Genomic DNA, 46,626 nt, shown 5'->3' on the forward strand with positions numbered 1-46,626 from the left:
ATTTAGGCCCACCATTATTCCGAAGTAGCTCAGTTGGTAGTAGCACCTGACTGTTAATCAGGTTGTCGCAGGTTCGAGTCCTGCCTTCGGAGCCATTTTTTGTGGGGAAGTACTCAAGAGGCTGAAGAGGCGCCCCTGCTAAGGGTGTAGGTCGGGTAACCGGCGCGAGGGTTCAAATCCCTCCTTCTCCGCCATTGGCCCGTTGGTCAAGTGGTTAAGACACCGCCCTTTCACGGCGGTAACACGGGTTCGAATCCCGTACGGGTCATACTGAAATGCAGTAGATGTACATTACATCTACTGCATTTTTTTATGGTACTTTATCAAACAGCGAAAATTCCTTTCCGTCTAATGCTGTTGCAGTTAGAATAGCTCGTTCCATCGAGTCTGCTTATTCATCATTCCCGCCTACCAGGTTTAGAGACAATCGTGTATAGCCTTCATTTGGCCTTGGCTCTAAACTATCTAAAAAGCTAAAAACCAACTTTAAGATCCTCGTCTCTCTCATAAATAAAACAATAAAATTAGGCAATTAATTTAGAAAAAATAAATATATTTAGTATTTGCTTTGTGCTCACTATTGAATTGGGCAAATAATCCATGGTAAATGGTCATAATATTGGTATATCCTTTGGAATATATCTATCTTTCTTTTATAATGGGAATGAATAGAATTCATAGGAGGTAATAAATGTGAAAAAAAAGCAGAGTAAATGGATTATGAGTGCAGCTTCTGCTGCTTTGATTGCTGCAGCAGTTGTTCCTACTGCAAGTGCAGCTAGCTTTACAGACATAGCAAAAAGTGACCATAAAGAGGCCATTTTGGCACTAGCAGATGCAAAAATTGTAGCTGGATATCCAGATGGTTCATTTAAGCCAAACGGGGTCCTTACGAAAGGCAATGTAACAAAATTTTTAGGGAAATGGCTTGTATTAGAACACTTCCAAGTGCCAGCAGACTACAATAAAAAAGTACGTTTTACAGACATGCCTACATCTTCAAAAGATAAAGAATTACTACAGTATGCAGCGCTTATAAATGATAATGGTATTTTCAAAGGGACTAACAACAAGTTATTACCTTCTGAGTATATCTCACGCGAACAAATGGCTTCTATTTTAGTACGTGCAATTGAAAAAGTTTACGATATCGATTTAATTGCGATGTATAAAAAAGAAAACTTTAAATCATCTATTACAGATTTAAAAGTAGCTTCACCAGAAAATCATGAGGCTATCACCGCATTAGAATATGCAAAAATTACAAATGTAAAGACATTTAATCCGAAAAAAACACTAACACGTGGTCAATTTTCGTCATTTTTACATCGTTCAATGACGAATATCGGTGAAATGGTAAGAGGTCCTGAAGTGTCCATCCAAACAGTTAAAGTTATAGATGCAAAAACACTACAGGTAACATTAACAGATGGGACAAGCCATAAGGTAACATTAGCGACACCGCTTACTGAAAATGTGGAAACGAAGGTAGATTTCAAGATTAATGACAAGTCATATTCCGCTGTTGTTACATATGAAGTGAATGAGTTAAATGTACAATCAATTGAGGGCATTAATGCTTCTCAGATTAAAGTTGTTTTTAACCAAGCGATTGATCCACTTTCTGTGATAAAAGCAGATGGGAAATTACAGGATAATGTTGTAGCTTTCTCTAATGTCGATACTTTAAGAGCACTATCGGTTATAAAAACAGAAATCAGTGCTGATAAAAAATCAATCATCTTTACAATGAATGAACCATTAAAAGGTACACATCGTTATGTGTTCAGCAACATCAAAGCGGAAAAGGGTACAGTGCTTCAAAAAGTAGATGCGAATTTTGTTATTGCTGGAGATACACAAGCGCCTACGATTTTAGGAACAACGCAAGGAAAAAATTCTTCAATCGTTAAAGTGCAGTTTTCTAAGCCAATGGCAGCATTTCCAAATGAGCGCATTCAATTTACATTAGCAAATGGTACAAAGGTATCGAATGTAGTTGGAAGCATTGAGCAAAACTCAACTGAAGCAACATTTGACTTATCAGCTGCAACAATGAATGGTGTGTATTTAGCGCCTGGTACAGCTGTTCAAATTACATTCGTAGCGGCAACAGATATGGCAGGGAATATTATTTCACCGAACCCTTCTACGGTAACAGTGAAAAAGGGAGATAAGGATGGTGTTCCGCCGACACTATCTTCTGTTACACAAACTGGACCAAATACGTTCCAGCTATTGTTCTCAGAGGAAATTCAACCACTTTATTCATATGACCTTTCAGTGAAAAGCGGCCAGACTACAATTTCTGTGAATTCTGTAGAAAAAGATCCTAAAAATGGTCGTTTATTTAATGTTACGGTGGATCCAAAAAGCTCGCTTCAAGGAATTACAACGATTGGGACAGCTTCTAGTCGTGTAATAACCGACTTATCAGGTGAAACGGCAACATTCTCAACAGCGTATAACTTTATAAGAGATGACAAAGCGCCAGCGCTAATGAATTCTGAAATTGTTTACGGTGATAGTGTAGAATATTTACAATTAACTTTCGATAAGCCAGTACAGTTAGGCGTTAACGCAAAAGCATCATTTACTGGGAAATTCGTCAATAATTACATTTTATATGAGGTATCAAGAGGACCTCAAAGTGATATTCAGATTGTAAAAGATCAACCTACGAAATTACGTGTTAAAATGGCAGGACTGTTAGGCATGTATGATACAAAGGGAGCTCTTTACGACGGCAAATTAAATTTATTTAATGTTACTAATTTATACGGTGTGCCAGTCACTGAAGTGCCAAACGTTAAATTTACACGTAACGGTGATTTAAATATAAATGGCAATAAATTAGCTTTATCGCAATACAATGCAATTCAAACATCTGCAACAGATTATTCTATTAAAGATAATAATATTGTTTATTTAAATTTCAATTATCCTGTTGATCCAGCACTTGCTCAAAATGTTCAAAATTATAGTATTGATAATGCTCAGGTAGAAAGTGCAGTTGTAGAGGGATCCAATTTAAATCGTATTAAGCTCACATTGAAAAAAGATTCAAATTATTTTAATGGCACACGCAACTTCACGATTAAAGGCTTAAGAGCAGCAAACTCTATGGAACCATTTGATGAGGTGCGCACATCCATTAACCTTAAAGAAAATAATGCACCAAAGGTTGTAACTGTTAATGTTAGTAATTCACAAACATTAGAGCTTGTTTTCAGTGAACCAGTAATAAACGTTAATAATTTGGATTTTAATATTACCGTGAACGGTTCTTCGGTAGCAGCAACTACCTATCCACAAGGTAATGATAGAGTATTAATTACAATACCTCAGAATAGCTATTTATTTGAAAACGGCAGAAGTGTTACGATTCAAGCTTCACCTCGTAATGATATTATGGATTTCAATGGGAATAAATTAGATTTCACTTCTCAAACAATTACAGTACAAAGATAATTTATCTTTAATTAAAAAATAGCATGCTGGATATATTCTCAGCATGCTATTTACTATCTTTTTATTGCGATTTCACTAATGGGAGATAAACGGTGCTTTATGCACGTATTTTGTATTATCAATATGATCAATGATAAAAGTGGCTATATCTTGATTCGTAATTTTTGTACCAGGCATATCCGTCAGGTTTTCCTTTATCTGACTGGATATTAAGCTATCTTTTACAAACGGTAATCTAATTAGTGTCCATTTGATCTGTTTGTTATTTAATAAATATTCCCATTCCAATTTTTTATCTTGCATCATTTTTGAAAGGAAAACTTCAAATATCTTTGCTCCTAAACGATTCATCATGCTTTTTTCGTCCTCTTTAATCGTTAGAGAACCACCTGAAACACCTATATAACGACTAATGTTTAATTCTTTCATCACATTAAAAATATTATTTGTAACTTTGCTATATATAGGTTCCTCTTTCGTTGGTTGACCAAATGTATTAATAACAACTTGACTATCTTTAAGAAGTTCTCGGATGTTTTCTATATCCTGTACCGACCCTTTCACTATTTCAATTGCATCATTTTTATCCAGTAACTTTTCAGGATTTCTAACAAGCATCCGCACATGATATCCTTTTTGTATGGCTTGAGTTGCTATATGCCTTCCTACTTTCCCTGTTCCTCCTATTATCGCTATCTTATAGTTATTATCCATTATATACCTCCTATTTAATATGTTGGTAAATATACGATATGTCCTATCAAAAGGATTCAAATTTTCTTTTTTACAAAAGTATGTAATATGGTTTTGTTTTGCAAATCTATAAGCTAAGATGAAAATAGTACAAAAACTAGGGGGGATATGGATGGGGAAATTATTGTGGACTAACAACCAACAATATTTGTTACAGAAGAATGTAGAACAAGTAGTACCTTTTCTACGTCATTTTTCACCAGAACAAGTAAATCGCGTTAGTAAATTTCAGCGTACATATGAGAAATTTGAAAGTACTCCATTACGATGCTTAAATACCTTTGCATCATTCGTAGGGGTACAAAGTATTGTGGTAAAAGATGAATCTTATCGATTTGGCTTAAATGCATTTAAAGTATTAGGTGGCGTGTATGCAATTGGGCAGTACGTTGCTAAAAAGTTAGATAGAAATATTGATGAGCTATCGTTTGACCAGCTTAAATCACCAAAAGTAAAGGAGCAGTTAGGGGACGTAACGTTTATTTCAACGACAGATGGCAATCATGGTCGAGGAGTGGCATGGGCTGCTAGAGAGCTTGGTTTGAAAGCACGCATTTATATGCCTGCTGGCAGTGCAGAGGAGCGCCTCCAAAATATTCAAAAAGAAGGTGCATATGCTGAAATAACAACAATGAATTATGATGATACCGTTCGTTATACATCACAACTAGCAACAGAAAATGGATGGGTCGTTATTCAAGATACGATGTGGGAAGGCTATGAAGAAATTCCGTTATGGATAATGCAAGGCTATACAACACTAATAAAAGAAGCTGCCCTGCAGTTGGAAAAAGCACCTACCCATGTATTTTTGCAAGCTGGAGTTGGATCTTTTGCGGGGGCAGTTGTAGCTTTCTTACAACAATACTATCAGCAAGAAGTTACATTTGTCTTAGTTGAGCCTTTTGTAGCGAATTGCTATTATGAAAGCTTTAAAGCAGGAGATGAACAGTTTGTAACGGTTGGTGGAGAGATGCAAACAATTATGGCAGGTCTTGCTTGTGGTGAGCCGAATCCACTTGCTTGGGACCTGTTAAAGACTTATACGAAGGTAAGTATTTGCTGTGATGAAGAAGTTGCTGCAATAGGTATGCGGATTTTAGGACATCCACTAGCGACAGATGCACGAATTATTGCTGGAGAATCGGGAGCTGCCCCAGTTGGATGTTTTTATGAATTGATGACGAATGAACAATATACAGAGCTGAAGGAAACATTACAATTAGATGAAAATTCTCGAGTGTTGTTTATTAACACTGAAGGTGACACAGATGTAGAAAACTATAGAAATATTGTGTGGCATGGCAAGTATGCAAAAATTTAACTTCTTGCAGTGGATGTCCAAACATTTGTACCTGTCGCTACGCATTCGGTACAAAAGACATCCGCTAAAATAAATCCAACTTAGTCTAAGAACACCACGCCCTGTGACAACGGCTGAGTAGCCAACGTCTGCTGTTGCTGGCGCTTCGCTTTCGCACAGAGAGAACCATGTTGCTGGCGCTTCGCTCTCGCACAAAAAACATTTGTTGGCCTAAACCCAACGGATTATGCCGAGGCATAATTGATTTTAAAGAAAAAGCAAACTAGTGTTAATTAAAACGTTCTAGTTTGCTTTTTTTATTTACTGGGTCGGATTATCAGGCGCCAGTCGGAACAGAAATCAACCTAACGTTTTTTCTTAATTTTTTTCTTGACCTTAACGTTGCGTAAACATTTACAGTAGCATTAATGGAGGTGAAAAAATATGGAATATACAATTCAAGAGCTTGCTCAATTATCCGGGGTTAGCACAAGAACACTGCGTTATTATGATGAAATTGAATTACTAAAGCCTGCAAGAACGAATGAGGCTGGCTATCGATTTTATGGACAGTTTGAAGTTGATATGCTCCAGCAAATTTTATTTTATAGAGCATTAGATATGAAGCTAGCAACCATTAAGGAAATTATTAAAGCGCCAGATTTTCAACATACAGAGGCACTCAAAAATCATCGTACTGCTTTACTGAAACGCAAGGAGCAGCTGGAAAAGATATTACAAACAGTAGAAAAAACTATTCAATCAATTGAGGAGGAACAACCGATGGCAAATGAAGAGAAATTTAATGGACTAAAAGAGAAGTTAATCGAGGAAAATGAAAAGCAATATGGTCAAGAAATTCGTGCAAAATATGGTGATAAAACAGTTGATGCATCGAATGCAAAGGTAATGAATATGACAGAGGAACAGTATGAAGCAATGCAACAACTAGAACAGCAATTATTTAATCGTTTAAAAGAAGCGATGGAAATCGGCGATACGAACAACGATGTGGCAATGGAGGTTGCAGAGCTTCATAAGCGTTGGCTTTGCTTTACATGGTCACAATATTCTAAAGAGGCACATGCAGGTATAGCTCAGATGTATATAGCGGATGAACGCTTTTCAGCATATTACGATGAGCGTGTTTCTAAAGGAGCAGCACAATTTTTACATGATGCCATCATCAATTATACTCTGGCGTAATGTACTGAATGAAGATAAAAAAATAAGTGATTCATCCACATGCTTTCATGTTTTAGAAATATTAATTTAGGAAAAAATGAAGGCATGAGGAGGAGATTTTTTTGAACCCACAAGTAATGGAAAAATTAAGAAAGCAATTAGAGCAAGAATTACAGGAAATAGAGAAGCGACTTGAGGAATCAGAGCGTCCACAAGCGACAGAGCTATCTAATTATGATAATCATCCAGCTGACAATGCGAGTGATCTAACAGATCAGCTAACGGAAATGGCGATTGACGAGCACCGGGGTGACGATGCTGAAGAAATAAAAGCTGCACTACAAGCGATGGAGGACGGTACGTATGGTAAATGTGCTGTATGTGGTGAAGAGATTCCTATTGGTCGCTTAGAAGCTATGCCGAAAGCATTGACATGTGTTGAGCACGCAGAGCACAAAGAAGAAAATTTAAGGCCAGTAGAGGAAGATGTGTTGTCTTCTACGCCAAGGTCGGACGATTTCATAGAACTTGAGGAATTTGGCTCTTCTGATACACCTCAAGATAAAAGTTAATAAGCAATTTCGCTCACAGGCAGTATAATAGCTGTATGGGGTGAGGATATGGATATAATTGATTTACACTGCGATGCTCTTTTGAAATTAACAACATTAGAAGCGGCAAAATTTGAAGATGATGTACGTTTGCAAGCTAATCGACAGAGATTACAATTAGGGCGTGTTAAGGCACAAGTATTTGCTATTTTTATTAATCCTAAAATTCCGCAAAGTATGCGATTTTTAGAAGCAGTGCGGCAAATTGAAGCCTTCCATTCACATGTATTACAAACTGAGGGCATGGTGCATATTACGGATTGGTCGCAATTAGATACTTTAGCTCCGCATGAAATTGGTGCAATTTTAAGCTTAGAGGGCTGTGGTCCAATCGGTGAAGATTTAGCAAAGCTTTCTGCAATATTAGATGCAGGAGTGAAGCTAGTCGGCTTAACGTGGAATGAAGAAAATGCTGTGGCCCACGGTGCTGAACAAGATGCAAGCCTTGGTTTAAAATCATTTGGTAAAGAGGTTATAGACTTGCTAAATGAGCGAGATATTATTATCGATGTCTCGCATTTAAATGAACAGAGTTTCTGGGATGTCTTACCACTAGCGAAGCATATTATTGCGAGCCATAGCAACGCACGTGCAATTTGTGATCATCCAAGAAATTTAACGGACGCTCAGGCAAAAGCACTTGTCGAGCGTGGAGGGCATATTCATGTTGTTTACTACCCGCCTTTTATCCATGACAATGCTACAATAGATGATTTAGTAGCGCATGTGAAGCATTTAGCGAATATAGTAGGGGTAGAGCACCTTGGATTAGGTTCAGACTTCGATGGAATAGATGCAACTGTAAAAGGATTAGCACACGCAGGAGAGGTACAAAATTTGTTAGAGGCGTTACATGAACATTTTTCAACCGAAGAAGTTCGAGGTATTGCAAGTGAAAATTTTAGATGCTATGTAAAAAATGCAGCAGCCCGTTAAAGCTGCTGCATCTTTAACCAATTAAGCCGTGGCATAATTGATTAATATTAATAAAAGAAATATTGAATTAATAAACCGATTCCTAAGAGGAAGCCGAAGAATGTATTTGTTTGCGCTGTAAATTTCATCGCAGGCATAACTTCTTTCGCTTCTTTTTTATCGCGGAAAATTTGGATTGCACGAAGCGGTTTTGGAACGCTTAAGAAAATGATTAGAGCCCAAAAAGTAATTCCATCAATTGCTACAAGAGCAATTACCCATAAATATGAAACGATAAAAAAGCCAGATAGCACAGAAATGGCATTATCTCGACCTACTAAAATAGCAAGCGTTCTTCGACCACCCTCTGTATCGCCAACGATATCACGGATATTGTTGGACAGCATGATAGCTCCAACTAAAATCATACTTGGTACTGAAAGCAAAACAGCGTCTAATGTCACAGTAAGCGTTTGAATATAAAATGCGATTAAAACAATTCCCATTCCCATAACAGCGCCAGATACAATTTCTCCAAATGGTGAATAGGCTATTGGGTATGGTCCGCCAGTATATAAAAAACCAATAAGCATACAAACAAGCCCAACAGCAGCAAGCCACCAAGAGGTTGAGGCACATATGTAAATGCCGAGCAGCATAGCGATTGCGTAAAAGCTTAAGGCAATCATCATAATTGTTTTTGGTTGAACACCGTGACGCACAATCGTTCCGCCGATACCGACAGAATTTTCATTGTCCAATCCTAATTTGTAATCGTAATATTCATTGAACATATTTGTTGCTGCTTGTATAAGCATACTTGCAATGAGCATAGCAAAAAATAGTCCAAAATCAATTGTTTGTTTTTCAATTGCTAAAGCAATCGCTGTTCCTAAAAATACTGGAACGAATGAAGCGGTTAAAGTATGTGGACGTGTTAAATGCCACCAAACTTTAAAACCCCTATCAGCTTCAATGACTTTGGTCATAAGGTCTTTCTCTCCTTCGAATGTTGTAGACTATTCTTATTTTATACGAAGAATGAGAAAATGGATAGGTTCACAGCTTATTATATACAGTTCAGATCAATTATGCCTTGGCATAATTGCGTCCGGAATCGGCTTTGTGCTTGCACAAAGAACTCCTTTCCGATTACGTGACATCCGCCGGAGGCTTTTAACTTCTTTCAGCGGCTGTTTGGACACCCGCTGAAGAGTAGCTTAAATCCGCATTCATTTCACCACCTATAGAGGAGGGAGTCTTCTGCTGAAAGAAGTTAAAAAAAATGATACAATAGAACATGCATTTATGAACTGAAAACAATCATTAAGATAATAGCAACAGTACGAAGAATAGGCTAGCAAATAAAAAATGACGGCTATTTTAAGAAAAAAATATGATGCGAAAAAGTACAAATGCTCATGTCATTATGCAAAGTTTTGGTCAATTGTTCTAAAGAAAAAGTTCATCACCAAAAGTTTGGGTGACATTTGTTAAAACGTCTACTAAGAACGAGTACAAAACATGCATCATTCATTATGTACATTGCAACAACGGAGGTAATTTTCATGCAACAGAAGTGGTACCAAGCCACAGAGGTAGAAGTGGACTCTTTGGGCCAACGCCTTCATTTTTATATGGAAACAATTGAAGTTAGTCGCTTATCGGCGCTCGCATTTTATGCAGCGGGCGAGGAGCATTATAAAGGTGAACGATTTTATTGGCAAAACAGAGAAAAAACGATGACATTAGTAGGGCTAGGACATGCCTATACGATTCAAAATAACGCCAAAAATGATCGCTTCGATGCAGTAGAAGCAGAGTGGAAAAATTTAACGAAAAACTGTGTGAAGGGACAAAGCGAGCTACAGCCAATTTTGTTTGGCGGATTTACATTCGATCCACAAAATGAAGTAACTGGGGAATGGACAGACTTTCCAGAGGCTTATTTTGCACTTGCAACTTACCAGCTTGTAATTCGTGATGACAAAGCGTTTGTAAGTATTCATCTTATTTCAAAAAATGAGCAAGCAGCATCTCAATTTGAAGCGCTACGTAAAGAGCGAGATCATTTAATTCATGCAGCTCAAGTAAAAGAAGTGAAAACGTATTCAAAGCCCGAAATCACAAGTTACTTTGAGCCATACAAGGAGGCGTATTTAGCTTCGATTGACCAAGTAACAGCATTGATTAAGCAGAAGAAAGCAGATAAAGTCGTTATTGCACGCTCACTAGCATTGCAATTTAAAGAACAAGTTTCTTCACCACAGGTACTCTCACAAATTATTCATGAGCAGCCAGAGAGCTATTTATTTGGTTTAGAACGTCAACAATTATTGTTCTTTGGTGCGTCCCCTGAACGTCTTGTAAAAGTAGAAGAGGGACGAGCCTTTTCATCTTGTGTGGCAGGCTCTATTAAACGTGGTAAGACAGCAGAGGAAGATGAAGCCTTTGGACAAAGCTTATTAAATGATGCGAAAAATGGTGGCGAGCATCAATATGTTGTCGATATGATTGCGGAAACATTCCGTAAAAATTGTATAGAGATGACAATACCTGATGGCCCACGCTTACTAAAAATTAGAGATATACAACATTTATATACACCTGTTGAAGGTCAGTTAAATAATGAGGCAACAATATTACAACTGACAAAATCTTTGCATCCAACGCCAGCTTTAGGCGGTGTGCCAAGGAAAGAGGCAATGGCAGCTATACGTAAGTATGAGCCTATGAATCGTGGGCTTTATGCTGCTCCAATTGGTTGGGTAGATGCTGATGGCAATGGGGAATTTGCAGTGGCCATTCGTTCGGCTGCTTTACTTAAGGACAAAGCTTATTTATATGCTGGTGGCGGTATTGTAGCAGATTCAGAGCCACAATCTGAATATGAGGAAACATTAGTAAAATTCCGTCCAATGCTTCGTGCGCTAGGAGGACAATTACATGAGTGAACGGAAAATATTAACGGATTATGTTTATAAAATGGTAGCATCACTAGTACAAGCTGGTGTTGAAAACGTTGTTGTCAGCCCTGGCTCACGTTCGACACCTTTAGCTTATGCATTTGCTTCAACGAAACAGCTTCATATGTATCGTCAAGTTGATGAACGATCAGCTGCCTTTTTTGCGCTAGGAATTGCAAAGGCTACAGCAAAACCTGTTGTTCTTTTATGTACATCGGGAACAGCTGCGGCAAACTATTTTCCTGCCATTGTTGAGGCAAGTTATGCTCGTGTACCGTTAATTGTCATTACAGCTGATCGTCCTCATGAATTGCGAGAGGTAGGTGCACCTCAGGCTATTAATCAACCGAATTTATATGGTACAAATGTCAAATGGAGCGTGGATTTCCCTTTGGCAGATGGTGCCACACCAACATTGCCGTTTATTGAGCGTCATACTGCACGTGCGGTGGCAGTGGCAATGAGCGCACCATTTGGACCAGTGCATATTAATGTACCGTTCAGAGAACCTTTGTTGATTGATTTTCAAGAGGAACTTCCAGAAGCGATATTTAAGCAGAGCAGTATGGGTCAGTTAGTACCTTCAAAGGAGACTCAACAAGAGCTATCGGAGATTTTACGTGCAACCAAAAGAGGTTTTATTATTATTGGTGAGCTAGCACTCGGTACAGATTTAACAATTATGTGGGACTTTATTCGCCAATTAAAATGGCCAGTCATTGTCGAGAGTTTATCTAATATGCGGTCGTCTGTCCCAGAAGATTGTCTGCCTTATATGATCACGACGTATGATGCCATTATGAAAAGTGAAGATTTTAAAGCATTAGTTGAACCAGATACGGTGCTACGTTTAGGAGCACAGCCTGTTTCTAAATTTATCATGCAATTTATTACGAAATCTCAGCCTAATGCTTATATTGTTGTCGATGAAGATCCGATGTTCCGTGATTCTACAGGTGTGTCTACTCATTTTGTTCATGCTAGTGTTGGTGAGTGGCTCACGCAATTAGCAATCTCTGAAACAGCACTAGAAACAGCGTATTTAGCTGAGTGGCAGGACGCTAATGATATTGCACTTGAGTATATTGAACATTATGCTGACGGTGCGATTGATGAGGGAGCAATGGTAAGTCGATTACTAAAATTGATTCCGAATGGCAGTGATATTTTTGTTAGTAGCAGTATGCCAGTGCGTGATATTGATACGTTTTTAATGGCGACACCGAAGGATATTCGGATTGTTGCGAATCGTGGAACGAATGGTATTGATGGTGTCGTATCAACTGCAATGGGCTTTAGTCAAGGGAATAATCGTGAAACCTACCTGCTTATTGGTGATTTAGCCTTTTTACATGATGTCAACGGTCTCATTGCTTCAAGATACCAGGAATGCAATTTGACAATAATCGTTATGAATAATGATGGTGGCGGTATTTTCTCTTATTTACCACAATCTACAGTTGAGGCGCATTATGAAGATTTATTTGGTACGCCAACAGCCCTTAAATTCCATGATATTGCCAATATGTACGATATGGATTATATACGAGTAGATGATATTTCAGAGCTATCAGTAAAGTTTACTACGATGAAAAAACGACCAATGCGCTTAATTGAAATTTTCACGAATCGAGAGGAAAATGTATATGCGCATCGTGCGTTATGGAATCGCATAAACGCAGGGTTAAAAGCATGGCAAAGCTAATGATTCGAGGGCTTGAAACATACGTAGAAATCTGGAATGAAGAAGCGGAGCAAACACTCGTTGCATTGCACGGTTTTACAGGTAGTACAGCTACATGGCGAAATTTAGCGAAAGCTCTGCCAAGTGTACGAGTTATTGCCATTGATTTAATTGGCCATGGCCAAACAGCTATACCTCAACAAATTTGTCGTTTCTCTATGCAAGAACAAATCCAAGATTTAGAGGAAGTTTTTGGCCAGCTACAGCTCAAGAAATTTACGCTACTAGGCTATTCAATGGGAGGAAGAGTTGCGTTATCGTATTCAACCTTCTACCCAGAACGTATTGACAAGCTCATTTTAGAAAGCGCTTCTCCAGGCTTACGAACTTCTAAGGAGCGTGCTGAACGCTGTCAGAGAGATAACGCTCTAGCTGAAAAAATAATTAGTAACGGTTTGTTATCATTTGTTAATGCGTGGGAGAACATTCCTTTGTTTGAATCTCAAAAGCGTTTATCACATAGTGTACAAGAAGCTATTCGATTAGAACGACTTTCTCAGAAGGAGGAAGGCTTGGCAGGTAGCTTACGAGGGATTGGTACAGGCAGTCAGACATCGAATTGGATGTCATTGGAGAAGCTTGAATTTCCTGTTCTATTAATTACAGGCTCACTTGATGAGAAATTTTGTAAAATCGCACTAGAAATGAAAGCGTTATTAAAAAATGCCAAGCATACGACGGTAAATGACGCAGGACATGCAATTCATGTGGAAAATCCCGCTGAGTTTGCTACAATAGTAGAGGAGTATTTAACGTAATATAATTTTTACGTTATCGCCTCGATTTTGAACGAGACGAATTTAATTATTAGGAGGCAATTCAATGACACGTCAATGGACAAGTTTACATACTTATGAAGACATTAAGTATGAGTTCTATAACGGTATCGCAAAAATTACGATCAACCGTCCAGAAGTGCGCAACGCATTCCGACCAAAAACGGTAATGGAAATGATCGATGCTTTTTCGCGTGCACGTGATGACAAAAATGTTGGGGTTATCATTTTAACTGGTGAAGGTGAGCATGCCTTCTGTTCAGGTGGAGACCAAAAAGTACGCGGCCATGGCGGCTACGTTGGTGAAGATGAAATCCCACGTCTAAACGTTCTTGATTTACAACGTTTAATCCGTGTTATTCCAAAACCTGTAGTAGCAATGGTTGCAGGTTATGCAATCGGTGGAGGACACGTATTACACGTTGTCTGTGACTTAACAATTGCTGCTGACAACGCTCGTTTTGGACAAACTGGACCAAAAGTTGGTTCGTTCGATGCTGGGTATGGCTCAGGCTATCTTGCACGTATTATCGGACATAAAAAGGCGCGTGAAATTTGGTACCTTTGCCGTCAATATGATGCACAGCAAGCACTTGATATGGGATTAGTTAACACGGTTGTTCCTTATGAACAACTAGAAGATGAAACTGTACAATGGTGTGAAGAAATGCTACAAATGTCTCCAACTGCTCTACGCTTCTTAAAAGCAGCAATGAATGCAGATACAGACGGTTTAGCAGGTCTTCAACAAATGGCTGGTGACGCTACTCTTCTTTACTACACAACAGATGAAGCTAAAGAAGGTCGTGACGCATTCAAAGAAAAACGTCAACCAGATTTCGGTCAATTCCCAAGATTCCCTTGATTAACTGAAACGTTGAACGGCTCGTATCTTAATGAGATACGAGCTTTTTGTATATCTAAAGGGACGAGACGGATAAACTTGCTAGAGTGACGGAAAGTTGTGGCTAGCGACGGAACATGAAGCTTTAGCAACGGAACAAGATGCAATAGCAGCGGAACACCATGTTTTAGCGGCGGACCAAGATGCATTAGCGACGGAAAGCCATACTTTAGCAGAGGGACAGCATGTCAAGTGACCTAAATTGCATAATCAAGTAGCAGAAAATCGTGTCGGAGTACCGAATAGACGGATGATGCGATAAAGCGGTAAGATTAGGCTGATTGGAGGAATAATGAGATGTATTTAAATTGGATTTTACAGCGAGCGTATTTAACACCTTTACGAAACGGTTTAACATATAATGGGCAGACTTGGACATTTCAAGAATTAAATGATTTATCGTTAAAACGTGCACGTCAACTTACAGCACTGGATATTAAGCAAGGAGACCGTATTGCTATAATGGGGCCGAGTAAGCCTTCCTTGGTCATTATGATGTACGCGTGTATGCATTTACAATGTGAAATGGTCATGCTAAATCGTAGGCTAACACAGGATGAAATTGCCTATCAGCTAGAGGATTCGAAAGCTATGGCAGTATTAATTGCAGATGAGGATGTTGAAAAATTACCATCACATACGTCTTATTATTTATTTTCTACTATAGAAAAAAGTACGGAAGCGGCTATTGATATTACGAAAGAATGGTCTTTAAACCAAACGACATCGATTATGTATACATCTGGCACGACTGGTTTTCCAAAGGGCGTTTGTCAAACTGTCGGAAATCACCAGGCAAGTGCAACGGCATCCGTTTTAAATATTGGTTTGCATGCGGATGATACTTGGTTATGTGCTGTACCCCTTTTTCATATTAGTGGCTTTTCTATTTTAGTGCGCTCACTATTGTACGGTAATAAAGTGCATTTATATGATCAATTTGATGCAGAAGCCATTTCCAAAAATATTATGGATGGCGAGGTTACACATATGTCGGTAGTCGCTGTCACATTGGAAAGGATTTTACATACCCTTGAAAAGAAAAACGCAAAAGCCTCACCGAAATTTAAAATGATGCTAGCAGGTGGTGGACCAGTGCCAGAAGATTATTTAAAGAGAGCGCATGCATTAAATTTAGCTGTAGCTCAAACGTATGGTATGACTGAAACTTCGTCACAAACTGCAACATTAGCAAATGAGGATGCGATGCGAAAAATTGGTTCCGCGGGAAAACCGTTATTTTTCAATCAAATTCGCATTGCTGAGCCGAATGACAATGGTGAAGGAGAAATTTGCATACGTGGCCCACATGTTACACCGGGGTATATTGGTCGTTTTGCCGACAAAACTGCAACGATTGATGGATGGCTTCATACTGGGGATATTGGTTATATAGATGAAGATGGTTATTTATTTGTCATTGATCGTCGGGCTGATTTAATTATATCAGGTGGCGAAAATATTTATCCTGCTGAAATCGAAAATGTACTACTTACACACCCTGCTGTTAAAGAAGCGGGAGTATGTGGCATTGATGATGATGCTTGGGGGCAAGTACCAATCGCCTTTGTTGTATTAAAAGAAGAAGTACAGGTAGAGCAAATACGAGCATTTTGTCAAAAGAAGCTTGCGAAATATAAAATACCAAAAGATATTATTGTTACGGACGAGCTCCCTCGAAACGGTGCCAATAAGCTACTTCGTAGAAAATTAATGCACGAATAACAAAAAGAAGCCTCCATTATAGGTGTTTGACATTAAGGATTTAATTTTTTAAGATCGATTTTCGAAATGGGGGTAAAGCAATGAATTTTCAAGATTTGATGAAATTTAAAGGATCTATCTATTTAAACAAATTGTTTAAACCAGAAGAAAATTCTTTGAGAGTGCTTATCGATAGGTGTAATGTGAATAATATCAAGGGGTTCGTGAAAATTACAGATAAAGTTGAAATAGAAGCATCCTCAGAAGCTGCTCATCGGACGCCCCCAGGAAGCTTTGCTCCGCAGAAAGCGAAGTGTCACGACAAAGCGTCTAGTCGAAACGGAAATAAACCCCTCATTTTGCTCAAAAGCCATACTTCCATTTGTTTCATTTAAACAGTAGTTTTTTTAACACTATAAAGAAGCCTTCATTTATAAGAAGGCTTCTTTTATTCGTTTTAAGAATCATTTTTTAGTAAATTTTTACGATTAAATTAATCATTCATTAACATAATAAGAAATTACACGCATAAACTAGTTATTAAAGGAGAAAGACTCATATGAGAAAATATATATATAATGTTGTCATTATATTATTTGTTCTACAAATGAGTCATGTGCAAGTATTCGCAAACTATGAACAAAAGAATATCGCAACGGCCAATACAATAGAAACACTACAACATCTTATTCAAAAACAAGTCATGCAATTATCTACTGAATTTGATATTCGTTATACTGGTAATACGTCGGAAATAAAAGATGAACTATCAGAGCTTGTAAAACATGCTATTCAGGATCCATATATTTACGCCAATGTTTCTGGTTTTAAATGGAAATATGATGGCTATGCCAATAATATTGTCATTAGTTTTGTGTTTACCTATCATATTACACAGGAAGAGGAGGCATTCGTAGAACAGACTTTGACGAATATTATTACACCTATGCATGGATTAAGTGAACTGCAGAAAATACAGGCTGCACATGATTTTATCGTTCTATCTGCTGAATATTCGAAGGACACGAAAGGAAGTCAATATTCTCCCTACACATTACTTACGGAGAACAAGGGAGTTTGTCAGGCATATGCTCTAGTGCTTTATCGAATGCTAGAGAGGCTAGGCTTTGAGGTACAATATGTACCAGGAAATGTAGGGGAACAATTACACGCCTGGGTTTTAGTGAAGCTTGATAATGAATGGTATCATATCGATGTTACATGGGATGATCCATTGCCTGATCGTAAGGGGGAGGTCCGTTATCATTATTTTTTAGTGTCTGATCGCCAATTAGCTCAGGATCACTCTTGGGACTATGCGAGTTTCCCAGCTGCTACAAGTGAAGCTTATGGTGATTTACAAAAAACGGATAAGGTTGAAGTTGTTACGAAACCAATATTGGATAGTCATTTTGCCTTTGATAAAGGGCTATTCATTTTAAGTAACAATAAACAAACAGTTAAACAATTAATAGATCAGTCTAGACTGCTTTTAAAAAGTAATAACAGCGATAATGCTGTTCAGGTGCATTTAAATGAATGGGAACCAATCATTTTAGAAAGTAATATAGCCCAAGTAAAGGGTAATCGAAAGATAACACAAAATGCTATCCATAAGAAAAAAGGGCTAATTAGTATTTATAGAGTGGAAAAAAGAATGCCACAAGAAAAGTACGTCATAATAAAGGAGGTGCCCTATATTGTTCGGGGCACCTCCTTACTCATTTATTTTTGTTCATGTCCAAACGATTATTTCATTGCAGTATTTAAAGTTTTAATATTTCTCTTCATAAGGGTGAAGTAAGTTTCATTATTCTTTACATCATCTGCTGTTAAAACACTTAAATTATGCAAAACAAGAGATTCTGCTCCAACCTCTTTTTGGATAACTTCAGCTAATTTAGAAGAGACATTTTGCTCGAATAAAATGTAGTGAATATGCAATTTATTTGCTTTATCAACAATCGCCGTAAGTTCTTTTTGAGAAGGCTCGTTTTGTGAGTTTAACCCGGCTATTGGAACTTGCTTTAAGCCGTATTGTCCTGCGATATAGCCAAATGCTGCATGAGATACGAAGAACGTTTTCTCTTGCGCTTTATCAGCCATAGCTTTAAATTCATTGTCTAAATCTTGTAGTTCTTTTACTAATGCCTCGTAGTTAGCTGTAAATGTAGCTTCTTGTGCTGGCATTTTGTCAACTAGAGTGTTTTTAATGGAAAGTGCTAAGTCTTGACTAATAGTTGGAGATAGCCAAACATGTGGATCTACATTACCGTGATCATGGTCCTCATGTCCGTGTCCATCTTCCTCTTCGTGATCATCATGTGAGTGACCTGTGCTCATAGCTAATTTTTCATCTGAAACCTGATCTGCAGTTGCTACCATTGTTACATCTTCATTAGCTAGAGTCTTTTTAGCATTTTCAACAAAGCCCTCTAGCCCTAAGCCTATATAGAAAAATATATCGGCATCTGCTAATTTCATCATATCTTTTTGTGTTGGCTCAAATGTGTGCTCATTGGCGCCGGCAGGGTAAATTGATGAAACATCTACAAAATCGCCACCAATTCGTTGTGCAAAATAATTTAATGGATAGACAGTTGTATAAATTGTTAATTTATCCTTTGTCTCTGACTGTTTGGATGTAGCTGTTTTATTTCCACAGGCAGCAGTGAATAGGGCAAGAACTGAAATTAAAAATAACAAAATTACTTTTTTCATGTTATAGTATACCTCTTTCAAATAGTAATCATTACGATTTGTTTTTTTGAACAGTTTCTATAATAACGCACATATGTAAAAAGCACAAGAAAAAATGACCCTCGAAAATTAATTCTTTTTCGAAGGCCATTTTTCAGGTACTGGATCAAAGCCACCTGGATGAAACGGATGGCATTTTGATATACGTTTAATTGTTAAATAGAATCCTTTAATGGCACCATGTTTTTGAAAAGCTTCAAGTCCATAGGAGGAGCATGTAGGATGGAAGCGACAAGATGGTGGTGTCATGGGTGATATAAATTTTCTGTAAAACTTAATGAGCCATATAAAGGGATATTTCATAGTTGTTTATCCTTTTGTTGAGCGTTGATTTGCTTAGGCTTAGCATCGATAGTTTGTGTAAAGAAATTGCTTTTTTTCTTCAACAAGACAATAACAGAAACGCCAAACATAAGCATCATCATTGCGATCATAATGATTATTGGTAATGGTACTCCCATTGCGTTCACTCCAAATTCTATTTGTTAATAATATTATAAAAGAATGTCTTAAAAAAATGTACTAAATGAACTAGTCATCATCTTGATGAAAGCTTTGCTGTGGTTTATCATCGACTGTATGTTTAAAAGCATACGCACGGTTGACACTTAAAATAGTCGCGACCGTTACTAATATTACGATGATTGCTGCTACAACTAAGAGTGTGATTAAACTCATGGCATTCACTCCGTTCCTTATTCATACTTTCTATTATAAATTAGATAATCTTACTTAGTTGTGAAGGAAGTTTGACATTCCAGCGAATAAAACAGTCCTTTTACCACCATACTATGGTAAAAGGAGTGTTTTGTAGAGATGGATCGTCAACGTGTATATTTTTCACTTGCCAATAGAACGTATTATACAAATCCATATGCAGGACAGTGGAACTTTGAACTCAACATAGATCGCCAAGCATTAGATGTATTTGAAAAGATTTTTCAGCAAATGCAAATGTTAGAAATCGCAAATGCGTGGCGAGCGCAATTGCCCTATATACAGTATCATCTTGATAGAGAAAATGATGAAATTGATTTGCGATTAAAAAAAATCTATGCACTTGTTCATGAGTATGGGGATGCGGATACGAAGGCATTTGTTGAACAACTTCCATATTTCAATAAACGTGTCTAAAGGTAGGGTCACTGAAAAACATCAGTGACTTTTTTTATTGATGAAAGCTAATTTCTCTTGGCACATGTTTTTAGGCAAAAAACATTATAATTTGTGGCATTCGAGATCGAATGAACATAATAGTAGATGTCGTATTACCTCTTGTTATATAGACGCCTATCGCACCGTTTAATGAAGTAATATTAGTAATTTTATTTGTTGATTGTACATACGTGAATACTCTATAGTGAAATAAAAGGTCATCATGGTAACGCTGATTCGACTCAGTGTATGAATTTAGAATAAGGAGTTGAAGAGCATGTTTACATTTACAGATTTAAATGGTTTACAAGTGGATTTAAGTTTTAAAAGAGGCGAATTAGACACGGAGCCTAAGCATGTACTTGTTTTATTAAAACATGAAAATAAGTGGTTATGTACGATTCATAAACGACGTGGTGTCGAGGTTCCAGGTGGAAAGCAAGAACCTGGGGAAACATTGGAGCAGGCAGCAATTAGGGAAGTATTTGAGGAGACTGGTGTGCATGTGAAAAATCTTAGATGGTTTGCAGAATACGCCGTTCATGATGACATTTTATTTTGTAAAACGGTCTTTACCGCGCAGTTTGCGGGACAGGAGGACATTGAATTCGATTTAGAAACTTCAGGGATGATTTGGCTAACGGATGAAGAATTTGCTCACCATCCAAATTTAAGCTTTCATATGAAGGATGCAGGAATGCAAAAAATGCTGGAGGAGTTGAAGCATTATGATCAATGGTAAGATCGTTGGAAAACGTCCTTATCCTTCGCCTAATCCAGCTATTCGTTTAACGGAAATCACGTATATATCACATGGCCTACGTGTGAAGGGATTACTAGCTGAACCTAAGGCAGAGGGTACATATGATGGCTTTTTATATTTACGGGGAGGCATGCAAAGCATTGGCATGGTTAGACCTTCGCGTGTCGCGCAATTTGCAGCTCAAGGCTTTATCGTTTTTGCTCCATATTACCGTGGCAATCGAGGTGGAGAAGGTCGAGATGAATTTGCAGGAGCTGATAGGTATGACGCTGTATACGCAGTAGACGTGCTAAAACAGTTTTGCAATGATAATATTCATGTCTTTGGTTTTTCACGTGGTGGCATTATGGCGCTTTGGACTGCTATTTTACGTAGAGATATTACATCTGTTGTGACATGGGCAGGCGTATCTGATGCAACAGCTACATATTGGGAGCGGACAGATATGCGCAGGATGATGAAGCGGGTTATTGGAGGGACGCCTAATCGTGTACCAGATGCTTATGATGCACGAACACCACTTTTTGAGATAGAGCACATTACAGCTCCAGTACTTATTATTCATGGCTATCGTGATGAAAATGTAGATATTGAGCATGCGAGACAATTAGAATTTTATTTAAAGGAAGCTAATAAAAGATATGAAACATGGTATGATCTTCGCCATGCTCATCAGTTTCCACCGGCCGAAAATCGAGCAACAGTACATGCACTGTGTGAATGGATGAAACGTCAGTAGATGACGCTTTGAACTTTTTTGTTTGAAAAACTGCTCAGCGAGCCCGAAGAATTGCTCAGGTAGACTAAAAAACCGTACAGGTGCTTCCTGTACGGTAGAAATATTTACTCTGTATATTTTGCTAGGAAGTTATTAATAGTTTTCCAGTAAGAGTCTCCAGCAACGCTTTCTGCAAGGCTATGTCCGGCACCTTCAACTATAAATTTCTCCTTCGGTACATTGGCAGCCTCGTATACTTTATCTAGCATATCAGATGGAACAAATGTATCATTACTTCCATGAATGAATAGCATAGGTGTTTTCGATTTCGCTACTTGCTTGACGCTATCTGCTTCACCAAGCGTATAGTCAGCCTTTAACTTCGTTACAATTGACGAAAACTGCATAATGGGGAATTCAGGTAAATTAAAGAGTGCTTGCAATTGATAGGAGAATTCATCCCAAACTGAGGAATAACCACAATCTTCAATAATAGCCTTAACATTGCCAGGTAGATCCTCTCCTGAGGCCATCATCACTGTAGCACCTCCCATGGAAACACCATACAAAATAATTTCAGCGTTGTTATTAGAACTGATCACATTATTAATCCAAGAGACTACATCAAGTCGATCATGCCAACCCATACCGATATAGTCACCCTCACTTTTTCCATGAGCCCTTGCATCAGGTACGAGAACATTGTAGCCTGTCTCATAAAAATGCTTAGCATACTTTGTCATTTGTGAGCCATCAGATGAATATCCATGGAAAACAATTGCCCATTTATTTGTTTCGTTTGTATTTTTAAGTGTATAGGCATGTAATTTTAAATCATCGAAAGACTGTATATAAGAGTCCTTGTAATTGTCTTTAAACCACTTCTCGCTCTCTTCTTTTTCTTTAGCATCCTTAGGACTAACAGCAATAGAATTGTGCGGAGCATTAAACACATCTGATTTATCAGTATTTGGATTTAAGGCAAAATTATAAAAATAATTCCCTGCAAAAAATCCGGCTACAACAAACAATACTAATAGCAGACTGATAACGGTAATCATCACTTTATATTTTTTTTTCATAACTATCCCCCTAAAACTACTATTATGAATTATACACAAAGTTACTAATATGAAAAGTAGAAAATAGGGAAATAAAAAAAGGGAACGACTGAAATCGTTCCCTTTGCTTAGTAAATTATTTTAATGGACCGCCAAGTTTAGTGATAGCTTCAGAAACATTTGAGAATTTCTTGAAGTTTTCGTTGAATAAACCAGCAAGTTCAGCAGCTTTTTTATCGTAAGCAGCTTTGTCTGCCCATGCATCACGAGGATTTAGCACTTCTGTCGGTACACCTTCAATAGAAGTTGGAATGTTTAAACCGAATACTGAATCTTTAATTGTTTCAACAGCAGTTAATTTGCCATCAATGGCTGCACGTACCATTGCACGAGTGTAAGAAAGCTTCATTCGGCTACCAGTACCATATTCGCCACCAGTCCAACCAGTGTTCACTAAGAATACTTGTGCACCGTGCTCGTCAATTTTTTGACCTAACATTTCAGCATAAACTGTTGCTGGAAGTGGAAGGAATGGAGAACCGAAGCAAGTAGAGAATACTGGTTCTGGCTCTGTTACACCACGTTCTGTACCAGCAAGTTTAGATGTGAAACCGCTTAGGAAGTGGTACATTGCTTGCTCTTTTGTTAATTTACTGATTGGAGGTAATACACCAAATGCATCAGCTGTTAAGAAGATGATTGTTTTTGGGTGACCTGCAACAGATGGATCAACAATATTTTCGATGTATTGAATTGGATAAGCTACACGCGTATTTTCTGTTAATGAACCATCATCATAGTCACAAACTCGAGTTTCTGGATCAACAGCTACGTTTTCTAGAACAGAACCGAAGCGGATTGCGTTGTAGATTTCTGGTTCTTTTTCAGCAGAAAGGTTAATTGTTTTTGCATAGCAACCGCCCTCAATGTTGAATACACCGTTATCAGACCAACCGTGTTCATCGTCACCGATAAGCTTACGGTCAGGATCAGCTGATAAAGTTGTTTTACCAGTACCAGATAAACCGAAGAATAATGCAACATCTCCAGCTTCACCAACGTTTGCTGAGCAGTGCATTGAAAGGATGCCTTGCTGTGGTAACAAGTAGTTCATAATACCGAAAATAGATTTTTTGATTTCACCAGCGTATTCAGTACCACCGATTAGGATAATTTTCTTTTCAAGTGATACAATGATGAATGTTTCAGAAGCAGTACCATCAATAGCAGGATCTGCTTTAAAGTTAGGAGCTGAGATAACTGTGAAGTCAGCAACATGAGAAGCCAATTCTTCTGCAGTTGGACGGATAAATAATTGATGAGCGAAAAGATTGTGCCAAGCGTATTCATTGATTACTTGGATGCTTAATTGTGAATCTTTGTCAGCACCAGCAAAGCCTTTGAATACGAATAATTCGTCACGTTCTTTTAAATATTTTACTACTTTTACATATAAGTTATCGAACACTTCAGAAGAAATTGGTCGGTTAACTTTTCCCCAGTCAATTTTATCCTTTGTGCTCTCTTCTTCTACCGTATATTTATCTTTAGGTGAACGACCAGTGTATTTGCCAGTTTCTGCACGAACTGCGCCATCTACTGTTAACATAGCTTCACCACGAGATGTTGCTTTTTCAGCTAATTGTGGTACTGAAAGTTGAACATTAATGTTACCGCCGTTTAATAATTCCTTCAGTTCGTTTGCAATTTCTACTGAATTCATCGATTAAATACCATCCTTTTTTATAGTATTCCCTTGAGTCTGAGGGAGATTTTCTTAATTTCAAAAATAGTATAACACAATTGCTTAAATAATCTATACTAATTCAGAAATTATTTTTCAGATTTTATTACTTTTCAAGAAAACGACAAAAAGTAAATTGATTCGTTTTGATAATGCTTTTTACCCTATTTATAAGTGATCACACATTCACTTTCGACACAGCAAAATTGTGTTTGGAAGCTTGGCTGACATGGGGTTCGCACAGGATGTGAAGTTTTAGCTTGTTTTTATAGTTGGAGCGTGTCTTCGACTAAAAAGGGGCTCAATCATATTCATCCACCACATGTTCTGTAGCTAACGCCTTGCTTTTGCTACAAAATGTACTGTAAAGGGTTACACATATGTTAACACATGATGTGAGGTGGAGAGTAGGGATTATTTTGTTTTAATTTACAGCATAAGCCAAATTCCTTGCTGCATAAAGCCCATACTTTCTTTATAAGAATACATTCAATTATGCCACAGCATAATTTCGTCCAGAGACTTTAAATGGTTTTCGCATGAAAGCATGCTAACGTAGCGTCAGACATTCGCTGGAAGAAGATAAAAATATTTGACAATGTTCGACCATTTACGTATTATGAGATATTGAACGGATACTCTTATCCCGAGCTGGTGGAGGGTCAGGCCCTGTGAAACCCGGCAACCTGCATGAACTATTTCACGACATGCGCTGGTGCCAATCTGATGCAAGGGGAAACTCCCTTGAACGATAAGAGTGAAAGGTTACGAAGTCATTATTCCTTTCCTCATGTTAAGTAAGCGTGAGAAAAGGATTTTTTTATTGTTAAAAACGAATTAAAGGTAAGTATACAGTCCTTTCCTTATTATAATGACGGATCTTTCGAAAATCCTCGTGTTAAAAGCAGCAGCTGTTTAGTTGTGCGAAAGCGTAGTGACTGTAACAAATGTTTACTGTGCGAAAGTGCAACGACAGCAACAACGGCTTGAGAGTTCAATCCTTATGGGCGAACTTGACATGGGTAATGAGTACCGTATTAATTCGCAAATATTATTTGTAAAAGTAATAGGAGGAAAATCAAATGACAAACCGTCGACTGTTTACATCAGAGAGTGTAACAGAGGGACATCCAGACAAAATTTGTGACCAAATCTCGGATGCCATTTTAGATGCTATTTTAGCAGAAGATCCAAACGCGCGTGTAGCGTGTGAAACAACAGTAACAACAGGCTTAGCGTTAGTAGCAGGAGAAATTACTACTTCTACTTATGTAGATATTAAAGGTATCGTTCGTGATACTGTAGCAGAAATCGGTTATACACGTGGGAAGTATGGCTTTGATGCTGAAAACCTAGCAGTACTTGTTGCGATTGGCGAGCAATCACCTGATATTGCCCAAGGAGTTGACCAAGCATTAGAGGCGCGTGAAGGTTCTATGACAGACGCTGACATTGAAGCAATTGGTGCAGGTGACCAAGGTTTAATGTTCGGTTATGCATGTAACGAAACGCCAGAGCTTATGCCATTACCAATTAGTTTAGCGCATAAATTAGCTCGTCGTTTAACGGAAGTACGTAAATCTGGTGAATTAGCATATTTACGCCCAGATGGAAAAACGCAAGTAACGGTTGAATATGATGAAAACAATGTACCAGTACGCGTTGATACGATTGTAATTTCAACACAGCATGATGAAGAAGCTACACTTGAGCAAATTCAAGCAGACTTAAAAGAATTCGTTATTGCTCCAGTTGTTCCAAGTGAATTACTAGATGCCGATACTAAATATTTCATTAACCCAACTGGCCGATTCGTAATTGGTGGTCCTAAAGGGGATGCTGGTTTAACTGGACGTAAAATCATCGTTGATACATACGGTGGCTATGCACGTCATGGTGGAGGTGCTTTCTCAGGTAAGGACGCAACTAAGGTAGACCGTTCAGCGGCATATGCAGCACGCTATGTGGCGAAAAATATCGTAGCTGCTGGTTTAGCTGATCGAGCTGAAGTACAACTAGCTTATGCGATTGGTGTTGCTCAACCTGTATCTATTGCTGTTGATACATTTGGAACAGGAAAAGTTACGGAAAGTGAAATTGTAAAATGGGTACGCGAGCTATTTGATCTACGCCCAGCGGGGATTATTAAAATGCTTAACCTTCGTCGTCCTATTTATAAGCAAACTGCCGCATATGGTCACTTCGGTCGTACAGATTTAAATGTACCTTGGGAACAAACAGACAAAGCTGACGCATTAAAAGAAAAAGCAGGTTTATAAACTATTTAGCTAAAGCAATGAAGTGTTTGGAAAATATTTAAAAATACTATTACAGAAAGGGGCTCAATATTCTTATAGCCCCTTTCACTGTTTTTTAACGAAAAAAATAAGCTCCTAATCATAATCATGGAGGGTTCGGTTACCCAAGAAAACGTGGAACTGCTTTGATTTAGTTATATTAATTTTTTGGTTGAAGAGATTTATAGTATTGCCCCTTTTCTACATATTCACGTATGATGCGTTCCATATCTTCTTTATCTTCATCATTTAATTCTCTTACAACCTTTGCAGGACGGCCAAGTGCTAAGCTATTTGGAGGAATTACTTTACCTGGAGGAACTAGACTACCCGCCCCAATGAATGCACCCTCTCCAATCTCCGCTCCGTCTAATACTATAGAGCCCATACCTATTAAGGCTTTTTTTCGAATCGTACAGCTATGTAAAGTTACTTGATGTCCTACTGTTACTTCATCTTCAATAATGAGTGGATATTTGGGGCTTTGATGTAAGCAACAGAGGTCTTGAATACTAACTCTTTTTCCTATAATTGTTGGTGATACATCTCCTCGAATAACTGTGTTAAACCAAATGGTTGTTTCAGCACCTATTGTAACGTCGCCAGTAACTGTTGCATAATCAGCAATGAAAACAGAAGGATCGATATTGGGTCTTTTACCTTTAAATGGATAGATCATGAGTATCGCCTCTTTTCTTTCTATGATGTAATATTATCGTATCAAATACGCAACATGATGGAAATATAAAATTAAAATGATCTAGATATTCCGATATAATCATTGTGTAATTATTTTTTTAGGAGGACTATGTGAAATGTGGAAATGGGAAGCTGATGGACAAGCAAAGGCTGTGGTTGCTATTCTTCATGGTGCATATGAAAATCACCGTTGGTATGCATGGCTTATAGAAAAACTTAGATTGGAAGGCTTCCACATAGTCATGGGGGATTTACCTAATCATGGAGTAAATGTAGGATATTCAAAAATTCACGACGAAGATTTTAAAGAATACAACAAATATACAAAAAATTTAATCGAGAATGCATTTTCGTATAATTTACCTGTCTTTTTAATAGGACATGGGCTTGGCGCGACTCTATTACTACATACCATGCAAAAACGAAAATATGAATGCGCAGGAATTATTTTAACTTCACCATGGCTTCATTTAAAGCTATTGCCAGGTAAACTCTCAAATGCTTTAACTAGTTTAAGTGCCTTGACTGCCAATGTGAAACTGACCCATGAAATTACATTAGAATCATTAACGCGCAGTATAGAAGGTAGAGATGAGATGAAGGATGAAGTTCCTTTTTCATCCGTTGTTTCAGTGAAATGGTATCGCGAGCTACAACAAATGATGCGCAATTTAGTGTTATTGCCTAAGGCTGAATTCCCAAATAGGCCGATGTTAGTTATGACAGCTGAAAAAGATAATATTACTGAAACTAAACAAACAAGAAATTGGCTTTATCAGATGGAATTTACAGAGTTTCAATTCAAAGAATGGACAAACTGTTATCATAATCTATTTCATGAAGTAGAGCGTGACGAGATTTTTGTTTATATACGAGATTTTATTAATAATGCTCTGCGAAGAATTGGCTATATAATTGAATAGTGAATTTCCTCTCCAATTAACTAGAAAAATTACTAACTTTTTGTTTCTTAAATATAATGTTGTAATTTTCAGAAAAGTGTAATACTATAATGACTTAAAGTGATGCTTTTCAAATTGGAGGGGTAAGATGGAAACAATTGTTGGGAAAATTAATGAGATTTTATGGGGACCATGGTTTATTTATGGCATTTTGTTAATTGGGCTCTTCTTTTCAATCATTACACGGTTCCTACAAGTAAGACACATTAAAGATATGTTTGTTTTAATGTTTAAAGGCGAAAAATCGGATAAGGGGATTTCCTCTTTCCAAGCGATGTCTATTGCATTATCTGGTCGAGTAGGTACAGGTAATATTGCCGGTACTGCTACAGCAATCGGGATGGGGGGACCTGGTGCTGTTTTTTGGATGTGGGCAATCGCCTTTATCGGTGCGGCAACTGCTTACGTGGAGTCTACGTTGGCTCAAATTTATAAAGAAGAGAAAGATACAGAATATCGTGGCGGGCCAGCTTTTTACATAGAAAAAGGAATGGGGCAAAAGTGGTTTGCAGTTATTTTTGCTGTTGCCGCATTAGCTGCCATGTTAATTTTGATGCCTGGTGTTCAATCGAATGCAATTGCGACAGCAGTTGAAAACGCTTTCGATGTTAAGACTTGGATAACAGGACTTATTATTGTCGTACTATTAGGTACGATTATTATCGGTGGTGTAAAATGGATTGCCAATGCTGCACAGGTCATTGTACCGTTTATGGCATTAGCATATATTTTGATGGCCATCGTCATTATTGTCATGAATATTAAAGAAGTACCAGCTGTATTTTCATTAATTTTTTCTAGCGCATTTGGTGCGCATGAAATCTTTGGTGGTGTTATTGGCTCTGCTATTGCATGGGGTGTTAAACGTGGAATTTATTCGAATGAAGCCGGTCAAGGGACAGGCGCGCATCCGGCAGCGGCAGCAGAAGTATCACACCCTGCTAAACAAGGTATCGTTCAAGCAGCTTCTGTGTATATTGATACGCTATTAATCTGTTCAGCTACAGCATTTATGATTTTATTTACGGGTATGTATAATGTACACGATGAAAAAGCGGGCGCTGATACATTTGTTTATGTTGGTGATTTCAATAAAGGCGAATTAACTGGAGAAGAACAAATTACATTTGCGAAAAGTATTAAAGAAGGCGCAGCATACACACAATATGCGGTTGACTCTTCACTACCAGGGTTTGGTGGACCATTCGTAGCGATTGCCTTATTCTTCTTTGCTTTTACAACAATTATGGCATACTACTACATTGCAGAAACGAATGTAGCTTATTTATTCTCAGGAGGTACAGAAAAAGTCGTCATATGGCTGGCTAAATTTGCAATTTTAATTTCTGCATTTTACGGTACAATCCGTACATCCGATCTTGCTTGGGCAATGGGGGATGTTGGGCTAGGTCTAATGGTTTGGATTAACGTTTTAGCGATATTAATTATTATGAAGCCTGCTATAGTCGCTTTAAAGGACTATGAGAAACAGAAAAAAGAAGGAAAAGATCCTGTTTTTGATCCTCGTAAACTAGGAATTAAAGGAGCAGATTTCTGGATAGACTATAATGACAAACGTAAAAATAAATAGATAAAAAAGAGAAAGCTATCTAATAGATTTTAATAGTCTATTAGATAGCTTTTTTGATTTTATAAAAGAAAATAAATTTTCTGTTGACTGCAATAGAAAAAGAAGGTATATTTTGTTTTAAGGAAATTATCTTTCCTTTAAGAAACTTTTTGGGAGGAGGTGAAAAGATGACTGTGTTTCATTTACCGAAACTATCATATGATTATGATCAGTTGGAGCCTTATATTGATGCTAGAACATTAGAAATTCATCATTCTAAGCATCATGCTACGTATGTAAATAATTTAAATGCGGTCTTAGAAGGTCATAAAGACTTGCGAAATCTGTCATTAGAGGATTTATTACGCAATCTTGATGTACTTCCAGCTGACATTCAAACAGCTGTACAAAATAATGGTGGAGGTCACTATTGCCACAGTTTATTTTGGGAATTGATGAGTCCCTGTGGTGGTGGCAAAGCGACTGCAGATATGGGAAAGGCGATTGATTATTATTTTAAAACGTTTGATAATTTTCAGGATCAGCTTTCTAAAGCAGCAATTGCCCGCTTTGGAAGTGGGTATGGCTGGCTAGTGCTAGATGGCGAACAATTAACCATTATGAGTACAGCTAACCAAGACACACCTTTAAAAGAAGGGAAAATTCCGTTACTCGTTATTGATGTATGGGAACATGCATATTATTTGAAATATCAAAATCGCCGACCTGAATTTGTTACGAATTGGTGGAATACTGTCGATTGGGATAAAGTCAATCAACGATATGTGGATGCAATGAAACAACAAACACTTTTAAAATCTAACTAAGCGAAGTTAATTAAGGTAATTTGACATGAAAGTAATAATTAAGTACTCCTCCCTATCCCCCGCGCCATCGGGGGATATTTTCTTGTCAAAATTAAAAGGCTGATTCCAATGTTCTATCGGAATCACGCCTTATATCGAAACGTTCTATTTAACTTTACGAGTAATCTTTCATTTTCTCTAAAGCTATCACAAAGGGTGGATCATTTTGTTGATTTAGAAACTCGTATTTTAATACATGTACATATTTTTGGGGAAGTTGACTGACATATTCTATCACTGCATCCCGTTCTTCCTTACCACCAGGATGACCGTGATAAATGACAAGGACAATAAGACCACCGATTTTGAGCAGCTTTAGCAAATCTTCAATTGCTTGTATCGTTGTATTTGGCTGTGTAACGATGTCGTGATTACTACCAGGCAAATACCCAAGGTTGAAAATGGCAGCAGCTACCGGCTTGTGTACATAGTTGGCTACTTCTTCATGCCCTCTATGCAAAATAAGGGCACGGTGCTCTAAGCCATTATCTAAAAGGCGGTGGAGAGTTGCATCAACAGCGCTCTTTTGAACATCAAATGCATACACTTGCCCTTCATCGCCGACAAGCTGTGCTAAAAACAATGTGTCGTGGCCGTTACCCGCTGTGGCATCTACGACAGTGTCTCCCTCTTCAACTGTATCTGTTATTAGCTGTTGTGCATATTGTAAAACACGTTGTAGCTTCATTTGGCTACCTCAGCACGATAAAATTTCCCTTGCCAGCTTCCACGTCGTTCAAGCTCAGCATCAATGCCATTTAATACTTCCCATTTATTAACACTCCACATTGGGCCAATCATTAAATCAATTGGTCCATCGCCTGTGATACGGTGAATAACCATTTCCGGTGGTAGAATTTCAAGTTGATCTGCTACAAGCTTTGTATAAACGTCCTGATCTAAAAACTCTAACATGCCCTTTTCATATTGCTTAACCATTGGTGTACCTTTTAAAAGGTGTAGTAAATGAATTTTAATGCCTTGTACATCAAGTTTTGCAACTTCACGAGCAGTTTCCATCATCATGTCATAGTCCTCAAGTGGAAGACCATTAATAATGTGCGAGCATACGCGAATACCATGCTTTCGTAGCTTGTTAACTCCTTCCACATATGTTGCATAATCGTGGGCGCGGTTGATAAGATTTGCGGTTTTTTCATGCACAGTCTGAAGTCCGAGCTCAATCCATAAATAGGTACGCTCGTTTAATTCAGCTAAATATTCAACTACATCATCTGGTAGACAATCTGGGCGCGTTGCAATGGATAATCCAACAACACCCTCTTGAGCCAACGCAGCTTCAAATTTTTCCTTTAATACAGGAAGTGGTGCATGTGTATTTGTATATGCCTGGAAGTAGGCCATATATTTGCCGTCTTTCCATTTTTGATGCATTTTGTCACGAATTTCAGCAAATTGTACCTCGATAGGATCAACTTTATTGCCTGCAAAATCACCTGAACCTGCGGCACTACAAAACGTACAACCTCCGAAGGCAACAGTACCATCGCGATTTGGACAGTCAAAGCCTGCGTCTAGTGCTACTTTAAAAACTTTATGACCAAATTGCTCACGTAAATAGCGATTCCATGTATAATATCTTTTCCCATCTGAAGGAAAAGGAAAGTTTGTCTCTGTCATTTATTTCACTCCTCTAACATTATATTTTATCACGTTTCTAGTGCTTCCGTCATGATTTATGTGAATGACTCCGAGCAAATCATGAGGAGTACCGAACGAAACCTACATTATTCTAAAGCCTAAGTAAAAAGAGTAAATTTATTTTTCTTGTGCTTTTGTATTTTTCAACATAAACTAACTATTTAGAGTAGCGAAACAATGGAGGTCGTTCTATGCCAAAAAGTGTTTGGTTTTTAATTATCGGAATGTTTGTGAACACAACAGGCAACTCATTTTTATGGCCTTTAAACGCCATTTATATGCACGATTATTTAGGGAAATCACTTGCGATGGCGGGCTTTGTGTTGATGTTGAATTCTGCTGCCGGCGTATTAGGAAATCTCTTAGGTGGTTACTTATTTGATAGAATAGGTGGCTATAAATCAACAATGTTGGGCATTCTTTTGACAATTTCCTCATTAGTAGCTTTAACGATTTGGCACGGCTGGCCACATTATGTGTGGATTTTAACGATACTTGGCTTTAGTGGGGGTATTGTTTTCCCAGGAATGTTTGCTTTAGCTGGAACTGCGTGGCCTGAGGGCGGACGAAAGGCTTTTAACGCAATTTATTTAGCTCAAAATGTAGGAGTGGCGATTGGTCCTGCACTTGCCGGTGTTGTTGCTGATTACAAATTTGACTACGTCTTCATTGTCAACTTAGCTATGTATATATTGTTCTTTTTTATAGCGTTTTTTACTTTTAAACGATTTGAAGAGGGAAGCATTGCACCGAAGAATGTCGTGAGTGAAAGTAAGCGAATTATTAATAAAGCACCGTTTTATGCACTATTAATTATTAGTTCATCCTCTGTATTATGCTGGCTAGCTTATTCACAATGGAGTGCGACTATTTCTTCCTACACGCAAGATTTAGGATTAGGGTTGAAACAGTACAGCTTACTTTGGACAATTAATGGCCTACTTATCGTTTTAGGGCAACCGCTAATTGCACCGCTAGTGAAACGTTGGGAAAATAAATTGAAGCGTCAATTAGTTTTTGGCGTTACCTTGATCGCAATATCCTTTGGCATCATTGCATTTGCGAGTGATTTTAAAATGTTTGGAGCAGCAATGGTTGTGCTAACTTTTGGTGAAATGTTTTATACGCCTGCTTTACCTACCATCGCCAATCAGCTTGCACCAAAAGGGCGTCAGGGCTTTTATCAAGGGATTATTAATAGTGCGGCAACTACAGGTCGTATGATTGGCCCTCTATTTGGTGGTATTATGGTTGACCAGTTTGGCATGATTGCACTCGTATTAATGCTAGTAATTATTGTATTGTTTGCGATTATTCCATGCCTTATCTATGATTATCCTTTACGAAACAAGAAAACAGTGACAGATTAATAGTTAAATTTAACAAAAATATTTTCAAAGCGAGCAAAAAATGTGTGGGAAACACATTTTTTGCTCGTTTTTTAATAGTTGATATTGAAAGTTAACAAATTGTGGCGTACAATCTATCATACATATTCAAATATTTGAATATATGATAATGAAGTTGCTTGGAGGGGTTTATGTGGAAGAGAGCTTGCAGCAATTTAAGGCAGATTTTTTTAAAGCTTTAGCACATCCATTACGAATTAGAATTCTAGAATTACTAGTAGATGGTAAAAAAAATGTCAATGAAATTCAAAGCTGCTTAGAAAAAGAGGGCTCAGCTGTTTCTCAGCAATTAAGTGTATTACGAGGCAAAAATATTGTGCATGGGACGAAAGAGGGGAAAAAAGTTTACTATTCTTTAAGCGATCCGATGATTGGGGAATTACTTGGTGTTGCAAAGGATATTTTCAACAATCATTTGATAAATACAATTTCAAGATTAGAAGAAATGACGATTAACGAAAATAATGAAGAGGATATGTAAATTTTGTAGACTGTGTTCTTATTAAACATTTACCTTGCTTATTATTTTGAAGGGAAGATTTATAGATGAAGTCACTGTTTACAGGACGATATGAAGGATATTCTGTTCATCATTTGAAAAAAGATTTAATATCAGGAGTCATTGTCGGGATAGTGGCAATACCGCTGGCAATGTCCTTTGCTATTGCGTCAGGTGTTAAGCCTGAGTATGGAATATATACAGCTTTTATTGCTGGAATACTTATTTCTCTTTTGGGTGGTTCGAAATATCAAATCGGGGGACCTACAGGTGCGTTTGTGCCAATTCTGCTAGGGGTAGTCATTTCGTATGGCTATGAAAACTTACTAATCGCTGGGTTAATGGCCGGAATTATTTTGTGCTTAATGGGGATATTTAAACTTGGCTCATTAATAAAATTTATCCCGCGTCCCGTGACAATAGGATTTACAGCAGGAATTGCAGTTATTATTTTTACAGGCCAAATCGCTAATTTCTTAGGTTTGACTAATATTAAAAGACATGAGTATTTTATTGACAATGTAAAAGAAATTGTTATGCATATTGGCACAACAAACTTTTATAGTATTTTAACAGCAATCATTAGTCTCATCATTATTTTGATAACACCTAAAGTTTTACCCAAAGTTCCAGGGGCGTTAGCAGGCATTGTTGTTTCCACATTAGTTGCAACGTTCTTTTTTTCTGGACAAGTTGCCACAATCGCAACGGCCTATGGTCAAATTCCAAATACATTACCGAATTTTGCAATTCCAGATATCACATTAGAGCGCATACAGCTACTTATTGGACCAGCCTTTGTGATCGCCATGTTAGGTGGCATTGAATCACTTCTATCGGCAGTAGTAGCAGATGGTATGACAAATACAAAACATAATAGTAATCGAGAACTTGTTGGTCAAGGGATTGCTAATATCGTCACTCCTTTCTTTGGAGGAATCCCTGCGACAGGGGCTATTGCTCGAACTGCAACAAATATTAAAACAGGTGCCGTATCACCAATATCAGGGGTAATTCACGGTGTATTTGTCTTAGTCACTTTATTAATACTAGCGCCCTTTGCTTCACATATTCCATTAGCAAGTATGGCTCCAGTTTTAATGGTTGTAGCTTGGAATATGAGTGAGCAAAAGCATTTTGCGCATATCGTTAAATTAAAATCTGGCGATTCCCTCGTTTTAATGATTACGTTTTTACTGACTGTTTTTACAAGCTTAACATTAGCTGTAGAGGTTGGACTTGTGTTAGCGGTCATATTGTTTGCAAAGCGTATGAGCGAAAAGCTTGTCGTAACAAAAGTATTACCGGATCATTCGAAAGAAAGTGGAAAGGTACAATCACATGTTGTTCATCAGAAACGTGACTGTCCACAAATTAGTATTTATACAATTGAAGGTCCTCTTTTCTTTGGCGCAGCTCAAACTTTTGAGGAGGCCATAGTAAATTCCATTCAACAACAACAGAAAGTTTTGATCTTACGGATGAGTAAAGTACCCTTTTTGGATACGACAGGTGAGACATATTTTGGTAATGTCATCCGGAATTTTAAAGCTCAAGGTGGCACTATTTTAGTTACAGGTGTGCAAGATGAAGTGGAATTGGCACTACAAAAAAATGGTTTATATGCTGAAATTGGTGAAGATAATTTCTATCAGCATACAGGAGAAGCGATTAATAAGGCTTTAAGTTATTTAGATACAAATAAATGTATTGGATGTGAGCATTTTGCTTTTCGTGAATGTCAGGAATTATCCCGCGTTAACGGGCAGTAAATTATTCTCAACGAAAGCGAAGTAACATGTACAAGAGGGCTGGGACAAAAGTATTTTAGTTAAAGTAAAACCTGAACAAATGACAAGAACACTCATACGGTGTTTTGCCATTGTTCGGGTTTTCTTAATTTATTTGAAAGAATTCGGCTTTCGCAAAGAGCCTCTAACTGCTTGAGAGGTCATGACGATCATCTCTACAACATAAAAAAGCCGAGTGTCTTTAGACAAATCGTTCATTTTGTCCTTCTGAGATAAAGCGCTTTCATTTTGCTATAATGAATAAGAATATGCTTTCAAAATCATAGCAGAAATCGCCTATGAATAATTATAGAAGTATGGATAGGCTATGAACAATGTAACCAAGCTTACTGGGGAGGAATAAAAATGAAAAAAATTATAAATCAACCTGAAACTCTCGTTATGGAAATGTGCAATGGTATGGTTATGGCTCATCCGGAACTTGAGTTGTTAAAAAAATATAAAATAATTAAGAAAAAAGAAATGAATGACAATAAGGTAACTTTAATTAGCGGAGGCGGTAGTGGACATGAACCGGCACATGCCGGATTGGTAGGGAAAGGAATGCTTGATGCTGCAGTATGCGGTGACGTATTTGCTTCTCCTTCGCAAATACAGGTATATCAAGCGATTAAAGCAACAGCCAGCAAAAAAGGTACATTGCTCATTATTAAAAATTACAGCGGAGATATTATGAACTTTAAAAATGGTGCCTACTTAGCTACTGAGGATGGCATTCGAGTAGAGTACGTCCGCGTAAATGATGATATTGCAGTAGAGGATAGTCTTTATACAGTAGGAAGACGCGGCGTTGCAGGGGTTGTGTTAGTGCATAAAATCGCTGGTGCGGCAGCAGAAGAAGGTATGAATTTGATGCAGGTGAAAGCTGTTGCGGAAAAAGCGGCGGCAAATGTTCGAACAATTGGTCTAGCACTAACTTCCTGTACGGTTCCAGCTAGTGGATCACCGACTTTTAAATTGGGTGAAGATGAGATGGAATATGGCGTCGGTATTCATGGAGAGCCCGGGAGAAAACGTGAAAAAGTTATGGCTGCAGATGAATTAGCTATTCGTATGACAAATGACCTTGTGAAAGATTTAGCATTAGATAAAGGTGTTGAAATTGCTGTTCTAGTAAATGGCTTTGGCGGTACACCGCTTCAAGAACTTTATCTGTTTAACAATGCAGTTACTAGAGAATTAAGTAAAAGAAAGATACGAATCAATAGAACGTTTGTCGGCAATTACATGACTAGTATTGATATGGCTGGGATATCTTTAACAGTAATGAAACTAGATAATGAGCTGAAAACATTACTATCGAAAGAATGTAATACACCTGCATTTAAGGTAGAGGGACCCGTTGATAGTGTAGAATACGTAGATATTCATGACAATATAGAAGAGAAACGAGTTTTCTTTGAGACGGAAACAGTGGAAGAGCACGCTATTATCAAGAGTGAGGTCATCACATTAAATAATATGATTTATCTCGTAGATAAAATGAGCGAAATTATTATCAAGAACGAAGTACCTTTCTGCGAATTAGATACACATGCAGGTGATGGCGATTTCGGAATGAGCGTCGCTAAAGGATTTAAGCAATTAAAACGAGAATGGGGCTCGATTGTAGGTCAGGAACATTTAACTATTGGGACTTTCCTTGATGCTTGTTCTATGGTGATTATGGAGCATTGTGGAGGCGCTTCTGGACCCATTTGGGGAGGGGCTTTCCGAGCTGCGGGGAAAACTGTAGCAGGAAAAATGGAATTAACGGTCGGAGAGTTTGCTGAAATGTTACAAGCAGCGCTTAAAGGCATACAGTCTATTGGTGAGCGTTCTTTCGGAAGAGGGGCAGAGGTAGGCGATAAAACGCTTGTAGATGCACTTGTACCTTGTGTAAATGTTTGGACAGAAAGTGCTTTTGCTTGTGCGGATTTTAAAACTGCCTTTGAAAAAGGAGCAGAGGCTGCTGTTAAAGGAGCGGAATATACAAAAGAAATCGTTGCTCGTATGGGTCGCGCTGGTACAGTTGGTGAAAGAAGCCTAGGTTATCCGGATGCTGGTGCTTATGCGCTAGGCGTTATTTTTACGGAGCTTTCTCATAGTTTAAAATAGCTGCAGTTTCACAAATAGGCATTGAATTGTTCAAAAATGGGTAGTATGTAAACAAAGTCTTGTGCTTTTTAGTACTTTCCATTAGAATAAATGCAATACTTGTAAAGACAGCGATTTAGGAATAGTAAATTTGTGGTTCTTTTTAGAGAGCTAGCGGTTGGTGGGAGCTAGTAGGAAAGCAAATTGAACTCGCCTTCTGAGTCTGCCCGCGCGAAATAGCGCGTGCCGTTCATTTCCGCGTTAAGGAAGCAAGAGCCGAGTGTAATCACTAATGTGGGTGGTACCGCGGGAGATACGAATTCTCTCGTCCCTTTCTGACTAAGAAAGGGGCGAGTTTTTTTATTTTTTAAATATTTTGTCAATTCTTTAAGTGAAAAGTATGACGCATTCAAAGGAGGAAAAATAATGAGTTTTAATCATCAACAAATAGAAAAAAAGTGGCAGCAATATTGGGCTGATAACAAAACTTTCAAAACTGTAAATGAAACAGAAAAACCAAAATTTTACGCATTAGATATGTTCCCGTACCCATCTGGTGCAGGTCTTCATGTAGGACATCCAGAGGGTTACACAGCGACAGACATCCTTTCACGCTTCAAGCGCATGCAAGGCTATAACGTCCTACATCCTATGGGGTGGGATGCATTCGGTTTACCAGCAGAACAATATGCACTAGATACAGGAAATGACCCAGCTGAATTTACAGCGAAAAATATTGCGACATTCAAGCGTCAAATCCAAGAGCTTGGCTTTAGTTATGATTGGGATCGTGAAATTAACACAACAGATCCAGAATATTATAAATGGACACAATGGATCTTTATCCAACTTTATAAAAAAGGTTTAGCCTATGTAGATGAAGTAGCTGTAAACTGGTGTCCAGCACTTGGAACAGTACTTGCCAACGAAGAAGTTATTGATGGAAAATCAGAGCGTGGTGGTCACCCTGTAGAACGTCGTCCGATGAAGCAATGGATGCTTAAAATTACTGCCTATGCTGATCGTTTAATCGATGACTTAGAGGAAGTTGATTGGCCAGAGTCTATTAAGGATATGCAACGTAACTGGATTGGTCGTTCAGAAGGGGCAGAAGTAACATTTGATATAGAAGGAACAGATGAAAACTTCACAGTGTTTACAACTCGTCCTGATACATTATTTGGTGCTACATACTGTGTGATTGCACCTGAGCATAAATTAGTGGATCAAATTACAACTGCTGAACAACGACAAGCTGTTGAAGCTTATTTAGATAAAGTAAAATTGAAATCTGATTTAGAACGCACAGATTTAGCGAAAGAAAAAACAGGCGTATTCACAGGTGCCTATGCAATTAATCCGATTAACGGTAAAAAAATGCCGATTTGGGTTGCGGACTATGTATTAGTATCATACGGTACTGGTGCAATTATGGCGGTTCCAGCACATGATGAGCGCGACTATGAATTCGCTACAGAATTTGGTTTAGAAATTATTCCTGTCCTTGAAGGTGGAGACATTAGCAAAGAAGCCTTCACAGGTGATGGTAAACATATTAACTCTGACTTCCTTGATGGTTTAAACAAAGAGGAAGGTATTGCTAAGGCAATTCAATGGCTTGAAGAAAAAGGTGTAGGAGAGAAGAAAATCTCTTACCGTCTTCGCGACTGGTTATTCTCTCGTCAACGTTACTGGGGTGAGCCAATCCCGATGATTCATTGGGAAGATGGTACAACGACGCCAGTACCGGAATCAGAATTACCATTAGTACTACCAAAAACAGATAATATTCGTCCTTCTGGTACGGGTGAATCTCCGTTAGCGAACATTTCTGAATGGGTAAATGTTGTTGATCCTGAAACAGGCAAAAAAGGTCGTCGCGAAACGAATACGATGCCACAGTGGGCAGGTTCTAGCTGGTACTTCATTCGTTATATTGACCCAACAAATAAAGAAGCAATCGCAGATCCAGAATTACTGAAACGTTGGTTACCAGTTGATATTTATATCGGTGGGGCAGAGCATGCCGTATTACACTTACTATATGCTCGCTTCTGGCATAAAGTATTATACGATTTAGGTGTTGTACACACGAAAGAGCCATTCCATAAATTATTTAACCAAGGGATGATTCTTGGTGAAGGTAACGAAAAAATGTCTAAATCAAAAGGGAATGTCGTGAACCCGGATGAAATCATTTCTTCACACGGTGCTGATACTTTACGTCTATATGAAATGTTTATGGGTCCACTTGAAGCATCTGTTGCATGGTCAACAAATGGCTTGGACGGAGCACGTCGCTTCTTAGATCGTATTTGGCGCCTATTTGTCAATGAAGAAGATGGCACAATCGCTGCGAAAGTTCAAGCTTCTGATGACAAAACACTAGAAAAATCATATCATCAAACGGTGAAAAAAGTGACAGAGGATTATGAAGGTATTCGCTTCAATACAGCTATTTCACAAATGATGGTATTCATCAATGATTGCTACAAAGCAGATGTAATTCCAACAGAATATGCTGAAGGCTTTGTGAAAATGTTAGCTCCAATGGTTCCTCACGTTGCTGAAGAGCTATGGCAAATATTAGGTCATGGTGAAACACTTTCATATGCGCAATGGCCAACATATGATGAGTCTAAACTTGTTGATGATGAAGTGGAAATCGTCGTACAAGTGCTTGGCAAAGTACGCGCAAAAATCATCGTAGCGAAAGATGCTTCAAAAGAAGAAATCGAAAAAGTAGCACTTGCAGATGACAAAGTACAAGAGTATATAGCAGACAAAAACGTTGTAAAAATTATTGTCATTCCAGGCAAGCTTGTTAACATCGTCGTGAAATAATAATGTGAAAAGTGTCCAATATTTGGGCACTTTTTTCTTTTCTGCTGAAACCATCTAAGATTTTGATACGACTATAGTGTGAATAGGAGGTGTTTGTTTGAGTGAGCATTTAGCAAGGGTTATGGAAGAGCATGGTGAATATTGTCTTCGTGTAGCTTATCTATATGTTAAAGACTGGGCTATTGCGGAAGAAATTGTTCAAGATGTATTTTTCGCCTATTATCAGCAGCAGGAGCGCTTTGAACAACGATCCTCACTAAAAACATATTTAGTAAAAATAACAGTACATAAAAGTCATGACTATTTACGGAGCTGGAAAAATAAGCGTCATATTTTATTTGAAAAGCTGCACATTGGGGTGAGTAAACGATCGCCAGAAAAAAATTTACTTGAAAAAGATGAGCGAAAAATTGTGACAGGAGCTTTGTTTGAGCTTCCTATAATCTATCGAGAAGTTATCATTCTTTATTATTATCAAGAATTAAAGGTTCGAGAGATAGCGGAGGTCCTTGCATGTACCGAAAATACAGTGAAGACAAGACTGCGTAGAGCAAGGCAAATTTTGCAGGAAAAACTGGACAAAAGCCATTGGGAGGTGCTAGAAGATGACATCTTTTAAGGATAAAGTGGATAAAGAGCTTGGAGAAGCCCCACGTTTCTCACAACAATTGCAGGAGCGTATTTTGCACGATGTAGTTCAGCAAAATAAACAACCTCGTAGATGGCAATATCCAATGATTTTCATAGGAGCAGTCGTGACGATCCTCATGTTAATTGTAATTGGGCCATGGAATCAAGTAGAGACATCCAAGCATGCTTCGATTGTTGAACTAGCCCAGCATGAGGTTAAACAGTTTACGAGTGCGTATAATCGGGAGGAGGATACCTTTAAGGCCGGAAGAACTGGCTGGATTTTAGGGCAACAGTCTTATAAAAATGATTCGGAAACAAAGCTCATTGCCAATACGCTTCAAAAGGCAGTTATTTCGAAGAAGGATGATGATTACTATGCATACCGTGATGTATGGGTGGAGTTTAACAATGGGCAGGCTGTGCAGCTAAAAATGTTCTTAAACGATGGACAGCTAGCTTTCAGCGATCGACATACAAATGTCTTTTACAAAGTGCAAGATGACGATACTTCCTCAGCATTTATTGCGCTTATGGAAGATGAAAAAGAATTTAATTTTGGTAAGATCTTTACTTTTTTCATAATGGCTCTCTTACTAGGATGGCTTTTAGAAAAAGCTATTCGAAAAAAGTTTAGCATTTCAAAGGAACCAAAATATATAAATACAAGCCATCAACGTACAACGTATATTGCTAAGTTTATACAAGGGGCGACCTTAATTTTATTTAATTTAAATGGGTGGTTTTTATATACAGCCGCATTTTGGATATTTTTAACTGTCGCTATAGTAAGCAATTTTTTGATTGACTATTATTATGGACGTGAAGAAAAAAGACATTATGTTTCGATAGGGTCATTTGCACTAGTGCCGCTAATTATTATATTTATCTTTTATTTTTTATAGAAAAGGAAACGAACGAAAAGAGATGCTCACATTATTCCAGAGCATCTCTTTTTGATGGATTGAAAACTTGTTTTGAAATTACCGACAAAAATACTAAATTAACACCGTTCTAAAAAGTACTTTTTTACTTGTAAGTTTTTTGTTATAACTGATTGGTTTAGTTGTTTTTAAGTTTAAAAAGCATTACTAGCTAGAGTCTAAAAATGTGTAGGATTCATTTTAAGTGAAAAAATATATATTTGAATAATAAAAATGAATGGGTAGTGATTATTCATTTTGAAATATACAAAAAGTGTATTGGATTTATTTTATTGAATATCCATTAAAAGTTAAATAGATCGTTTAACAGTGTTTTTTAGCATCCTTTAACGAGAAAGAAATTCATTTATTTAAGCTGTAAAATTCTCTATTATTCTAAAAATTTCTATATAGTGATTACCTTTTTGTGCCCTATCCAAGAAATATGTTGGATTAATTAGAGTAAGGAAAAAAAGAATATACGTAGATTGTATGTGAAAATATGCACAAAATTAATTATATCAAAATAATTTTCGCACAACTTGATAATAGAGTAGAAAAATAATATTAGCTAAAAAATGTTGCGGTTTTCGTTTAATAAACATCTATTTACTTAGAGACTGTAGGGTTTTTGTTATAAAATCACTAGGGTGAAAAATAAAATACTTTTTGGAGAAATAATATTTTTTAAAAAAACATCTTGCATTTGAATAATTCTAAGTGTTAAATTGTTTTCAGGGACGTTCATAAAACTTTCACAGGTAGCAAAAGAGGGGAGAAAAGAGAAATTATGAATAAAAATAGATGGTTAATTGCATTATCCGCAATCGCTATTCATCTTTCGATCGGTGGAGCATATGCATACAGTGTATACAAGCTACCGATTGTCAAAGAGATGGGATGGAGTGAAACAAACGTAACGGTTGCCTTCACAATAATGATGGGGCTTGCTGGTTTTTCAGCAGCATTGTTCGGTAACTTAGTAGAAAAAATGGGACCACGTAAATCTGCAATGATAGCAGCTGTTCTATTTGGGGCAGGACAAGCTGGTGCGGGTGTAGCGATTTCAATGGATTCCGTAACATTGTATTGGTTAACATATGGTTTACTAAGTGGCTTGGGTATGGGTATTGGTTATATTGCGCCTGTATCGACATTAGTAAAATGGTTCCCAGACCGCCGCGGTTTAGCAACGGGTATGGCTGTACTTGGATTTGGTTCAGGGGCACTTATTACAGCGCCAGTCGCAGCTAACTTAATGGAGGCTGTAGGTATTTCTACAACGTACTTTATTTTAGGGGCAAGTTATTTCACGTTAATGATTTTAGGGGCTTCATATATAGCACCGCCTAAACCTGGTTATATGCCAGCGAATATGAAGGCTGCTGCAGATAATGGTAAAGAAGTTGTGAAAAAAGATTTAGCTGTCATGTCAGCACGTGAAGCTGTGAAAACTAAGCATTTCTGGATGCTTTGGTCGATGCATTTAGTAAACGTAACAGCAGGTATTATGATGATTTCTGTTGCATCTCCAATGGCTCAAGAAATTGTAGGATTATCAGTTGCGGGAGCCGCAGCAATGGTAGGAATAATGGGATTATTTAATGGTGGTGGTCGTTTAATATGGGCTGCTGTGTCTGACTATATTGGTCGTTCGAACGTCTTTGTCATTTTCTTTATTGCACAGCTAGTTACTTTTATCGTCTTACCGCATACTACAAACGTTATTATTTTCCAAGCACTTATTTTCTTAGTTGTTAGTTGCTATGGTGGAGGTTTCTCGAATCTACCTGCATTTGCAAGTGATTTATTCGGTACGAAACAACTTGGCGTTATTCATGGTTATTTATTAACGACTTGGTCTTTAGGTGGTATTTTTGGTCCACTTTTAGTGAGCACTATTAAAAATGCTTATGGTAGCTATATTCCTGTGTTCTATGTATTTACAGGGTTAATTGCAGCTTCGTTAATTATTTCATTAACGTTACGTGCAGATGTACGTAAACGAACAGCATTAAAAGAAGCTTCTCAAAAAGTTGGAGACGTCTCCGCTACACAATAAAATAATACTTTCAATTCGCACTTGAAGGTATCGGCCATATGAGTGTCATTTCGCACATGATGCTTGTATGGTCTTTTTTTGTAGCTATTGTTATATAACACTTGATTAATCTCTGTTTAATGTATAACAGTCAGTGTCTGCTGTCAATATCATTACGGGAAATAAAGTGATTTCGCTACCAAAAGAGAAATTTTGTAACGGAAAGCGAATGAGGGGTTCATTTTCAAGAGGGAGATACGCTCTTTTAAATTATTGATTTGATTGAATCTTTTCATATGTTAAAACGTATATAAAATAAATAAGGAGGCAATGTAATATGGGGAAATTTTCTTTAAATGAATTTATCAATAAAACACAGCAAGACGACAACGAAAATGAATACTTCGAGTTAGAAACTGAGCGTGTATTAGAGGTTAACCTAGATGGCGAGGTTTGGTCGAAAATGGGCGCGATGATTTCTTACATAGGAGATATTAAGTTTGAGCGTGAGCGTGTGCTGGAACATGGACTCGGTAAAATGTTTAAAAAAGCATTAACAGGCGAAGGTACACAACTTATGAAAGCGAAAGGTAAAGGGCGACTTTATTTAGCCGATCAAGGGAAAAAAATAACGGTTTTCGATTTAAAGGATGAAAGTATTTGTGTAAACGGCAATGATTTACTTGCCTTTGAGCCAAGTATTAATTGGGATATCCATTTAATGCGTAAAATGGCAGGAGTCATGTCAGGCGGGTTGTTTAATGTAACCTTACAAGGAAGAGGGAAGGTAGCTATCACAACTCATTTTGAGCCGTTAACATTGTTAGTGAAGCCTGGTGAAACGGTCTATACAGATCCGCATGCTACAGTAGCGTGGTCAGGTAATCTGGCACCAGAGTTTAAAACAGATATTAGCTTCCGAACATTTATCGGTCGTGGTAGCGGTGAATCCATTCAAATGGCATTTTCAGGTGAGGGATTTGTCATCATTCAACCATTTGAGGAAGTATATATGTCTAAAGATAGTTAAAAAAGCGTGTCCTTTTTAGGAGGGCACTGAAACACATTGCGAGGTATTCAACGATTTAATCGTCGAATACCTCGCTTTTTTCATTTGGCACTGTGACTCTACTGTTGTTTTCCGAAGCATTCCGCTCGCTTTCCGCGGGCGAGCGCCGAGCCTCCTCCTACGCTTCGCTTCGTGCGGGGTCTCGTCTGTCTCGCTTTCCCGCAGGAGTCGAGCGATGCTTCTCCAAACAACGCAATGTATCACACTATTATTTTAGTCACGCTTTCCTTTATAATAAAAGAATTAATGTGTAGGTGGTGCCCCCAATGATTTCAAATCAAGAAACTCTTAATTTAAGTCCATATATGGCGATCTACGATATTGTTGTGCCAAAGGATAATATACTTCGCCAAATCAATGAACTTGTTGATTTTTCATTCATTTTAGAAGAGTTAAAAACAAAATATTGTTTAGACAATGGACGTAATGCCATTCCTCTAATTCGTATGTTTAAGTACTTATTATTAAAAGCGAAGTTCGCTTACAAAATTTCGTCGGCTTCGTCTCCAAGACGTAAGCTTATTAGACATGCTCATTGGGAAAACAGTTGAGGTCGCATTGGAGAAAAAAATCATCAACAGTCAAACGATTATTGTGGATGCCACACATACAAAAGCACGTTACAATCAAAAATTACCGAAAGAATTTTTACAAGAGAAATCAAAAAACGTTCGAAAAGCTGTCTATAAAATAGATGAATCGATGAAAAACAAATTTCCCGCAAAGACCACTTCT

Annotated in this window: 40 protein-coding genes, 3 tRNA genes, 1 pseudogene, 1 riboswitch and 1 other annotated feature; of the genes and pseudogenes, 33 read left to right on the forward strand and 11 right to left on the reverse strand. The window is 37.8% G+C overall.

Annotation, left to right across the window (positions count from 1 at the left end; translation table 11 throughout):
- The first annotated feature begins 18 nt into the window (after positions 1-18).
- From ACIQ7N_RS20185 to ACIQ7N_RS20200, 4 genes are all read left to right on the forward strand, one after another.
- A tRNA-Asn gene (locus ACIQ7N_RS20185) sits at positions 19-95 on the forward strand.
- Positions 96-103: 8 nt separating this feature from the next.
- A tRNA-Ser gene (locus ACIQ7N_RS20190) sits at positions 104-194 on the forward strand.
- A gap of 2 nt (positions 195-196) precedes the next feature.
- A tRNA-Glu gene (locus tag ACIQ7N_RS20195) sits at positions 197-268 on the forward strand.
- Between the two features lie 425 nt (positions 269-693).
- Positions 694-3,471, forward strand: coding sequence for an S-layer homology domain-containing protein (locus ACIQ7N_RS20200; RefSeq protein ID WP_402935510.1), 2,778 nt, complete (start codon positions 694-696; stop codon positions 3,469-3,471).
- A gap of 75 nt (positions 3,472-3,546) precedes the next feature.
- Here the strand turns inward: ACIQ7N_RS20200 and ACIQ7N_RS20205 are convergent, their stop codons facing one another.
- On the reverse strand, positions 3,547-4,185 hold the full coding sequence (locus tag ACIQ7N_RS20205) for an NAD(P)H-binding protein (protein ID WP_402935513.1): 639 nt from the start codon (positions 4,183-4,185) through the stop codon (positions 3,547-3,549).
- Between the two features lie 151 nt (positions 4,186-4,336).
- Here ACIQ7N_RS20205 and dpaL point away from each other — a divergent pair, with 151 nt between their 5' ends.
- From dpaL to ACIQ7N_RS20225, 4 genes are all read left to right on the forward strand, one after another.
- A complete protein-coding gene (gene dpaL, locus ACIQ7N_RS20210) occupies positions 4,337-5,548 on the forward strand; it encodes a diaminopropionate ammonia-lyase (RefSeq protein WP_402935516.1) in 1,212 nt (403 codons plus the stop codon).
- Between the two features lie 423 nt (positions 5,549-5,971).
- Positions 5,972-6,733, forward strand: coding sequence for a MerR family transcriptional regulator (locus tag ACIQ7N_RS20215; RefSeq protein WP_402935519.1), 762 nt, complete (start codon positions 5,972-5,974; stop codon positions 6,731-6,733).
- 101 nt (positions 6,734-6,834) lie between these two features.
- Positions 6,835-7,284 carry a TraR/DksA C4-type zinc finger protein gene (locus ACIQ7N_RS20220; RefSeq protein ID WP_132364624.1) on the forward strand — a complete coding sequence of 150 codons (450 nt, stop codon included), beginning with the start codon at positions 6,835-6,837 and terminating at the stop codon, positions 7,282-7,284.
- A 48-nt stretch (positions 7,285-7,332) separates the two neighbouring features.
- Complete coding sequence (locus tag ACIQ7N_RS20225; protein WP_402935521.1) at positions 7,333-8,259, forward strand: dipeptidase; 927 nt, start codon at positions 7,333-7,335, stop codon at positions 8,257-8,259.
- A gap of 47 nt (positions 8,260-8,306) precedes the next feature.
- Here the strand turns inward: ACIQ7N_RS20225 and ACIQ7N_RS20230 are convergent, their stop codons facing one another.
- The gene (locus ACIQ7N_RS20230) at positions 8,307-9,227 is read right to left on the reverse strand and encodes a 1,4-dihydroxy-2-naphthoate polyprenyltransferase (RefSeq protein ID WP_132364620.1); all 921 of its coding nucleotides are present in this window, start codon (positions 9,225-9,227) and stop codon (positions 8,307-8,309) included.
- 579 nt (positions 9,228-9,806) lie between these two features.
- Between ACIQ7N_RS20230 and ACIQ7N_RS20235 the strand changes: the two genes are divergently transcribed.
- The 8 genes from ACIQ7N_RS20235 to ACIQ7N_RS20270 all read left to right on the forward strand — a co-directional run bounded on the left by ACIQ7N_RS20235 (position 9,807) and on the right by ACIQ7N_RS20270 (position 18,136).
- On the forward strand, positions 9,807-11,192 hold the full coding sequence (locus ACIQ7N_RS20235; RefSeq protein ID WP_402935524.1) for an isochorismate synthase: 1,386 nt from the start codon (positions 9,807-9,809) through the stop codon (positions 11,190-11,192).
- Entirely contained in the window at positions 11,185-12,909 is a 1,725-nt protein-coding gene (menD, locus tag ACIQ7N_RS20240) for a 2-succinyl-5-enolpyruvyl-6-hydroxy-3-cyclohexene-1-carboxylic-acid synthase (RefSeq protein ID WP_402935527.1), read from the forward strand. Before ACIQ7N_RS20235 ends, menD begins: the two co-directional genes overlap by 8 nt.
- Complete coding sequence (gene menH, locus ACIQ7N_RS20245) at positions 12,897-13,706, forward strand: 2-succinyl-6-hydroxy-2,4-cyclohexadiene-1-carboxylate synthase (RefSeq protein WP_402935530.1); 810 nt, start codon at positions 12,897-12,899, stop codon at positions 13,704-13,706. Before menD ends, menH begins: the two co-directional genes overlap by 13 nt.
- Positions 13,707-13,770: 64 nt before the next feature.
- Positions 13,771-14,589, forward strand: coding sequence for a 1,4-dihydroxy-2-naphthoyl-CoA synthase (gene menB, locus ACIQ7N_RS20250; RefSeq protein ID WP_132364614.1), 819 nt, complete (start codon positions 13,771-13,773; stop codon positions 14,587-14,589).
- Positions 14,590-14,686: 97 nt separating this feature from the next.
- Positions 14,687-14,824, forward strand: a complete 138-nt coding sequence (locus ACIQ7N_RS20255; RefSeq protein ID WP_402935533.1) for a hypothetical protein — start codon at positions 14,687-14,689, stop codon at positions 14,822-14,824.
- 101 nt (positions 14,825-14,925) lie between these two features.
- Entirely contained in the window at positions 14,926-16,353 is a 1,428-nt protein-coding gene (locus ACIQ7N_RS20260) for an o-succinylbenzoate--CoA ligase (RefSeq protein WP_402935536.1), read from the forward strand.
- Between the two features lie 80 nt (positions 16,354-16,433).
- The gene (locus ACIQ7N_RS20265) at positions 16,434-16,727 is read left to right on the forward strand and encodes a hypothetical protein (RefSeq protein ID WP_402935589.1); all 294 of its coding nucleotides are present in this window, start codon (positions 16,434-16,436) and stop codon (positions 16,725-16,727) included.
- 164 nt (positions 16,728-16,891) lie between these two features.
- On the forward strand, positions 16,892-18,136 hold the full coding sequence (locus ACIQ7N_RS20270) for a transglutaminase domain-containing protein (RefSeq protein WP_402935539.1): 1,245 nt from the start codon (positions 16,892-16,894) through the stop codon (positions 18,134-18,136).
- Here ACIQ7N_RS20270 and ACIQ7N_RS20275 read toward each other — a convergent pair.
- From ACIQ7N_RS20275 to ytzI, 4 genes are all read right to left on the reverse strand, one after another.
- The gene (locus ACIQ7N_RS20275; RefSeq protein WP_402935542.1) at positions 18,082-19,053 is read right to left on the reverse strand and encodes a metal ABC transporter solute-binding protein, Zn/Mn family; all 972 of its coding nucleotides are present in this window, start codon (positions 19,051-19,053) and stop codon (positions 18,082-18,084) included. The two genes, ACIQ7N_RS20270 and ACIQ7N_RS20275, sit on opposite strands and share 55 nt — an antisense overlap.
- A 108-nt stretch (positions 19,054-19,161) precedes the next feature.
- Entirely contained in the window at positions 19,162-19,395 is a 234-nt protein-coding gene (gene yidD, locus ACIQ7N_RS20280) for a membrane protein insertion efficiency factor YidD (RefSeq protein ID WP_082172819.1), read from the reverse strand.
- Entirely contained in the window at positions 19,392-19,553 is a 162-nt protein-coding gene (locus tag ACIQ7N_RS20285; RefSeq protein WP_248716946.1) for a hypothetical protein, read from the reverse strand. Before ACIQ7N_RS20285 ends, yidD begins: the two co-directional genes overlap by 4 nt.
- 70 nt (positions 19,554-19,623) lie before the next feature.
- The gene (ytzI, locus tag ACIQ7N_RS20290) at positions 19,624-19,770 is read right to left on the reverse strand and encodes a YtzI protein (protein WP_132364604.1); all 147 of its coding nucleotides are present in this window, start codon (positions 19,768-19,770) and stop codon (positions 19,624-19,626) included.
- A 138-nt stretch (positions 19,771-19,908) separates the two neighbouring features.
- Here ytzI and ACIQ7N_RS20295 point away from each other — a divergent pair, with 138 nt between their 5' ends.
- The 3 genes from ACIQ7N_RS20295 (at position 19,909) to ACIQ7N_RS20305 (ending at position 21,749) form a co-directional block, all read left to right on the forward strand.
- Positions 19,909-20,226, forward strand: a complete 318-nt coding sequence (locus ACIQ7N_RS20295; RefSeq protein WP_132364602.1) for a transposase — start codon at positions 19,909-19,911, stop codon at positions 20,224-20,226.
- Positions 20,227-20,524: 298 nt separating this feature from the next.
- On the forward strand, positions 20,525-20,989 hold the full coding sequence (locus ACIQ7N_RS20300; protein ID WP_402935546.1) for an NUDIX domain-containing protein: 465 nt from the start codon (positions 20,525-20,527) through the stop codon (positions 20,987-20,989).
- The gene (locus ACIQ7N_RS20305; RefSeq protein ID WP_402935586.1) at positions 20,973-21,749 is read left to right on the forward strand and encodes an alpha/beta hydrolase family protein; all 777 of its coding nucleotides are present in this window, start codon (positions 20,973-20,975) and stop codon (positions 21,747-21,749) included. The genes ACIQ7N_RS20300 and ACIQ7N_RS20305 overlap by 17 nt, the downstream gene beginning before the upstream one ends.
- 104 nt (positions 21,750-21,853) lie before the next feature.
- On the opposite strand, the gene ACIQ7N_RS20310 is transcribed toward ACIQ7N_RS20305, so the two are convergent.
- Both ACIQ7N_RS20310 and pckA read right to left on the reverse strand, forming a co-directional pair.
- Positions 21,854-22,810, reverse strand: a complete 957-nt coding sequence (locus ACIQ7N_RS20310; protein WP_402935548.1) for an alpha/beta hydrolase — start codon at positions 22,808-22,810, stop codon at positions 21,854-21,856.
- Positions 22,811-22,925: 115 nt separating this feature from the next.
- Positions 22,926-24,512 (reverse strand): phosphoenolpyruvate carboxykinase (ATP), encoded by a 1,587-nt coding sequence (pckA, locus tag ACIQ7N_RS20315; RefSeq protein WP_248716943.1) that lies wholly within the window; start codon positions 24,510-24,512, stop codon positions 22,926-22,928.
- Between the two features lie 659 nt (positions 24,513-25,171).
- Positions 25,172-25,291, forward strand: a riboswitch (SAM riboswitch).
- Between the two features lie 324 nt (positions 25,292-25,615).
- Between pckA and metK the strand changes: the two genes are divergently transcribed.
- Positions 25,616-26,812: a methionine adenosyltransferase gene (gene metK / locus ACIQ7N_RS20320; protein ID WP_132364592.1), complete on the forward strand. Its 1,197-nt coding sequence runs from the start codon at positions 25,616-25,618 to the stop codon at positions 26,810-26,812.
- A gap of 178 nt (positions 26,813-26,990) precedes the next feature.
- Here metK and ACIQ7N_RS20325 read toward each other — a convergent pair whose 3' ends face one another.
- On the reverse strand, positions 26,991-27,509 hold the full coding sequence (locus tag ACIQ7N_RS20325; protein ID WP_248716941.1) for a gamma carbonic anhydrase: 519 nt from the start codon (positions 27,507-27,509) through the stop codon (positions 26,991-26,993).
- A 136-nt stretch (positions 27,510-27,645) separates the two neighbouring features.
- On the opposite strand from ACIQ7N_RS20325, the gene ACIQ7N_RS20330 reads away from it, so the two are divergent.
- The 3 genes from ACIQ7N_RS20330 (at position 27,646) to ACIQ7N_RS20340 (ending at position 30,888) form a co-directional block, all read left to right on the forward strand.
- Complete coding sequence (locus ACIQ7N_RS20330; RefSeq protein ID WP_402935553.1) at positions 27,646-28,452, forward strand: alpha/beta hydrolase; 807 nt, start codon at positions 27,646-27,648, stop codon at positions 28,450-28,452.
- A gap of 127 nt (positions 28,453-28,579) precedes the next feature.
- Entirely contained in the window at positions 28,580-30,082 is a 1,503-nt protein-coding gene (locus tag ACIQ7N_RS20335) for an alanine/glycine:cation symporter family protein (protein ID WP_402935556.1), read from the forward strand.
- Positions 30,083-30,249: 167 nt separating this feature from the next.
- On the forward strand, positions 30,250-30,888 hold the full coding sequence (locus ACIQ7N_RS20340) for a superoxide dismutase (protein ID WP_402935558.1): 639 nt from the start codon (positions 30,250-30,252) through the stop codon (positions 30,886-30,888).
- A gap of 154 nt (positions 30,889-31,042) precedes the next feature.
- On the opposite strand, the gene mnmM is transcribed toward ACIQ7N_RS20340, so the two are convergent.
- Complete coding sequence (gene mnmM / locus ACIQ7N_RS20345) at positions 31,043-31,615, reverse strand: tRNA 5-(aminomethyl)-2-thiouridylate-methyltransferase MnmM (protein WP_402935561.1); 573 nt, start codon at positions 31,613-31,615, stop codon at positions 31,043-31,045.
- Entirely contained in the window at positions 31,612-32,568 is a 957-nt protein-coding gene (gene mnmL / locus ACIQ7N_RS20350) for a tRNA modification radical SAM protein MnmL/YtqA (protein ID WP_402935564.1), read from the reverse strand. The genes mnmM and mnmL overlap by 4 nt, the downstream gene beginning before the upstream one ends.
- 212 nt (positions 32,569-32,780) lie before the next feature.
- Between mnmL and ACIQ7N_RS20355 the strand changes: the two genes are divergently transcribed.
- From ACIQ7N_RS20355 to ACIQ7N_RS20400, 10 genes and pseudogenes are all read left to right on the forward strand, one after another.
- A complete protein-coding gene (locus tag ACIQ7N_RS20355; RefSeq protein ID WP_402935567.1) occupies positions 32,781-33,959 on the forward strand; it encodes an MDR family MFS transporter in 1,179 nt (392 codons plus the stop codon).
- Between the two features lie 172 nt (positions 33,960-34,131).
- On the forward strand, positions 34,132-34,479 hold the full coding sequence (locus ACIQ7N_RS20360) for an ArsR/SmtB family transcription factor (RefSeq protein ID WP_049667424.1): 348 nt from the start codon (positions 34,132-34,134) through the stop codon (positions 34,477-34,479).
- Between the two features lie 65 nt (positions 34,480-34,544).
- Positions 34,545-36,269, forward strand: a complete 1,725-nt coding sequence (locus ACIQ7N_RS20365; RefSeq protein ID WP_402935570.1) for a SulP family inorganic anion transporter — start codon at positions 34,545-34,547, stop codon at positions 36,267-36,269.
- A 384-nt stretch (positions 36,270-36,653) separates the two neighbouring features.
- Positions 36,654-38,405: a dihydroxyacetone kinase subunit DhaK gene (dhaK, locus tag ACIQ7N_RS20370; protein WP_402935573.1), complete on the forward strand. Its 1,752-nt coding sequence runs from the start codon at positions 36,654-36,656 to the stop codon at positions 38,403-38,405.
- A 101-nt stretch (positions 38,406-38,506) separates the two neighbouring features.
- Positions 38,507-38,720 (forward strand) — a binding site (T-box leader).
- Between the two features lie 90 nt (positions 38,721-38,810).
- On the forward strand, positions 38,811-41,228 hold the full coding sequence (gene leuS, locus ACIQ7N_RS20375; protein ID WP_402935576.1) for a leucine--tRNA ligase: 2,418 nt from the start codon (positions 38,811-38,813) through the stop codon (positions 41,226-41,228).
- Positions 41,229-41,325: 97 nt separating this feature from the next.
- The gene (locus tag ACIQ7N_RS20380; protein ID WP_402935579.1) at positions 41,326-41,847 is read left to right on the forward strand and encodes a sigma-70 family RNA polymerase sigma factor; all 522 of its coding nucleotides are present in this window, start codon (positions 41,326-41,328) and stop codon (positions 41,845-41,847) included.
- Positions 41,834-42,763 carry a hypothetical protein gene (locus ACIQ7N_RS20385; RefSeq protein ID WP_402935581.1) on the forward strand — a complete coding sequence of 310 codons (930 nt, stop codon included), beginning with the start codon at positions 41,834-41,836 and terminating at the stop codon, positions 42,761-42,763. The genes ACIQ7N_RS20380 and ACIQ7N_RS20385 overlap by 14 nt, the downstream gene beginning before the upstream one ends.
- Before the next feature lie 808 nt (positions 42,764-43,571).
- The gene (locus ACIQ7N_RS20390; protein ID WP_323655149.1) at positions 43,572-44,843 is read left to right on the forward strand and encodes an L-lactate MFS transporter; all 1,272 of its coding nucleotides are present in this window, start codon (positions 43,572-43,574) and stop codon (positions 44,841-44,843) included.
- 316 nt (positions 44,844-45,159) lie between these two features.
- The gene (locus ACIQ7N_RS20395; RefSeq protein WP_132364559.1) at positions 45,160-45,852 is read left to right on the forward strand and encodes an AIM24 family protein; all 693 of its coding nucleotides are present in this window, start codon (positions 45,160-45,162) and stop codon (positions 45,850-45,852) included.
- A 305-nt stretch (positions 45,853-46,157) separates the two neighbouring features.
- Positions 46,158-46,626 (forward strand): annotated as a pseudogene (locus ACIQ7N_RS20400) (transposase); the annotation flags it as partial.

This window comes from Lysinibacillus sp. NPDC095746, assembly GCF_044763535.1.
Classification (GTDB): Bacteria; Bacillota; Bacilli; order Bacillales_A; family Planococcaceae; genus Lysinibacillus.

Coding starts and splice junctions, on each gene's coding strand:
- ACIQ7N_RS20205 (WP_402935513.1), bottom strand. CDS start 4,185: ATGGATAATAACTATAAGATAGCGATAATAGGAGGAACAGGGAAAGTA.
- dpaL (WP_402935516.1), top strand. CDS start 4,337: ATGGGGAAATTATTGTGGACTAACAACCAACAATATTTGTTACAGAAG.
- ACIQ7N_RS20215 (WP_402935519.1), top strand. CDS start 5,972: ATGGAATATACAATTCAAGAGCTTGCTCAATTATCCGGGGTTAGCACA.
- ACIQ7N_RS20225 (WP_402935521.1), top strand. CDS start 7,333: ATGGATATAATTGATTTACACTGCGATGCTCTTTTGAAATTAACAACA.
- ACIQ7N_RS20230 (WP_132364620.1), bottom strand. CDS start 9,227: ATGACCAAAGTCATTGAAGCTGATAGGGGTTTTAAAGTTTGGTGGCAT.
- ACIQ7N_RS20235 (WP_402935524.1), top strand. CDS start 9,807: ATGCAACAGAAGTGGTACCAAGCCACAGAGGTAGAAGTGGACTCTTTG.
- menD (WP_402935527.1), top strand. CDS start 11,185: ATGAGTGAACGGAAAATATTAACGGATTATGTTTATAAAATGGTAGCA.
- menH (WP_402935530.1), top strand. CDS start 12,897: ATGGCAAAGCTAATGATTCGAGGGCTTGAAACATACGTAGAAATCTGG.
- menB (WP_132364614.1), top strand. CDS start 13,771: ATGACACGTCAATGGACAAGTTTACATACTTATGAAGACATTAAGTAT.
- ACIQ7N_RS20260 (WP_402935536.1), top strand. CDS start 14,926: ATGTATTTAAATTGGATTTTACAGCGAGCGTATTTAACACCTTTACGA.
- ACIQ7N_RS20265 (WP_402935589.1), top strand. CDS start 16,434: ATGAATTTTCAAGATTTGATGAAATTTAAAGGATCTATCTATTTAAAC.
- ACIQ7N_RS20270 (WP_402935539.1), top strand. CDS start 16,892: ATGAGAAAATATATATATAATGTTGTCATTATATTATTTGTTCTACAA.
- ACIQ7N_RS20275 (WP_402935542.1), bottom strand. CDS start 19,053: ATGAAAAAAGTAATTTTGTTATTTTTAATTTCAGTTCTTGCCCTATTC.
- yidD (WP_082172819.1), bottom strand. CDS start 19,395: ATGAAATATCCCTTTATATGGCTCATTAAGTTTTACAGAAAATTTATA.
- ACIQ7N_RS20285 (WP_248716946.1), bottom strand. CDS start 19,553: ATGGGAGTACCATTACCAATAATCATTATGATCGCAATGATGATGCTT.
- ytzI (WP_132364604.1), bottom strand. CDS start 19,770: ATGAGTTTAATCACACTCTTAGTTGTAGCAGCAATCATCGTAATATTA.
- ACIQ7N_RS20295 (WP_132364602.1), top strand. CDS start 19,909: ATGGATCGTCAACGTGTATATTTTTCACTTGCCAATAGAACGTATTAT.
- ACIQ7N_RS20300 (WP_402935546.1), top strand. CDS start 20,525: ATGTTTACATTTACAGATTTAAATGGTTTACAAGTGGATTTAAGTTTT.
- ACIQ7N_RS20310 (WP_402935548.1), bottom strand. CDS start 22,810: ATGAAAAAAAAATATAAAGTGATGATTACCGTTATCAGTCTGCTATTA.
- pckA (WP_248716943.1), bottom strand. CDS start 24,512: ATGAATTCAGTAGAAATTGCAAACGAACTGAAGGAATTATTAAACGGC.
- metK (WP_132364592.1), top strand. CDS start 25,616: ATGACAAACCGTCGACTGTTTACATCAGAGAGTGTAACAGAGGGACAT.
- ACIQ7N_RS20325 (WP_248716941.1), bottom strand. CDS start 27,509: ATGATCTATCCATTTAAAGGTAAAAGACCCAATATCGATCCTTCTGTT.
- ACIQ7N_RS20330 (WP_402935553.1), top strand. CDS start 27,646: ATGTGGAAATGGGAAGCTGATGGACAAGCAAAGGCTGTGGTTGCTATT.
- ACIQ7N_RS20335 (WP_402935556.1), top strand. CDS start 28,580: ATGGAAACAATTGTTGGGAAAATTAATGAGATTTTATGGGGACCATGG.
- ACIQ7N_RS20340 (WP_402935558.1), top strand. CDS start 30,250: ATGACTGTGTTTCATTTACCGAAACTATCATATGATTATGATCAGTTG.
- mnmM (WP_402935561.1), bottom strand. CDS start 31,615: ATGAAGCTACAACGTGTTTTACAATATGCACAACAGCTAATAACAGAT.
- mnmL (WP_402935564.1), bottom strand. CDS start 32,568: ATGACAGAGACAAACTTTCCTTTTCCTTCAGATGGGAAAAGATATTAT.
- ACIQ7N_RS20355 (WP_402935567.1), top strand. CDS start 32,781: ATGCCAAAAAGTGTTTGGTTTTTAATTATCGGAATGTTTGTGAACACA.
- ACIQ7N_RS20365 (WP_402935570.1), top strand. CDS start 34,545: ATGAAGTCACTGTTTACAGGACGATATGAAGGATATTCTGTTCATCAT.
- dhaK (WP_402935573.1), top strand. CDS start 36,654: ATGAAAAAAATTATAAATCAACCTGAAACTCTCGTTATGGAAATGTGC.
- leuS (WP_402935576.1), top strand. CDS start 38,811: ATGAGTTTTAATCATCAACAAATAGAAAAAAAGTGGCAGCAATATTGG.
- ACIQ7N_RS20385 (WP_402935581.1), top strand. CDS start 41,834: ATGACATCTTTTAAGGATAAAGTGGATAAAGAGCTTGGAGAAGCCCCA.
- ACIQ7N_RS20390 (WP_323655149.1), top strand. CDS start 43,572: ATGAATAAAAATAGATGGTTAATTGCATTATCCGCAATCGCTATTCAT.
- ACIQ7N_RS20395 (WP_132364559.1), top strand. CDS start 45,160: ATGGGGAAATTTTCTTTAAATGAATTTATCAATAAAACACAGCAAGAC.